Genomic DNA, 57,671 nt, shown 5'->3' on the forward strand with positions numbered 1-57,671 from the left:
AGTCTTCATCTCGATGAATCAGGTGTTCGGTTAGAAAATTACTCAAGGTTCCATTCCAAGCTGATCGCGAAAACAAGCGGGCAATAATAAAAAGCTTAAGCCAGAAATACAATGCAAAAATCGTTTTTTTTAATCATGAACCGATATTGATTGCATTATTTAACGTCAAATGCCTGATCACTGCCTGTATCGATAAGCGAGACATAAAGATATCACTCTCTTATGACAAACGATTTCTAAATAACCACGCAGCTAAAGGCAAAGTAATTACGGCTAATATCAACATCGGTACAAAGTCCCATTTCACTTGCGCAAAACTCGCACCTTCCAAATACACCCGTTGTACCAAGTCTATGCCAAAGCGTAACGGGTTGGCATAAGTCAGCCAATTCAATACTTCAGGCATATTTTGCACAGGAGTTAGTAAACCAGATAAAAGTGTCAAAGGCATGATCAAAAAGAAAGTATACAGCATGGCTTGTTGCATATTCAGTGCAATTGCTGAAATCGACAGTCCCACACCCACAACGGCAATATTAAAGGCAAATAATCCAAAATAAAGTAAGGTCAAGGAGCCATTCATCGGGATCTGAAACCAGAAAAGAATAATCGCTAAAATAATGGAAGATTGAATAACTCCAATAATAATCGGCGGAATGGCCTTCCCAATCATAATCTGCGTCGGGGTATAAGGTGTAACTAAGAGCTGATCAAAAGTCCCTTGTTCACGCTCGCGTGCTACTGAAAGTGCAGAAAGTAACAGTGTCTGCATCATACTTAAGGTTGCAATCAGAGATGGCATGATGCCCCATCTCGACTCGACATTCGGGTTATACCATGTCCGCGCTTGTACCGTGATCGCGGAGTTGATTCCCAAACGTTCTTGATTGACCTGCCCTACTACATTGCTGATGTAAGAACCCGCCATACTTGCGGTTGATGAGTTTCCCCCATCTAGAATCACTTGAATCGGCGAAGACTCTTGATTATTTAGCTTATCCTCAAAATCAGCAGGAATGGTGATGACCGCCAAGGCTGTTCGATCATTAATCACCTGTTGGATTTGTTGATTATTTTGCAAATCTGCTGTTCGTTTAAAAATTCCTGAACCATCTAAATGCGCTAAAACTTGTTGTGAGCTTTGGCTTCGGCTTTGATCCAGCACGGCATAATCAACATGATTCACATCATAACTTGCGGCATAACCAAACAAGACCGCTTGGATCAATACAGGCGCGATTAAGGTCACCCGATTGGCTGGATCGACTAAAATAGCTAAAAACTCTTTTCGAATCAGTACCCAAAGATAACGAAACCAGCGCATTAACGTTGCCATAACACCATTTTTCCTTTCGTTAGCCCAAGCGCTTTTTCAGTGTACGCGCGGTCATTGCTGTGAATAGCACGATATAAATCAATAAAATGCCACACTCTTTGAGCCACAAAGACCAATCATCACCACCGAGTAATAGAGTTTTAATCAAAGTCATATAGTGCGTTGCAGGTAAAACATTGCTGACGATTTGCACAATTAGCGGTAGGTTTCGTGTGTCGAACACAAAACCTGAAAGCATCAAAGCGGGCATGAAGCTGGCAAGCAGTGCCATCTGACTGGCTTGAAACTGACTTTTTGATAGGCCTGAAATCATCAGCCCCAACAGTAACGACACCATTAAATATAAAAAAGAAGCGCTCATGACAGAGAGTAGTGATGCGCGAATGGGTACATCAAACAGAACATGTGCTGCAACTAAGCACATCACAATATCAATCATCCCAATCACGATATAGGGCGCCAGTTTTGAAAGTACAATTTCTAGAGGACGTACGGGCGTAACATATAATGCTTCTAAAGTGCCACGCTCGCGCTCACGTGCAATCAGCAAACCTGTTAAAAATGCTCCGACTAAAGTCAAAATCAAGACAATTAAACCCGGTACTAAAAACCACGTACTATTTGCGGACTCGTTAAACCACATACGTTGTTCAACCGTGATGACGCTACCCACCGAAGCTGCATTTGTTCGGTCTGCTTGTATCAAACTGGCGGTATTGAGCGCACTGGTAATATAGCCCTGCAAGGCCGAAGCAATACTGGTCGAACGGCCATTGGTAATGACCTGAACAACACCCACTCCATTTGTATATTGCTCCGCAAAGTTGCTGGGTATATTGACGATGGCATCAATTTCAGCCTTGCCTATTGCGGCTTCAGCTTGGCTAAAGCTTGGATAGTGCTTGACGGTAATGTATTTAGAGCCGTTTAAGCCACTCATCAGTTGCTGACTCTGTGGCGTGGGCTGTTGCTCGACAACCCCAACTCGTCCGTTGGTTAAGTCGAAAGACAGCCCATAACCAAACAGCAAAATTAAAATAATCGGTAGAATGAAACCGATCGCCATACTACTTTTATCACGAAGCAGCTGTTTGGATTCTTTACGTGTCAAGGCAAACAGTCGTGTCCAGAAAGCTGAGAAATGATTCATCTGACGCTCCTCAGTGAGCCTGCATGTCCGCACGGGACTGTTCAACGATGGCAATAAAAGCGCTATTCATATCGTTTACACCCTCTAATTGTGCCATCCCACGAATCTGTTGAGGTGTGCCAATCGCCAACAATTTCCCTGCATCTTGAATCGCAATCCGATCACAATATTCAGCTTCTTCCATAAAGTGTGTGGTCACAATAATGGTCATGCCTTGGTTCGCTAGCTCTCCAATGGTGTACCAAAAAGAGCGCCTTGCTAACGGATCAATACCACTGGTCGGTTCATCTAAAAATACAATTTCAGGCTGATGTAACAGTGCTGCTGCCATCGACAAACGCAGTTTAAAACCATTTGGTAGATCACCGCTTTTTGCGTATGGCTTAAGTTCAAATTGGAGCAACGCTTTATCAATTTGCTGCTTTAACTGTTTGCCCGATAAGCCATAAGCGCCACCAAAGAATTTTAAATTATCCAACACGCTCAAATTGCCATACAGGGCAAACTTCTGCGATACATAACCAATTTTTGCCCTTGCCTGCGCACGAGCTGTACGTAAATTCATGCCTGCCACTTCCAACACACCACTGCTGGCGGGCAGTAAGCCACAGAGCATACGAAACGTCGTGGTCTTACCTGCACCATTAGGGCCAAGTAAACCAAAAATTTCGCCTCGATACACATCAAACGAGGTACTGGCCACGGCGGTAAAATCACCAAAGGTGCGTACCAAATCCTTCACCACAATCACAGGTTTTTCAAGCTGCTGTTTTACACTCTGCTCTGTTTTCACTTGTGGTGGATCAGAGTTTTCTATCAAAGTTATTGAAGGGTCTAAAGCTAAATTTTCCTGTGCCAATACCATTTTTTGAGTATGCTTCGCCACATGTAAAAGCAACATAAATGCATCTTCTAATTCTGCTGGCCTCTGTTCCGCAACAAGGCCTTTGGGTAACAGATCTGTAGGAAGTGTTGAGCTTTCAGTTCGCGTAATAAAACGCACTACATCTCCTTTGGGCACTGTATCGGCAATATAATATTGATTATCAAGTAAATGTGCTTGTAACACCCGCGCCTTCATGTCAGGTCTGGGTTTTACTTGCCATGTTTGTCCCTGTGCCTGAGCCGTCAGCTCGTCGGGTGTACCTTGCTTTAAGACTTGCCCATCCAACATGACATAAACCTGATGACAGCGCTCAGCTTCATCCATATACGCCGTACTGAGAATGACACTCAGGCTCTCCTCCCTCACCAATTGTTCAATGATGATCCACAAATCACGGCGTGAGAGTGGATCGACACCGACACTTGGCTCATCCAACAGCAATAGTTCAGGTGAACGGACTAAAGTGCAGACCAAACCTAACTTCTGCTTCATACCCCCAGAGAGTTTTCCTGCGGGACGTTCAGTAAAGCGCGCCAAGTCGGTAATCTTGAGCAAACGTGCAAAACGCTCCTTGCGAACGTCCATTGGCACGCCATGCAAATCCGCATACAAGTCTAAATTTTCTTGAATACTGAGGTCTTCATACAAACCAAACTTTTGCGGCATGTAGCTGATACGATCTTGCACAAATTGCGGGTCTTTGGCGACATCCATTCCTAAGACTTTTAAGCTTCCAGTAGTTGGCTCATATAAACCTGCGATCAATCTTAAAAATGTAGTTTTACCTGCACCATCAGGCCCAACCAAAGCCGTCAATTGTCCTGTTTTGATCTGCATATTTATGCCTTGCAAAGCCTGCACATCATCCAAACCTTTTTGTTCTGCTTTAAAGGTTTTGTTTAAATCCGTGGCAATCACAATGCTCTCTACTGACATCGACATATTCCCCTGCCTTAAGGATTGTTCGTGGCCATTGGGCGAGATGATTTGGCTATGTTCACCGTCACAGGTTGTCCCATCTTCAGTTGGTCATTCGGGTCATCGACATAAATACGGACTTCATAAACCAAAGTCGTGCGAATATCTTCGGTCTGTACCGTTTTCGGGGTAAATTCCGCGACAGATGAGATATAACCAATTTTTCCTGTGATGGGCTGATTCGGTTGTGAGTCACGAATAACTTGTGCTGCTGCGCCCATGTTGATATGCCCAAGATCCATTTCATTGGCATAAACACGCACCCATTTAGGATGGATCAGGGCAATGGTATAGACGGACTTGTTTGAAGTCGTCATGTCACCAACTTCTTGTAAACGTGCACGAATTACGCCATTCACAGGTGCTTGCAGCTGACTTTGTGTAATTTGATAATCAATCAAATCAAGATTGGCTTTGGTCGATTCATATTGTGCTTTAGCCGCTTCACGATCTTCTGCGCGTGCACCTTTCAAAAGTAGCTCTAGGTTGGCTTTTGTTTCACCTACGGCCGCTTCCGCCATTTTCATATTGCTTTTTGCAGCATCAACCTCTTGCTTACTCACCGCTTGACCCGCAGTACTCCGATTCAAGACATTTAAACGTTGGTATTGTTTATCGGCATTTTCAAATTGGGCTTGGGCAGACTGTACTTTCGCTTTCGCTTGGGTAATCTCTTCAGGTCGATTGCCCGCAGCTTGTTCATTTAAGGTTTGCTGTTGAACTTGTAACTGCGCTTGGGCTTGCTGTGCTTGTATAGTCAGCGAGTCAGTATTCAGTTCTGCAAGAACCTGACCTTTTTGAACGCGATCACCTTCTTGAACAGCCAAGCTTTGAATACGCCCAGCCGTTTCAAATGCAAGCGAGACTTGTCGAATATCAACATTGCCATATAGCACCAGATGATCGGGATCGGCTTTGTCTCGACTGAACCACAACAATGCAGCCGCTACAGCAATGAGCAACACCCCAACCAGCAGTATGAACTTACTTTTGTTCATGCACACCAAACCTTCGCTTAGTTTTAATACAAGTTTAAATTTAATTTAAACTATAACAATTCAGTTAAGAAAGATATACTTCAAGTCTAAATTTTGATGCAGAGTAAATAATGTCTAGAGCTGGACGTAGCGATGGTGATTTAACCAAATCGAAAATTTTGGATGCTGCTGGCCGCCTAATTGCTCAGGATGGTTTTGCAAAAACCACGAGTAAAGCTATTGCCAAGCTGGCCGAAGTCGATTTAGCTGCCATTAACTATCACTTCGATGGTCGTGATGGCTTATATCGTGCCGTACTTGCCGAAGCACATACACATTATATTGATGAACAAGAACTCTTGACCTTGCTTAACAGCTCTAAAACGCCCACTGAAAAACTGGAAGCTTTTTTTGAAAGCCTGATCGGTAAACTGGTTGAAACCGATGTCTGGCACAGCAAAGTGTTTGTTCGCGAACTTTTTTCACCGACTACCCACCTATACACGTTTATGCAAAATGATGGTGCGCGAAAGTTTCTTTTGGTTAAAAAAATTATTAGCCAAGTTTCAGGTATCGATGAAAATCATCCTGCACTTTTGCCTTGTGTACTCAGCACCGTCGCGCCTTGTATGATGCTGATTTTGGCAGATGCAAATGGTCCAAGCCCTCTTAAAAATGTCTCCAAGCTTGAACCTGCACTTTTAGTCAAACATCTCATGACCTTTTCAGTCGCAGGTTTACAAGCCGCTAAACAACTTTATCTTTGATAAACCAACTGTCCTTGCTTATAAGTTGCAAGGACTTTGATATCTTTGATTTTAGACGGATCAATTGTGATTGGATTGTCACTTAAAATAACAAAGTCACCGTATTTCCCTGTACTTAAAGTGCCTTTAATATCTTCTTCAAAATACTGATATGCAGCCCAGTCCGTCATCGTTTTAAGTGCGATATACGGGCTGACTTTTTGTGCCTCACCCAAAACTTTGCCTGTTCGCGTGGTGCGATTAACCGTTGCATCCAACACCATCATGCTTTTCGGTGGGATAACAGGAGCATCGTGATGCTCGGTGAAAATCATGCCTTTTCTTAAGGCTGAACCTGTTGGTGAGATGTGTTCAGCACGCTTTTCACCTAAGGTTTGTGCCACATGCCAATCCCCCCAGTAGTAGGTATGCAAAGAAAAGAAGGATGGAATCAAATGAAGCTGCTTTGCTCGATCCAGTTGATCCTCTCGCATAGTTTGCGCATGAATAATGACATCTCGTCGCTGTGAGGCATCATATTTCTTTTGCGCATTGGCAATCACATTGAGGTATTGATCAATCGCAGCATCACCATTGGCATGTGCCAAAATGGGCCAATGCTGCCTGAAAGCCAAATCAATCATGTGCTGGACTGTTTTTTGCTCTGGAAATGCAGGATAGCCACGATAGTTCTTATCTTTCCCTTCAGGCGGAACCACATAGGGTTCAGTTAACCATGCTGTTTTACCTTGGGGTGAACCATCTAAGCTAATTTTCACGCCACCAATTCTAAAGTGATTGACATAGTTTTTGCTTACTCCTTTTTCAAGCATATATGCCTGTTCTGAACTGATATCAGGATAAGAGACGACATCAATCGCTAATTTGTTTTGATTAGCCAAACTGCGCCAAAGTTCTGAAGTACCACGATCAGCTCGTCCTTCTTGTACCGTGGTGTAACCATTTTTCATATAAGTCTGTACCGCAGTCAACGCCATCTGCTGCATCATTTCAGGTGGGACCGTTTTAAACGCCTGTAGCATGGCTTCAATCACAACACTTTCTTCCAGTACACCATTTGGAATATTTGTCCCGACTACTCGTCGAATCACACCACCACTGGGGTTACTACTTTTTTCATTAATGCCTAACAACTCTAGCACTTTGTGATTCACAGAGGCCAAATGTCCAGACTGATGCAAAATCAGTACAGGTTGAGTCGTTGAAATCTGATCTAAATCTGTGGCTGTTGGATGAGCTTTCTCTTGTAGCTGGGCATCATCATAACCATTGCCAATAATCCAGCCAGAAGTCGCTTGGACAAAGGTTGGCTTTTGCTTCGCCCACGCCTTCATTTCTTGGATAAGTGTGGCAATACTCACCACCTTGCCATCTGGCGGCGGATATAAATTTGCCACAGTTTGCTGCATACCGACAGAGTTTAAATGACTATGTGCATCGATGATGCCAGGGATGACGGTCTTGTTATTCAAGTTTAAGCGTTTCGCCTGTGGCGCAAGCTTTTCAGCCTCAGACAATGGGCCTGTATAACGGATCTTTCCATCTTGAATTATCATGGCATCGACATAGCTGGGCTGCATGCCTTGCATGGTTAAAATGTGGCCACCATAGACCAATAAGGCATTTTGCGCCTGTTGTTGTGTGTTTGAAGCGGTGCTAGACAGACTGGTTGCACAACCACTCATCATTACCACAGTGGAAGAAAGTAGAGCCGTGAGTGCAAAAGAAACCTTATTAAAAAGCATGGGTTAAACACCCCATATTGCTAAATATTATATTTTGCTCCGTACGAGCATTCGTTATAGTTATAAAACTTTAAATACAACACATCATCACTCTACCTTAGCACTTTAAGCCAGCTCTTGTCAGGCAGAATAAAGTGCTCAATATTCAACGAATTATTGCAATAACTTTAAGATGTGTTGCAAACGGACATTGTCTATATTTTCTTTATACACTGCATAAATCGGCGCAATACATGGGTTATTGGCCTTAAGCGTTTTATAAACAATCTGCTTATTCCAAAAGTCACGAATGGCCTCAGGCACGATGGATAAACCAATCCCTGCAGCAATCAAGTTTAAGCTTGAGGTTAAACGTGGCGCTTCTTGTACAATTTTGGGACTAAATCCAGCTTGGTAACAACTGGCCAAAATATTATCGAATAAATCTTGTCCAGCTAAACGTCGGTATAACACAAAATCATGCGGTTCAAGATCCAGCAAGTGAATCGGTTCGGCTTGTTCAGCCAAAGGATGATTGTTGGGTAAAGCCACAATGAGCGGTTCATCTAATACATGTAGACTGGTTAAACCAAGGCCAATCGGTGCAGGTTTGCGTAAGAACACAATGTCATTTTTTTCATTACTAATGGAGTCTATCAGCGAGCTACTGCCATCTTCTTCCAGATGAATTGAAACACGTGGAAAAGTTTCCCGAAAGTTACGCAGCAAGGCCGGTAAAAAAGGATGTAAGCCAACCGAGTTGGTAAAGCCAATATTAATCTGACCTTCGACCCCCAAAGAAATATCCTGCACACGTTTAGGAATTAACTGTGCATGCGCCAATATCGCAAGGGCTTCTTTGTACAATACCTTGCCCGCCTCCGTTACCTCAACACCACGCGGCAAACGCTTTAGCAGTTGTGTATTCAACTCTTCTTCCAAGCTTTTGATAATCCGTGTCAACGGTGGTTGTTGCATATTCAAACGAACAGCTGCATGCGAAATATTACTTTCTTCTACCACTGCAACAAATGCTCTGAGTTTATGGATATCGATCATGTCTGCCCTATTAAACATACTTTTTCAGTATATATAACGTCAAAAATAGCATTTTTCAACATATCTCTACAGGTTCATACTGGGCACATTCCACAAAAGGCGAAAGACATGAACACTGAAGTGCTCCCTGCTGAACAAATAACCCATCCAACTTCACGGGAATTATTTGCAGGCTTTATGAAGCTGGGACTCATGGGCTTTGGTGGCGTATTGCCACTTGCACATCAAATGGTTGTAGAAGACCAAAAATGGCTCAACACGGAAGAGTTCACGCACTTATTGGGTGTCTGTCAAATCCTCCCTGGAGGAAACATCATTAATATGGCCGTTGCCATTGGTTATGAGTTTCAGGGGGTTAAAGGTGCGATTAGTGCCGTTCTCGGGTTAATTTTTGCACCGACGGTGATTGTGATTTTACTGTATCAGCTCTATAGCCAATTTCAAAGTATCCCCGTGATTCAGCACATGATACAGGGACTGGCAGCGGCAGCAGCAGGTTTACTATTTGCGATGGGGCTAAAAATGCTGAAACCCATTCTGAAAAGTTACCTCACGATCTTTACCATTGCGCTGACCATTGTCTTTATGCTGATCATTAAGATTCCCTTGGCATTAACGTTACTGATCTTAGTGAGCATCAATGTCGCAGTCTTAAGCTTGAAAAAAAGAGGAAAAAACGCATGATTTTACTCACCTTAGCTATCGTTTTTACCCAGCTTTCTATACTGGCCTTTGGTGGTGGCAATGCCATTTTGCCAGAAATGCAGCATCAAGTGGTTGAAGTGCATCGTTGGCTTACTGCCACAGAGTTCAGCACCATGTTTGCCATGGCTCAAGCGGCTCCGGGCCCCAATATGATGATTGTGCCACTGGTCGGTTGGCATGTGGCTGGACCTGCTGGACTGTTCGTGACTTCATTGGCAAAGTTTGGGCCCTCTTCTATACTGACTGTATTTGCACTCAAGTTTTGGAACCAGTTTAAGGATCATCCACTACGCAGCATGTTTGAAAAAGCACTGAAACCGATTACCGTCGGCTTGGTTTTGGTCAGTGCATATATTATTGCCGCAGCATCTGCTCAGAACTGGTTACTTATCGCGATCGTTATCGTTGCGACAGGGTTAAGCTTAGTGAAAAAAATTCATCCACTGTGGGTCATGCTCTTCGGGGCAGTGTCAGGCGCACTGTTTTTATAAACGGTGTGTCATAAAAGTTCGTGTTCAATAGTACATACTATCTATTTTATTATTACTTTCAAATACATAGTATAAGCCTTGCATCTGAAAACCAAGATGTAAGGCTTAATGGTTTGGTCAATCACCGATTGAAAAGAAAGCAAGTGTTTAGGAAATATTCCCACCCAAAGCAGTCATTAATTGCGCTGTATTTTTTAATTGCATTTGTTGTAACTCTAATGTGCTCTGTTCAGCTTGCAGCCTTAAATTCTGCGCCGTGACCACTTCCAAATAACTGACTAAACCTGCGTTATAACGTCGCATCACTACTTGTTCATTTTCTTTAGTTAGTTGCAGTAACTGAGCTTGCTCCAGTTGTTGTTGTTTCAAACTTGAAGTTTGCATTAAAGCATCATCAACTTCCTTCCAGCCCGTAAGTACAGCTTGCTTATAGGCTGCTAATTTTTCATCATAACTTGCCTGCGCTTGGGCAATTTCAGTTTGCCGTTTTCCACCATCAAAAATAACCGAAGCCGCTTCTAGTCCCGTAGACCATAAATATGCAGGGGCTTGGAACAACTGACCCAACACTTGACTATTTAAACTCGCATTAAGACCAATATTAATATCTGGCAACCATGCCGTTTGTGCTAAACCCAACTGTGCATGTGTACTCGCAAGCTCCCGCTCTGCACGAATCACATCAGGACGTTGCATGAGTAAGCGACTTGGTAACTGTGCAGGTACAGTAGGAATACTCAAACCTTGCTGACGTTTCACCAGTTGAAACTGAACCACACTTTTACCCTGTAAGACCGCCAGCACATTTTCCTGTAAATTACGTTCACGCTGCATTTCAATCTGCTGTATTTGCACTTGTTTCAACTGCGTTTCTGCCTGTATAACATCTGCCCGCGCAATCATCCCTGCTGTATATTGGTTTTTTAAAATTTGCACTGAACGCACGTAACTTTTTTGGGTTTGCTGCAATACATCAAGTTGCGCATCCAAAACACGAATGTTCCAATAAGCCTCAGTCGCCAATAACTGTTGATTCAGTTTCACTGCGGCTAAGTCCGCCTGCACCGCTTCTAAATTTGCCTGTTGTCCCTTTATCGCTTTCGCCACACGTCCCCAAACATCAGGAATCCAGCTGGCCTGAACCCCAGTACTAAACTGACTATTTGGAGAGGTATGCTTTGCGCCATTACGCTTGGCAGCACTTTCTAAGCTTAGACTGGCAGAACGACTGGCTTTTTGCTGCTCAAGTAAAGCATTGGCTTGTCTATAACGTGCCTCGGCCTGTTTCAAATTTAAGTTTTCTGCATTTAACTGTTGCAGCAGTTGGACTAAAACGGGGTCTTCATAAATTTTCCACCATGCGACTGTCGCTCCTTTTAAGCCTGCGGTTTCTGTCCAATTGAGCGCAGCATATTTATATTGCTCATCCGTGTGAATCAGCGGTGTTTTATATTCGGGAGGACGTATGACAGCTGTAGAACTACACGCAGTTAACAACAACACACAACGGCTTTGTTGCACAAACCTATCTCTAAAGGCTTATTCCACAATATAATTCTAAAATGAATAAGCCCACACCTAAAATCTATCGTACAACCAATTGGTCTTCTTATAACAGTGCATTAATAAATCGAGGAAATCTCTCAATTTGGTTTGATCCCAAGACTCAATGGTACGCTCAACCCAAAGGTAAACATGGTCGAAATCAAACTTATTCAGATACAGCCATCCAATGCTGTTTAATGATCAAATCCTTATTTCGTCTTTCTTTACGCATGGTCACTGGCTTTGTGCAAAGTCTCATTCATCTTTGTAGATTAGATTGGACAGCACCAGACTATTCCACCATCTGCAGAAGACAAAAGCATATTGATATTGCAATTAACTATCAAAAAAGCAGTAATGGTCTCCAGCTACTCGTCGATTCTACTGGCTTAAAGTTTCTAGGCGAAGGTGAATGGAAGCGTAAGAAACACCAACCTGAATATCGTCGCCAATGGCGTAAACTTCATATTGGTATAGATGCTGAAACCCTTCAAATACGCGCTATTCAACTCACTACAAATAATGTGAGTGATTCACAAGTGCTTGGTGATTTACTCGATCAGATTCCACAAGATGAGCAGATTGACTCTGTCTATACTGATGGGGCTTATGACACCAAGCAATGCCGTCAAGTAATTGCAGACCGACAAGCACATGCGGTGATTCCGCCAAGAAAAAATGCGAAACCTTGGAAAGATACAAAGACCAGCTCGCTAGAGCGAAATGAATTACTTCGAACAGTTAAACGTTTAGGAAGAACAATATGGAAAAATTGGTCAGGCTATCATCGCAGAAGTCTGATAGAAACCAAGATGCATTGCATCAAATTATTAGGCGATAAACTCCGTGCGAGAAACTTTCAAAGCCAAGTCAATGAGATTCATGCACGTGTGGCCGTATTAAATAAATTTACAGATTTAGGTCGACCTCACACCCAAGTTGCCACTTAAATTTAGATAACTTGGAAGAAGTTTAGCTTTTGAATGTTTGTGCAACAAAGCCGTTTTGAACTGCAACCCACCATTTATTTAGTCCTTGCAGCCTTTGCAATGGGTATGGGCTATGGCGCATGGAATATTGGTATATTGCATGGCAATGTCACGCTCTTGGCTGCTGCGTCGTATTTTATTCCTGTATTTTCCGCTGTAGTTTCCGCCTTCATTTTAAGTACCCATTTAACTTTCAGTTTTTGGCAAGGCGCGTTGATGGTCTGTCTTGGCGCTCTACTCTGTTGGGTTTCGACCAAAACCAAAGCTTAAATGATTCAAAACAGCGTCTCTTTCAAGCCAATTTTCAGCGCTAATCCTTATGTTTTAAACCAGTAACTTAATAAAAAAGCCAACGCATGTGATCTCATCGTTGGCTTTGTATTGTTTTAAACAAAGTGGATGGATATTAGCGTTCACGCAGTGCTTCTTTGGCTTTGTTAAACGGTTTAATTAGATAGTCCAACACAGTCTTATGCCCCGTTTTAATATCCACGACTGCCACCATACCCGGTGTAATGTTAAATTGTTTACCCTGCTTATTGATGAGTTTATCTGAATCTGTACGGATATAAGCACGATAATAGAACTGATCTTGTTTGACTTCGTCTCGTAATGTATCTGGTGAAATGACCGTCACTTTTCCATGCAAACCGCCATAAATTGAATAATCATAGGCCGTCACTTTCACCAAAGCTTCTTGGTCAGGTCGAATAAAAGCAATATCGCGTGGCGAAATGCGGGCCTCAATTAAAAGCTGTTCATCTAAAGGAACGATGGTCATCAACTTTCCATTTTGTGGAATGACACCACCAATGGTCATGACATCAATTTCTTTGACAATGCCCCGTACAGGTGACTTAAAAACAGTGCGCTGTAAGGTATCCGTTTTGCCTTTAATCACCTGTGCTTGAGTTTCAATATCAATATTGGCTTTGGCCAATTCTTCCCGTGCTTTCACATAATATTGATTGCGAATATCGTTCATCTGATTTCGAAGGTCATTGGCCTCTCGTTTCAAACGAAGCACCTCTACTTCACTAGCTGCCCCTTTTGCGACAAGGGGCTCTGTCATCGCAAGCTCCTGTTCCACCAAAACCAAAGCCTGACTTAAGCCAGATACCGAATCATTTAAATTCGAACGGCGAGATTGATATAATGCAGTTTCTTCACTGACTAACTTAGGTATTTTTAGCACATCTTCTGGAAATACCAAGGGAGTAGCGTTGACCTCCGCACGAAGTCGTGCAGCAGTCGCTTTTGACGCAATTAAGAGTGATTCTGACTCACCTACATTTGAAGCAAAACGCGTTGGATCTAGCTGTGCTAGAACTTGTCCTTGCTTTACAATTTCCCCTTCACTGACATACAGTTTAGTTAAAATCCCGCCTTCTAAGGATTGAATCGATTGTTCTTTAGATGATGGAATGACTTTACCTGAGCCTGTAGAGACTTCTTCTAATTCAAAAAACCATGCCCAAGCCAACAGCACAAGTAATCCAATACAAATCACCCAAATGAACTTGCTAACACTCGGTAAAGGCGGTTGAAAGTTGAGAGCAGAAACGCTTTTTTTACTAGATTCCGTTTGACTCATGACTTCAACACCTCAGCAGTTTTTTGTTGTTTTGATTGATTTAGAATCTGATCTCGTGGTCCATCCATTACAATCTTTCCGTCGTTCACCACAATAATCCGATCGACAAGTTCTAAAACCGCACGACGATGCGTCGCAATAATCATGGTTTTTGGTCTTAACCAGTGCTTTAAATGATCAATTAATTGTTTTTCTGTGACTTCATCTAAAAATGACGTTGGTTCATCGAGCAGTAAAATATTCGGCTGACAAATCAACAAGCGCGCCATTAACAAAGCCTGACGTTGCCCACCTGAAAACCCAGTACCACCTTCTAAAATTTGAAAATCAAGCCCTTCCTTTTTAGCTTGAATAAAATCGAGTGCACCTGTAATTTTTAAGACATTTAAAATTTCTTGATCACTGGCCAGAGGTGCTCCAAGCGTCAAATTCTCTCGAACTGTGCCAAAAAAGAGATGTGCATTTTGATTGAGCAATCCCATATCTCGCCTTACATCTGCGGGATCAATCAGTCTTAATTCCAGTCCATCGAGTTTAATTTTGCCTTGTGTGGGTTCTTGCATCCCCGATAACAACTGTAATAAGGTCGATTTACCTGCACCATTTCGTCCAAGAATCGCAATTTTTTCGCCAGCTCTTATGACCAATTTAGCAATGTGTAAGTTGGGCTTTTCATCTCCATCACTGTATTTAAAACTAACGTCTGTTAAGTCATAATCACCATTGATCACAGGTCGATGAATTAAATGTGCCCGCTCAGGTTGATCAACAGCACGTTTCATCAGTTCATCTAGACCTGTTTTTGCAACTTTTGCCTGTTGTAAGCGCCCAAGTACCCCTGCAATTTGGGCTATAGGTCCAAGCATGCGAGAAGACAGCATCGAACATGCCACCAATGCCCCCGTTGTCATTTCACCTTTCATGACCGCAAAACACCCCACTAACACGACAACAGCAAAGGTCAACCCTTGAATCTTCTGTGTCCATGCATTCAACACACCCACCAACTTTCTCTGACGCATGGAAATATCAGCAGAAATTTCATTCATACGGTTCCATTGATTTTGAAAGCGAGACTCAGCTCTAAGCAGTTTAATGTCTTCAATACCCTGTACCACTTCAACGAGCATGGCATTACGAATCGCACCTTCACGCATACCTTCTTTAGCCAATTTTGCTAAAGGCTTTTGAATCAGTAGACCCGGCAAAATCATCAAAGGAACAACCACAAGCATGACCCAAAACAGATTGCCGCCAATAAGCCAAAAGATTACTAAGAACATTAAGAAAAAAGGTAAATCGGCAATTGCTGAAATGGTGGTTGAAGTGACCAGTTCACGAACCCCTTCTAATTCTCTAATTTGAGAAATAAATGTCCCTGTTGATTTTGAGCGTTCTTTATTTTTAATGCGTAAAGCATGACCAAAGACCCGATCCGATATCTTTAAATCTGCTCTTTTACCAATAATGTCAGATAAAAAAACCCGTGCAACGCGTATCGAAAACTCAAAAATTGCCGCAATTAATACTCCACCTGCCAGCACCCACAACGTTGGGATTGACTGTGCTGGAATGACACGGTCATAGACATTCATAGAAAAGACGACGGTTGCTAATGCAAGGATATTCGCCATTAAAGAGGCAAACATAATGTCGATATAACGTTTCCAGTCTTGTAATACAATGCCCCAAAACCAACTGGCTTCATAAGGCTTGATGTATTCATCAACCCGGACATCACTCACCGATTTTTCAGGTCGAATGATATAAACAAAGCGAATATGTTCTTGTAGTTTCGTAATGGTATAGGTTTGTGTAAGCCCTGCGTCAGCACTAAATTGGATGCTGATATTGCCTTCTGAATCTGCTTTTTCAATTACAGCAACTTGTCCATCCGATAACTCGACAACAACAGGTAATAACCATGGATTGAGCAAATCTTGACTGAATGGTACTTGACGTAAACTCATCCCCAGTTGACGGGTCATGAGTGTCAGAGTCTCTACAATAGAATCACTTTGATTCCAGTTGAGTTGCAAACGCAGTTGTTCTTCTGATGTTTCAATACGATAGTGCTTTGCAATACTAAGCACTGCTTTTAGCCATGGTTGGTAATTTAATGAACTGCTCATGACACCACCTCAAGTCCCTGAATAGGCGTATTATTTAATTGATAAACAGCTCTACTACGGCCAGTAATTTCAATATATCGAATCAGTGCTGTATAAATATCATAGCGAGCAGCTTCAATTTCCTGAGCTGCACCATGTATTGCTTGTTCAGCATTGAGCAAGTCAACAACAGTTCGTGTGCCTAATTTATATTGTTCTTGATAGAGTTCTTTGGTTCGTTTTGTGGTTTCACGTCGTTGAGCAAGAACCACCATTTGCTTTTGCTTACTTTCCACTTCTGTCTGAATCAAACGAGTTTGATCCAATACATCTAAATAAACAGTACTGACTTGTGCTTTAGCTGCTTCCTCTGCATAACTAGCAGCACGGTTTCTCGCACTAATCGCTCCACCTTGAAAAAAGGTGCTTGAAGCTTCAAGCATGATAGAATTATAAAAACCATCATCTTCGTTATTATTTGGATTACGACCATTTACCGCCTGACTCAGGCTGCCTTTAATATTTAACGTTGGATAGACATTTAATTTGGTTTGCTGCTTCTGAAATTTCGCAATCTGAACTGCAGTTTGTGCGGCCATCATTTTGGAAACGTTATTAAAATCAATTTCATCGTATAGCCCTGCTTTTTCAACTAAAAAACTGGGCATATTTATATTTACATTTGAAACGTCGTATCCCAATAAAGTTCTGAGTTTTTGTTGATACTGATGTAATTGGGCTTCCTGAACCACCTTGGTCGATTGCGCTGCTTCTAAATTTGACTGCGCTTGAATCGGATCTGCTTGACTACTAATACCAGCTTGTGCACGTAACCGCGCTATTTCGGCGATACGACCAATACCACTAATTTGTTGATCAGCAATTTTTACGAGCTCTTCATAGCGTTTGATGTTCACAATTGCATTGGCTACTTGGTATGAAATATCATCAATTTCAAGTAATAACTGTGCTTGGTCTTGCATCAACTTTGCTTGTTCGACAGTCACAGCACTTTTTATTTTGCCGAAGTCATAAAGCATTTGTGTCGCAGAAATACTAAAAACTTGTCGGCCACGCTCTCCTGTCGTAAAGTCGCCAGTATTAAATCCTCCTGAAATTTGAGGAAAATACTGTGATTTAACGGTATCAATGTTTGCTTGCTGCTGAGCAACTTCCGCAATGCCTTGAGTAATTTCGGGACGACGTTGCAATGCCTGCCGAATCGCATCTAAAAAATCCAGTTGGCTTCTTTTTGTTACAGCGACAGTCCTTACACTACTACTAGGCATGTCAGTCGTCACTGCGGCGCTTATTTTTGGTAACTCTTGGACTGACGATGTATTGGTGAATAAACGATTAAAATCATCAATTTTAATCGTATTGGCTTGATCGTCAGGTTTAGGCTGCCATATTTGATTGATTTTACTTTTAACAGAAGATGGTTGTTCTGTATTGGCACTTGCAAATGTCACGGGAAACAATAGAACTAAACTTAAATATAAAGAGGAGTGCCAAAAACCAGAACTCTTAAGCATACAAATAAAATACGTTCTTTTTTCGGCAATAGACCATTTGTTCATTAAAAAGATGGATTCAGATTTTAATTCAGAGCGAATCATTTCCTTTTTTTTCATTTATAAAATTTCTCATTTGCCAACATGCGCACTTGCTGTGTCTTCGGGTACTTTTTTTCTGTTAGCAATTTTTGCATGGCTTCTCCGCCTTGCTTTTTATATGTTTTACAGTAGGTTGCTGAAACAGCCAACTCATCTAATGCCCGCCATTCATAGACACTAGCATCAACAAATAAACCATCTGTTGGTACAGGAATATCAATTGCCTGAACTGCAAAATAACAAGCTAGATCAAAATCTTTTTTCAATCGGTAGTAACGAGCTAACTCGTAAAGTGGTTCTGCACGATGTTGCTTAGCTATCCAACTCTTTAAATATTCATGATGTACAACTCCTTCATCCAACCCCAAACGATCAGCCATTTGAGCTGCACGTAGCTGTGCCATCCAACGTTCTTCTTCCCAACCCTCTGCAGCTGCCCGCTTTAAATAGAACTCTCGACTCTTTTCAAACATCCCAGCATCACGGTAACTTTGTGCCAAATAAAAAACATAGCGTAAATTATCTGGCTCATCTATGAGTCCTTGTTCTAGCAAAGCAATATCATTGAGATATGTATTTTTATTTTTTGCTCGAGCACCATCATGCTGAACAAATATGTTCAAGCCTTCAAGTGTTTGCCAACGGTGTAATTGCTGTGAGTGAAGGTATTCATGTATGACCCCTTTCCAAGTCCATTCTAGAGCTGTAGAAATCATGGCATTGCGTCGATAACGCAAAGCGCCATAAATCACTGGAAAATAATAGGCTTTCGCCGTAAGTGCAGGTAAAACAAAATCTTCAGCGGCTTGTAACTGTTCATCCGCATCAATGAATAAGAGATAATCCGCAGCAGGCAGATCTTCTGAGACTGCAAGCTGTAGTGCCTCTGTACGGTTGTACCCAAAATTTTTCCAAGGCCGTTCATATAACTGCCCAGGAATGTCTTTTAAATAGTCTTGAATAATGTCCTGTGTTCCGTCACTAGAACCGGTATCTACAATGCACCATGAATCTATCCAAGGTTTAACTGACGCCAAACATCTTAAGATGACATGCGCCTCATTTTTAACAATCATATTTAGGCGAATATGCTTTTTCATTTATTACTTATATCCAATTCATCAAATACATAGAGAAGAGATGCTTTGTGTTTAAACCCACAAAGCATCCTTTTTATTCATTTCCTTCTGTTTAGAAAATGATTTGATTATTGTCTAACAGTGTTTTGAGTTGATCCTCAGCAGTAGCACCCAAATCAATAGCATTGATATTATTGAGAACCAAGAGATCTGCTTTACCAAAACCTCCTGCACTGCCATCACGGTCAATTGCAATCACTGCATGTCCATTCACATCAGTTGTCACAGAGATATAGTTACCTATATTAGTCGCAGTCTGTTGCCCATCAAGCAATGCAGAAACATCAATTTTGTCCGCCCCTGCACCGACAGTAAAGTCAGTCCAAGTATCGACTCCATTGCCACCTGTTGGCGCGTTACCTAGATTATCGAGTAGTTCATACAACACGGTGTCGCTACCTAAACCACCTATGAAGGTGTCATTTCCTGACCCTCCAATCAGTAAGTCATTCCCTGCACCACCAATCAGTGTGTCATCACCATCGCCACCACGTAACAAGTCATTGCCTGAACCACCTGTTAATGTGTCATTACCAGCATAACCATATAAACGCACCCCATCGGTTGCGGTAGATTGGTCTAAAGCATCTACACCTGTCGTACCCTCAAAAATAAACTCACTACCATTACTGAAGTTATCCAGTAGGTTGATATTAATTAGACTACCGCCACTCTCCGTTGAGGATGCACCTTGACTATCAATGGCTGTCATTGAAACTGAGTTCAGTACATTTGTAGTTAACAAAGTACCTGTAAGTAATGTGCCATCTTCCGCATGCATTTCAACGGCAGCCAATAACTCATTAATAGCCAAGTTACTAATGGTTCCACCATCTAGTGCCGTAATGATGAGTGTATTGCTATAGCCGAGTAGATTGAGTAAACCACCATCTGTCACTGAGGTCACTTTCAAACCCAGCTCAGTAGCCAACTCTGTACTTACGGTAAAGTAAGCACGTGTTAAGCCAACATTAACTACAGGTTGATAAACCAATTCAACACGTTGCAGGTTGTTGTTTACATCGACAACTGAATAAGCTTGGCGACTTAGATCAAGTAGACCTAGTGCATCTACACCGATTAAACCTAAGAGCGTAGATACTTCTAGGCTAATCTCCGGAGCCACATTATTTGGATCAAAGTTAGGTTGATATTGATTGGCATCCTCTAGACTACCCACGCCTAAATCCACAGTATGGGTATCGGTATCTCCATCGCCATCTTTAACTTCAATACCAATATTTAGCTCATTATCCGTTTTAATGGCATCATAAGTAGCTTGGTCAACCGTTTGCTCCCCAATCACCAATTTTCCAGATTTAAGCAAGTAAGAAATTAGTTCATCTTGAGACGCAAATTGCCCTACAAAGCCAGTTACACCTTCCAGAACAATAACTTGATCTACTCCACCATTTCCTGCTGTGCTGATATGAATTTCTGTATTGCCTGCTACTTCAACAAACGATACATAGTCCCCAATGTTGACTGAACTTGTACCTACTCGGTCTGCATTTGGCAACAACCCGGATAAATCAATAATGTCTCCACCTTGGGCAACTGAACGAATATCAAAATCGATGACTGTATCTCGTGCAGGAGTAACAGTCGTGCCTTGGTCGCCAGACTCCCACTTAAAGACATCACGACCTAGGCCGCCTGTAAGCGTGTCATCACCTTTGCCACCAATAATAATGTCATTACCTGCACCAGCATTAATTGTGTCATTTCCAGTACCACCGCGGATAATGTCAGCAAAGTTACTGCCAGTGATAGTGTCATCGCCATCTAAACCAAAGATTTGAACAGACGATGTCGCACCACTTTGGTTAAGATTGGAACCGTTATCTTTAATCACAGTAGTATTCGACTGGATTCCATCACTAAGTAGCCCTAACTGAATCGTTAAATCTTGAGATTCTGGAGCGCTTAGTGCCCCAGCCTGATCTGTTGCTTGTAGATTTAAAGTAGTGAGTAGATTCAAATTTGAATCAAGTAGATCTAACAAACCACCGCCACTATCTGTTGCTTCAACTGTCCCTAATAACTGATTGACAGCTAATGAGTCAATGACACCATTAGCAGTTAGCGACTCAATGACTAAGCTCGCTTTGAAGTTATTATTATAATCACCCGCAACAGCTGTAACTTTTAAACCTAACTCAGTTGCCATCTGAACATCATAATCAAGAACGAGTTTGCCATTTAATACCTCATTCAACAAGTCAGTTAATGGCTTAACAACTGGTGCTACTATCCCTGCAATTAAACCATTTGGATTTGTAATTAACTGATCTATAAGATCTGTAACACCCAAACCCTCCAAGAGATTAGCAACTACATCTCCTAACCCTAAAATATCTCCTGGAATATTTCTTAATCCATCAACAACGCTATTCAACTGCTGTGTAACCAATACATCTAATGCTGAGCTCAAATTAGAGGTTTCATATCCAACATTCACCTTGGTCAAGTTCTCATTGTTATCCGAAACGGAGAACGTCTGTGTTTGTGAAAGATCTATCACGCCCAATGCATCAGCATTGATAATGCCTCCACCAAGTAAGCCGCCAGCCCCTGCAATGTTTGCCTCAGGCGCTTCATTGACTGCAAGACCTTGACCTGTAACTTCAACAGTATAATTTCCGGTGTCTAAATTCACCGTAATTGTTTCACCACGAGCAGTAGTAACCACTAAAGACGTATCTGAACCATCCACTACAGTATGTGAGGCAACAACACCTGAGTTACCAAAGTCATTAGGTGTTGTCACTGTCGTACCATCATAAGTAAACTCGATACCTTCAATAGTTACTTTACTGACATGTGCTCCCTCAGCATCGCCACCAAAGGTTTCAACAGCAGAGCCACGGTAAGTTTGCGGTACGCTGATATCGAGCGTATCTGCACCTTGTGTAATTTGCTGTGTTAAGTTAGCAGTGCTATCTGTCGCTGCAGTAGGCACACCATCTACAACGTCTAGTATCAATACATCATGCGCAACACCACCATCGAGAACAGGTACAGTAATTGTGATTTTGTCTGCACCAGCCAATGCATGATCCAAACTATGGTTTTGAACAATCGTATAGTCGCCATTGTTATTGATCGTGATACTCAATACTGGTTCTGCAAGACCTGCTACCGTTGCAACAAATGGACTTGCTGCTGTTCCTGCCCCACTCCAAACCACAGCAACGCCACCTACAGCAAGTGTAACTGGGTCACCATTGCCATCCACAGCTGTGACTGGCGCTGTTGCATGATCCATCGTTAGGCTTGTACCTGTTTTAACAGTACTGCCTGTAACAGGTGGATTTAAACCAACTCCTGCAAGTTCAGAGTCATTCAGTACGGCTGGAATATCTAGGGTATAAGCCGCATCAGCCGTTGCAGGTGAAGCATTTCCTGCAGCATCTGTAAATACAGCCTCTACAGATACATTTCCTGCACCATCTGCAAACTGACTACCTGGAATACTGGCTGTCCACGTATTGCCCGTTACTATTGCTGGATAATCCGCTCCATTCACAGTAACTATGACGGTTGTAGTGGCTGCATCAGTTGGAGTCGTAAGCGTTCCTGTAACCGTGATAGTGCCACTCGCCTCGGTTGTGTCAACTACACCATCCACAGCGATAGGCGTATCAATTGAAACAGCGCCGCCTGTTGGTGCAACTGTATCAATTTCGAAAGTTAATGATGGTGACGAAGTCGAAGTATTCCCGTTAGTGTCCGATACCGTGTATGTAATAATATAATTATCATCATCCCAATCCGCTGCTGGGGTATAACTCCACTCACCATCAGGCTGAACGATAATTGGTGTTCCTGCTCCAGTGACTGGTGCTCCATTGACATAAAGGTTAATGGTTTCACCCGGAGCTCGACCAGTCCCTGTAATTTCAGGACGGCTATCATTGGTCACAGAATTATTGGCAATATTTCCAGTTTGAAGCTCAACATCATCTACTGCTGTAGGTGCAAGTGTTGGTGTAGCTGGTGGTAAAACATCGACAACAATAGCATCAGAAATTCGATCTACATTACCCCACTCATCTGTTGCACTAATTTCGATTGGGTTCTGACCTTCACGTACCGAAACATTGACATTTAAAGTTCCATTCGCAACTTCCGTTGCACTCAGAACATATTTGTCACCATTAACAACAACAATGTCTCCAACTTGAGCATCGGCTCCTAAAGTAATTTGAACAGGTGTATTGTTTTTACCATTGAGTTCTTGTCCATTTAGCGTACTGTTGTTATCTAAATCATCTGGGAAATCAATAGACTCCACAATATTACGAGCCGCTCCATCAATCTGCACATCCCTAGACGCATCGTCTAATACACCTCCTGCATCTGATATCGTAACCTGCAACGTTTCTGTTTGCCCTTGAGTGACTGGAACACCAGTAAAGTCAACATACATATTGGCTAAATCTGCTGCTGTAACCGTATGTGGAGGTTGACCCGCTAAAGTAACGATGTCTCCTTCGCGGACATCTGCACCAAGCTGGACGCGTACATCTATTGTGCCACCATTTCCTAGCTCACTGTTATCAATAATATTATTGCCATTCGCATCATTAATGATATTTACATCACCAATATATTGTCCGTCTAGCACTTCAAAGAATTTGAAATCTAGCTCTGTTTGTCCATCCGTATTAGAAGCATCTACACGGATGAAATTCAGACCATCTACTACAGTTACAGGAACGGTTATTTTTAAAGCATCAATTTCAGTTTGAGTTAAGGTGTACAAAGTTCCATTAACAACTATCGTATCCCCAACTTTAGCATCTGCCCCTAAAGTGATCGTGACTGTATTTGTTTGTTGGTCACGAATTTCTCCCTGAGTTAATTTTCCGTTTGTATCGGTATCTGCATTTAATGTAATGCCATTAATCAAATCCGCAGATCCGCTCGCTCCCGTTGCGCCTGTCGAACCAGTGGCTCCTGTAGCACCTGTATCACCCGTTGCGCCCGTAGCGCCCGTAGCACCTGTGGCACCTGTAGCTCCCGTGGCACCATCAGCACCATCTGCGCCTGTGGCTCCTGTTGCACCATCAGCACCAGTAGCACCATCTACGCCAGTAGTGCCTGTAGCTCCCGTTGCGCCTGTGGCACCAGTATCACCCGTAGCGCCTGTTGCACCTGTGGCACCAGTATCACCTGTGGCGCCCGTTGCACCATCAGCACCATTCGCGCCAGTAGCACCTGTAGCTCCCGTGGCACCATCAGCACCGTCTACGCCCGTAGCTCCAGTGGCACCTGTTGCACCATCAGCACCCGTAGCACCTGTAGCTCCCGTGGCACCATCAGCACCATCAGCACCATTCGCGCCCGTAGCGCCTGTAGCTCCCGTGGCACCTTTTAAGTATTCTATAAGATCGTTAATGTCTGAACCCGGTGGTAATTCACCCGCATCAATCAAAAGCTCTAGTGCTGACTTACCATCTGCACCTGTGGCACCTGTTGCGCCAGTCGCACCATCTGCACCTTTGAGGTAGTCAATCAGATCGTTTGTATCTGAACCCGGTGGTAATTCACCCGCATCAATCAAAAGCTCTAGTGCTGACTTACCATCTGCACCTGTGGCACCTGTTGCGCCAGTCGCACCATCTGCACCTTTGAGGTAGTCAATCAGATCGTTTGTATCAGAACCTGGTGCTAACTCACCCGCATCAATCAAAAGCTCTAGTGCTGACTTACCATCCGTACCTGTGGCACCTGTTGCGCCAGTCGCACCATCTGCACCTTTGAGGTAGTCAATCAGATCGTTCGTATCTGAACCCGGTGGTAATTCTCCAGCTTCGATCAGCAACTCTAGTGCTGACTTACCATCCGCACCTGTGGCACCTGTTGCACCTGTTGCACCAGTCGCACCATCTGCGCCTTTGAGGTAATCAATCAAGTCATTCGTATCTGAACCCGGTGGTAATTCTCCAGCTTCGATCAGCAACTCTAGTGCTGACTTACCATCCGTACCTGTGGCACCTGTTGCGCCAGTCGCGCCATCTGCACCTTTGAGGTAATCAATCAAGTCATTCGTATCTGAACCCGGTGGTAATTCTCCAGCTTCGATCAGCAACTCTAGTGCTGACTTACCATCTGCACCTGTGGCACCTGTTGCGCCAGTCGCACCATCTGCACCTTTGAGGTAATCAATCAGATCGTTTGTATCAGAACCCGGTGGTAATTCACCTGCATCAATCAGCAACTCTAGTGCTGACTTACCATCTGCACCTGTGGCACCTGTTGCACCAGTCGCACCATCTGCACCTTTAAGGTAATCAATCAGATCGTTAATGTCTGAACCCGGTGGTAATTCACCCGCATCAATCAGCAACTCTAATGCTGATTTACCATCTGCACCTGTGGCACCTGTTGCGCCAGTCGCACCATCTGCACCTTTGAGGTAATCAATCAGATCGTTTGTATCAGAACCCGGTGGTAATTCACCCGCATCAATCAAAAGCTCTAATGCTGATTTACCATCTGCACCTGTGGCACCTGTTGCACCAGTCGCACCATCTGCACCTTTAAGGTAATCAATCAGATCGTTAATGTCTGAACCCGGTGGTAACTCACCCGCATCAATCAAAAGCTCTAATGCTGATTTACCATCTGCACCTGTGGCACCTGTTGCACCAGTCGCACCATCTGCACCTGTGGCACCTGTTGCTCCGGTTGCGCCATCTGCGCCTTTGAGGTAGTCAATCAGATCGTTTGTATCAGAACCCGGTGGTAATTCACCCGCATCAATCAGCAACTCTAATGCTGATTTACCATCTGCACCTGTGGCACCTGTTGCGCCAGTCGCACCATCTGCACCTTTGAGGTAATCAATCAGATCGTTTGTATCAGAACCCGGTGGTAATTCACCCGCATCAATCAAAAGCTCTAATGCTGATTTACCATCTGCACCTGTGGCACCTGTTGCGCCAGTCGCACCATCTGCACCTTTGAGGTAGTCAATCAGATCGTTTGTATCAGAACCCGGTGGTAACTCACCCGCATCAATCAAAAGCTCTAATGCTGATTTACCATCTGCACCTGTGGCACCTGTGGCACCTGTTGCACCAGTCGCACCATCTGCACCTTTGAGGTAGTCAATCAGATCGTTTGTATCAGAACCTGGTGCTAACTCACCCGCATCAATCAAAAGCTCTAATGCTGATTTACCATCTGCACCTGTGGCACCTGTGGCACCTGTTGCGCCATCTGCGCCTTTGAGGTAATCAATCAAGTCATTAATATCAGAGCCCGGTGGTAACTCACCCGCATCAATCAGCAACTCTAGTGCTGATTTACCATCTGCACCTGTGGCACCTGTGGCACCTGTTGCGCCAGTCGCACCATCTGCACCTTTGAGGTAATCAATCAGATCGTTTGTATCAGAACCCGGTGGTAATTCACCTGCATCAATCAAAAGCTCTAGTGCTGACTTACCATCTGCACCTGTGGCACCTGTTGCGCCAGTCGCACCATCTGCACCTTTGAGGTAATCAATCAGATCGTTTGTATCAGAACCCGGTGGTAATTCACCTGCATCAATCAAAAGCTCTAGTGCTGACTTACCATCTGCACCTGTGGCACCTGTTGCTCCGGTTGCGCCATCTGCGCCTTTGAGGTAATCAATCAAGTCATTAATATCAGAGCCCGGTGGTAATTCACCTGCATCAATCAAAAGCTCTAGTGCTGACTTACCATCCGCACCTGTTGCTCCCGTTGCGCCATCTGCACCTTTGAGGTAATCAATCAGGTCATTAATATCAGAACCCGGTGGTAACTTGCCCTCATCTATCAAAATCTCTAAAAGTGATTTGCCATCTGCTCCTGTGGCACCTGTTGCGCCATCCGCTCCTGTCGCCCCAGTAGCACCATCATTACCCGTAGCACCTGTTCCCCCTGTGGCGCCTGTTTCACCCGTAGATCCAGTGGCACCCATTTCACCTATAGCGCCTTTAGAACCAGAACCTGAATCATCATCTGAATCATTTGCTGCCCAAGCTATCATGCCTCCCGCAGCTAATGGAATTGCAATCCACGCTAATGCAGACATTCCATTATCATCGTAAAGTAAAGGTTCAATATCACTCAAAGTTGAATATGTTGCATTTATAGCATCGCCATTAGCAACAAAATCTACCCATATTAAGGCATTACTACCTTCTAAAACTAAACTATTATCCGATGCGAAAAAACCAACAATTGTTATAATCTCTCCATTATTTAAAATAACTTTGAGATCATTCCCTTCTTTTGAAAAACTCTTAACATCATCTTTATTTAGCTGAAGCTTGACTACCGAAGGGTTTTCTTTTGATAACTGAACTTTATTTGATCCTCCCATATTAGCCACAGCTTCTTTATGAGATTCCTTACCTACTATTGAAATTTGAGTAACCATACAAATAACCCTCTGAAATGGTATTGATTTGTTATTTCCATCCAAAAATAAAAAAACGTTTTCTAGTCTTATTAAACTTAAACAACTTTCAGCTACTCATAACCTGTATGTTCTTATGGTTCATTAAATAAAAAATGAGTATTAAAAGTAAATTCTTTCTTCTCTAAGTGTTTTTACACTAGTTTATTATTCTTTAAAATACACCTGCATAAACCCACTCAATTCTGACAAAAAATTATTAAGATTTTTTAAAAAATCTTATTAAACCTTTTAAAATCCACATGTTAAACCAATGTTTTAAAAATTATTTTTTATATAAAAAACAAATAGATAACAATAATTAATATTTTTAACAAATCGAAAGATATCTATTTTTAAAATTATACACATTAAAAATAAAATTGTTTTTTTATGTAACATTAAGAATGAAAATGCACATTTTTTTTATGGCTTTTTATGAGAACAAAATCACAATAATTTATATATACTGTATTTAAAAACACAATATTTTATACACTGAGTACAACCCACTCCCAAAACCACAAAATCACTATTTTGATTTTACACACACTTTTTTTTATTTTAAATACCCATACATCTAGTACTGAATTAAACGGCTTTGTTGCACAAACATTCAAAAGCTAAACTTCTTCCAAGTTATCTAAATTTAAGTGGCAACTTGGGTGTGAGGTCGGCCTAAATCTGTAAATTTATTTAATACGGCCACACGTGCATGAATCTCATTGACTTGGCTTTGAAAGTTTCTCGCACGGAGTTTATCGCCTAATAATTTGATGCAATGCATCTTGGTTTCTATCAGACTTCTGCGATGATAGCCTGACCAATTTTTCCATATTGTTCTTCCTAAACGTTTAACTGTTCGAAGTAATTCATTTCGCTCTAGCGAGCTGGTCTTTGTATCTTTCCAAGGTTTCGCATTTTTTCTTGGCGGAATCACCGCATGTGCTTGTCGGTCTGCAATTACTTGACGGCATTGCTTGGTGTCATAAGCCCCATCAGTATAGACAGAGTCAATCTGCTCATCTTGTGGAATCTGATCGAGTAAATCACCAAGCACTTGTGAATCACTCACATTATTTGTAGTGAGTTGAATAGCGCGTATTTGAAGGGTTTCAGCATCTATACCAATATGAAGTTTACGCCATTGGCGACGATATTCAGGTTGGTGTTTCTTACGCTTCCATTCACCTTCGCCTAGAAACTTTAAGCCAGTAGAATCGACGAGTAGCTGGAGACCATTACTGCTTTTTTGATAGTTAATTGCAATATCAATATGCTTTTGTCTTCTGCAGATGGTGGAATAGTCTGGTGCTGTCCAATCTAATCTACAAAGATGAATGAGACTTTGCACAAAGCCAGTGACCATGCGTAAAGAAAGACGAAATAAGGATTTGATCATTAAACAGCATTGGATGGCTGTATCTGAATAAGTTTGATTTCGACCATGTTTACCTTTGGGTTGAGCGTACCATTGAGTCTTGGGATCAAACCAAATTGAGAGATTTCCTCGATTTATTAATGCACTGTTATAAGAAGACCAATTGGTTGTACGATAGATTTTAGGTGTGGGCTTATTCATTTGAGAATTATATTGTGGAATAAGCCTTTAGAGATAGGTTTGTGCAACAAAGCCGGATTTAATCATACCTTATCAACAAAATTAAACTTATAAAAAAATCGTTAGTTTTATCATTCACCAACGATTTTAATATATAAAACTAAAATAGATATCATTAAAAAATAAGACTCAAATTTATAAAACCCGAGATAAAAAGTTTTGAGTACGCTCTTCTTTAGGATGTTCCAGAACTTGTTGAACGGTTCCTTGTTCAACAATTCGCCCTTGATCCATAAACACCACATGGTCGGCAACTTCTCGTGCAAAAGCAATTTCATGCGTTACAATCACCATGGTTTTACCTAATTTCGCCAAGTTTTTGATTACATTCAAGACTTCACCTACCAACTCAGGGTCTAAGGCGGACGTTGGCTCATCAAATAAAATTACTTTGGGGTCCAGTGCCAAAGCTCTAGCAATCGCAACACGCTGCTGCTGCTGCTGCCCCCCAGAAAGTTGTTTGGGCCATGCTTCAACTTTATCCCTTAGCCCAACTAGACCCAATAATTGATTGGCTTTTAAAATCGCTTGATCTTTACTAAGTTTTTTATGTGCTAAGGGTGCTTCAATAATATTTTGCAAAACATTTAAATGTGGAAATAAATTAAAATTCTGAAAAACATAACCCACCGATTTACGTTGTTTTAAAATGTCTCGTTCTTTTAACTCATAGAGTTTATCGCCTTTTTTATGATAGCCGATAAACTCATCATCAATTTGAATAAATCCTGCATCTACACGTTCTAAATGATTTATCGTGCGTAGTAAAGTTGATTTACCCGACCCAGATGGACCAATAATTACCGTGACAGATCCCGCAGGAATATCAAGACTAATATCCTGTAATGCCGCATGTCACGCATAGTTTTTAAATACATGGCTCACTTGAATATGACCATTTGTAGGCGATGCTGATTGATTAATTATCATAGCTGGCTCCTATACGCGGCTGAGTTGTGTGTGGCTGCGCTTTCTTGAAAAAAGCAAAGCTATTAATCGCTGATTTCCGTTCACCTTTCGCCAATATTTTTTCGATATACCATTGCACTATGGAAAAAACACTGGTGACGATTACGTACCAAACGGCGGCAACCATCAACAACGGAATCACTTCTTGGTTGCGGTTATAGATCATTTGTACTGTGTAAAAGAGTTCAGGCATTGCCAAAACATACACAATTGATGTGCCTTTAGATAAGCCCACACATTCATTGATAATCGCGGGGATAATACTGCGAATCGATTGTGGTAAAATAATGCGCGTCGTACGGCGCCACCATGACAGACCCAATGCTGCCGCTGCTTCAAATTGACCATGATCGACAGACAGAATCCCACCACGGATGACTTCCGCGGTATAGGCACTTTGTACAATCACCAAACCGACTAAAGCTGTTGAGAACTGATCTAGTGCATTGATGGTTTTAAACTGGGCAAAGACCGTGTCGGTAAAAGGTACACCGACATTAATGTATTCATATAAATAAGAAAAGTTATAGAGAATAATCAACACCAACAGCAATGGTAATGATCTGAACATCCAGATATACACCCATGCCAATGAGCGAATTAACCAAGATGAAGACAGTCTCATCATGGCTACAATGGTGCCCAAAATTAAACTAAACACGATACCCCACTGGTCGATGTGATGTTGGTGCTATTGATCGTGTTTATCATCACGGCGCCTTTATTAACCAATAGCGTCAAGGTCAACTTACCCAAAGCTGCACCGACACAATCTACAGATCAAAACAAAGCACTGGTGATTAGTGTAAAACCTGATGGCGCAATCTTTTTAGATAAAGACCCAGTCAAACTCGAAAATTTTGAGCAAGAAATCACACAGCGTAAAAATACCAACAGCAAGTTAGCATTAAACCTAAATGCCGATGAAACTGTCCCTTATGGCACTGTGGCTAAACTTTTAGCCAGTATAGAACGTGTCGGTGTAGAGAAGTTATCGGTGATTACTGAACCGAAATAATTGATTTTCCATTTGAAAATGAGACCTCTACAACATATCGGTCTGTATTGATAAAAAAGCACCTTCAGGTGCTTTTTTATTCATTCAATATAATCCAAATTCTCTATTGATAGACTTAGCGACTCACTCGCTGAATGGCCTCATCATAGGTCACACTTGGCTTGTATTGATTTGCCAATTGATAATGTTGTTTGGCTTGAACATAGTCCTGATTATTTTCATAAATTTTACCAATGTTGTAATGTGAATACGCTTTGGTATTGTCATTAGACGCTAAGGCTATCGCCTTTTGATTTGCCCATAATGCTTCAGATGAACGATTCAACTTTTGATAAGCAACAGCAAGATTGCTATAGGTTTGTCCAACGTTTGGATTATAATCAATGGATTGTTGATAAATCAGGGCAGCTTGTTCAAATTGATTGTTTTTATACGCTTTATCCGCTTTCAAATTCAGAGCTTTAGCCCTTGCCTGTGCGTTGGCTGAAACAGAAACAGAATGCAACTGCATCGCTTGGCTTTGATAACTCGATACAGTTGAACCAACTTGGCTTGCGCCAATAGTTGTCCCCGAAATACGGTTAATATCTTGGATTTCCCCCTCTGGACTAATGCGGAACACAGTCCATAAGTTCCCTGTCCGCCCGGTTGGAATATAATAAGAACGGATCAAAGACTCGCCAGCATAGACCATAACTTTTGCTTGGCTATTCGATAGGTTCGCAGTATTGGGTTTGGCGCGATCTGAATAATCATGCACTGAATAAACATAATATTGCCCGTCTAAACGTTTATCGATGGTTACGGTTTCAGGGCCATAAGAGTCTGTGTCGTCGACATCTAAATTGGCATCTTGCCCTTGTTTATTGTCCCAATAGACATGTTGATTTTTATAGCTTAAATGCGAGTCCAAATCTAAAGGACTCTGTCCCCAGTTTAAAACAATTCGCATACTGTTTAAGTCTTTCAATACAGGACTTAAAGCATAGGTCATACCATCACAGGGACATTTTGCAACCAGTGTTGAATAGCCTGATTTTTTGATAATCAATAAATTGTCTGCGCCATTCGCACTGCTACTGTTCACCGTTGCTCGGCCGTCTGCATTAGTTGAAGTTGATGCAGACTGTTCACCATTTTTTTGTAAAATGACTTGTGCATTCGCAATATTTTGATCTTTTACCGTTGCACTTAAAACATGAATATTGGTTGTATCTGCATAGCCCAAAGTAGGGATGCTTAAACCCAAGATAGAAGAATAAAGTAGATGTTTTTTCATTGCATATCTCTTATTAAATTGCTTATTTCATTTTAAAGTCTTTTTCAACGCTAGAACTTAAACATTAAATCATTCAAATTATGCGGTACATTTGATGCATATACTATGGCTTAAATATCGATAGTCTGCTTAGGCTATTTCAAAGATGCATCATCAATGTTTACTCTTCATCACCTATCTAACTCAGCATTAGCCATGCTCTAAGCTCTTTGAATGATGCTATTTTAATAAATTAAGCAAGCGTCTCTTCACTTTTTAGGACGGGTTCTAAACTCAGTTTCTGCGCAATAAACTGGATAAAGACCTCTATTTTCGGAGCTAAATAGCGTGTCGGTGGATATAGTAACCAAGCATCTCCACTATAATAAGTCTTGAAATGCCAATCTGGTAATACTTGAATCAGTGCTTGGTTATTTAAAGCATATCTCGCCATAAAATAAGGCAAACTTGCGACTCCCATATGCTTTAAAGCCGCATCTAGTCGGATACCCGTATGATTCGCCGAATATCGTCCTTTTACAGTCACACTGGTGGTTTTATTGCCTTTTTGGAATTTCCACTTTGAATCACTGACTTGTTCACCCAAATAAATACATTGATGTTGGCTTAAATCACTCGGTTGCTGAGGTGTTCCATTCTTTTTTAAATACTTGGCTGTCGCCACTAAGACATGGTCAATGCGAATGAGCTGTCGGCCCTTTAAGCCTAACGGTGGTTCATTGGTAATGCGTATGGCCAAGTCAATTTCATCATCAATAAAGTCTATGAAACGATCTTCCAACAGCAGTTGAATATCTATTTGAGGATAAAGTTCAAGAAACTCGGGTATATACGGATGAATCAGATAATGCCCTACGGCTTTCGGTACACTGATCCGAATGGTCCCACTCGGTTCAGTATTGAATTTGCCTGAATGCTCAATTACGGCTTGGGCAGCTCTAACCATCTCTAAACAATGGTCATACGTTTGTTTCCCACTCTCACTTAAACGCAATTTTCGTGTTGTTCTTTCGAGCAGCCGTGTTCCTAAAGCCCGTTCCAATCGGCTGATGGCTTTACTCACTGCGGACGGTGTATTTCCAAGCTGTCGAGCCGTTTCTGAAAAACTGCCAGTCTCCACAACTTTAACAAAAATAGCCATTTCTTGGAGTAAAGCCATACTTTGATTTGTGCTCATGAGGAAAAAGTAATTTAATTTTTTACTAGATTATCATCAATAATTAAGCCTCATATAATCTTTTCTGTGAAATTTTGACAGAGATAACCATGACTCAAGCTTTATATCTATCTGACATCACTCAGGCTGAGGTAGAAATTTTAAGATGTGAACCTACTGACGATGGACGATTTTCCATTCAGCTTGCCCAAACACCGTTTCATCCGCAAGGTGGTGGTCAACCTAGTGATTTAGGTAAAATCAATGGTGTGGATGTGCTTCATGTCGCTATGCAAGATGATCAAATTATTCATTATTCTAATCACGCGATTACTTTAGGTCTGGCACAGGCTCAAGTTGACCTCAACCGACGCCACTATCACAGTCGCCTACACTCCGCAGGACACTTAATCGGGCATGTGATGCAAGCCTTTGGTTGGCAACCCACCAAAGCACAGCACTGGCCAGACGAATGCAAAATCCAATTTATCAAACAAGACCATTCTGAAAACCAAGATTTAGAAACTTTACAGCAGATATGCAATCAATATATTTCAAGTCAACTCGTCAGACTGACCCAACAAAATGCTGATGGCTACCGTGAAGTCAGTTTTGGGAATTTACCTGCATTTTCTTATGGTGGAACTCATGTCCAAAATTTATCTGAAATTGGAACGCTCAAAATTACAGGCTATAAACTAAAAGAAGATAAGTTAACTGTGAGTTATCGCGTTTCGGATGAGCATCAATAATATGTGGATGCAATATAGTTCAGAATTTTTAGCTTTGGCTTTGGTGCATTTTCTTGCGGTCCTTTTACCCGGCCCCGACTTCGCAATTACAGTTAGAAATAGTGTGCGCTATGGCTATGCAATTGGGTGCATCACGGCTATTGGCATTGGTATAGGAATTTCAGTTCATGTTTTATATACCCTTGTAGGCTTGGGCATTATTATTCAACAAAGTCCGTGGTTCATGCTTATTTTAAGAATCTCAGGCGCACTATATTTAATTTATTTAGGTTGGAGTTTATTACGTGCCCCCTCTGTCAATATCGACCCCTCAATTGAAGAAACTGCCAATATACCTTTGAGTCAAAGCAAAGCCTTTATAACGGGCTTTATGACAAATGCACTCAATCCCAAAGCGACTATTTTTTTTCTGGCTATATTTACCACACTCGTCAGTCCTACAACCCCCATGAAAGTGCAATTTGCTTATGGGATATGGATGTGTAGCATCAATACACTCTGGTTCATGCTGGTCGCTGTTTTGTTTTCTCGACCCGTCGTTCGACAGCAATTTTTAAAGATGGGAAAACAGTTTGAGCGATTGATGGGCCTCATATTAATTGCTCTGGCGCTGAAGCTATTATTTATCCATTTATGATGTTTCATAGCACCAGCAACTGTGGATTATTCAGAATATCGGCGCTGCCGATATTCTGAATAAGTACATAAAAATATGAGCAGCATATTTAAATTATAAAATGTGCAATCATTTCACTAAATCTGGCTGTACATTGGTTTCTATTGATCTTCTAAGGATATCTTTTCGACTCACCCGACATTAAAATAAAACTGTGCTAAAAATAATCAAACAAGCCATACTCTATTTTTATATCATGTGGTAAAAATATATAAAAAAAGGAAATGACATGAAAATAAAAGTATATTCATTACTTTCAATCGGTATTTTTATGAGCCAAAGCACTCAGGCTAAACGCTTTATAGAAGGCTGGCACAGCGCGTTAAAACTGAACCCGAACATGTATGCCTTTGGTGCAGATGTAGACAACACAATAGGCCAAAAAAACTTGAATTTTTTTGCTGACTGGAAAACAACTACAACCTCTCAAGAAAAACATGCATTGTCCCTACCTATTGCTTTAAATACCCAATTAGATCAAACCAGTTATAGAATTTACAATCAAGCGTATCTATCTCCTGAGACTACACAATTCAAAGCAATCTAAAATAAATCTCGGAACGGGTTATCGTTATTTTGAACACAATTATAAAGCGAACAATTTTTATTAAGACATTTAACACCACAGTTACCTATTTTCTAAGAGAGCATGATAATGAACAATGTATTAAAAAAAGTATTATTTGCCGCAGGAATATTTGTGGTAGCAGAAGCTGCTATGGCATGTACTCGTGTGGTTTATCTAGGCAATAATGACGTCATGACAGCACGTTCGATGGACTGGAAAAGCGATATTGGAACCAACTTGTGGATTTTACCCAATAATGTCAAACGTAATGGTATGGCGGGGCCAAAATCGATTCAATGGACATCAAAATACGGCAGTGTGGTTGCAACGGGTTATGACATCTCCACTACCGACGGCGTCAATGAAAAAGGGCTAATGGCAAACTTACTGTGGTTGGTTGAATCTGAATATCCAAATGTGAAAACCTCTAAAAAGCCAACTTTGGGCATTTCACTGTGGGCGCAATACGTCTTAGATAATTATGCCACAGTGAACGAGGCCATTCAGGCATTGGAAAAAGAACCTTTCACGGTGGTGACCGACCAAGTCCCAGGTGAAAAACGGTTAGCGACACTGCATTTATCTATTTCAGATGCCACAGGCGACAGTGCCATCATTGAATATATTGGCGGAAAACAAGTGATTCACCACAGTCGCCAGTACCAAGTAATGACCAACTCACCAATCTTTGATCAGCAGTTGGCGCTAAATGCTTATTGGAAGCAAATTGGTGGAACAACCATGCTCCCGGGTACAAACCGCGCGGCCGATCGTTTTGCGAGAGCATCTTTTTATATCAATGCCATCCCGAAAAATGCGAATTATAAACACTCATTAGCGAGTGTTTTTGGTGTCATTCGCAATGCTTCCGTACCCTTTGGATTGAACACAGAAGAAGAACCAAATATTTCATCAACCCGTTGGCGTACAGTGGTCGACCATAAACGCGGTTTATATTTCTTTGAATCTGCTGTTTCACCCAATGTGTTTTGGGTCGATTTAAAGGAAATTAACTTTAAAGATGGTCAAACCAAGAAGTTAGAACTTGGCCCAGACCAAGCGATGACATATGCAGGCAAAGCCAATGCATCCTTTAAAGTCACCAAACCTTTTGAGTTTTTAGGAACTAATCTCTAAGTTTTCATTTAGATCATCGGCTTAACGATATAATCCCCCCCAATAGTAGCCCTGATCAAAGGGCTACTTATCATCCAAAAGAAAGTTTCTTACTTTTTCTTACCCGCGACCAAAATTGACGGAGCATTGTTTATTCAGCATTTTTAAATTTGAGATTTCTCCCACATCAGCATATTCTAAACAGACAGATTTCACTTCCAAACACGCCTTGTAGCGTAGGAGTATTCACCATGTCAAAGAAGTTACCCATCTACTTCTCGGACGACGCATGGTCGTCTTTACAAGATCTCATGGGGCCAGACGGCAAACCCAGCCCCACCATCAATAACATGCTCGAACAAATTGCGCAGCAAGCTGAACTTGCGGATCAACTTGGGCTGACTCCTGTTCTACCTCAGTCCAAAGTATCTATTCCTGTTTCTTTAGAACGCATTCCAGCAGGCCCAGCGTTCAGCACTAAAGATGAGCAAGGCAAAGCCATCGATCTCAATGAATTCTTAATACAAAACCCCATTTCAACGTTCATCGCTCACGTAGACAGTGAGTCAATGTTGGGCGTAGGTCTTGAAGTAAATGACCCGATTATTATTGATCGGAGTATTGAAGCCAAACACTACGACATCGTGGTGGCTTTAATTGATAATAAAGACTCCACTATTAAAAGACTGATGATGACAAACAAAATGTCAAAGTCGGACATCAAAGACATTTTTGGAGATGAAAACTACCCTCTGCCTCAACTTTGGTTGAAAGCTGAAAACCCTGAATATGAACATATTATTCCTACAGAAAATCAAACCTTTGTTATTTGGGGAGTGGTGACATTTAACTTAAAACGTTTGTATCACCGTTAAAAATAATAAGAAGAAGCAACATGAAAAATGAAACTGAAATATTCGCGCTCGTTGACGTGAATAATTGCTATGTCTCGTGTGAACGCGTATTTAATCCAAAGCTCAATGACCGTCCTGTGATTGTGTTAAGTAATAATGATGGTTGTGTGGTTGCTCGAAGCCAAGAAGCCAAGGATCTCGGCATTGGCATGGCTGTCCCTTTTTTTCAAATTCAAGAACTTGTCCAGCAGCATAATATTCAAGTGTTTTCGAGTAACTATGCTTTATATGGGGAAATGTCTCGCCGCTTCATGCAGTTATTGGGGCAATATGTGGCAGCCGATGAACAAGAGATCTATTCCATTGATGAATGTTTTTTAAAGCTAACGGCTTATGAGTATTTATTTAACCTCACTGACTATGCCAAAGACATGAAAGACAAGGCATGGCAGTGGCTTGGTCTTCCCTGCTGTATTGGAATTGGTCGTTCCAAAACAGAAGCCAAAATAGCCAATCATTTAGCCAAGAAAAATAAGGCGTTGAATGGCGTGTGCAATTTGGCACACATGGATCCATGTACTGCTGAATACATGCTTGCAGATGTGGAGGTCGGTGAAGTCTGGGGCGTCGGTCGACAGAACTGCAAAAAGCTGAACGCGATGGGTATTTATACGGTTTTAGATTTGATCGACTCCAAGCCGAGTGAAATTAAAAAGCAATTTAGCATAGTGATGGAAAAGACTGTCCGTGAACTTCAAGGGATGTCTTGCATCAATATTGAAAGTGATGCGGTTGCACATAAGCAAATTATTAGTAGTCGCTCATACGGTCAAGCTGTGTATGAAATTGATGACATCAAAGCCTCTGTACGCTTATACGTTGCCAGTGCAGTTAAACGTCTACGTCATGATGGCTCTATTTGTAAAATGATCGGGGTGTATATTCAAACAGGTCGTTTTAGTCAAAGTGAACGTTACTCGCCCTATACCATTGTGCACATGCATGAACATACCGATGATCTACTTGAAATTACACAAGCAGCTATGAAAGGCATTGACCAAATTTACAAGTCAGGGTTTAAATACAAAAAGGCAGGCATCGTCCTTTTGGAAATTATGGATAAATCTAAATTTGTGCATGATCTTTTTACCGACTATAGCCATAAAAATAACCGTGAAGAACTCTCCAATACCATGGATGCTATTACTGAACGTTTTGGTAAAAGTATGATTTCTTTAGGGGTTTGCCATGAGAAAAGAGAACCTTGGCAAATGAATCAGTGCAATCGCTCCCCTGCCTATTTAAGCAACTGGTCGGAGCTATTTAGAGTGGGTTGAAGTTAAGTCTTCATAAAAGTAGCTCACTTTATACTACACGAATACTCATAAGGATTTTTTAATGAACATCACGATTCGAGACGAACAGCCAGAAGATATTGAAGGCATTGAGAAGTTGACTCGCGCTGCATTTTTAAATGCAGAACATACCAGCCATACGGAACAATTCATTGTGAACAGTCTCCGAAAAAGTGGTCAACTCCCGATCTCTTTAGTTGCTGTTGAAGATGATTCAATTATCGGTCATGTCGCCATTTCACCTGTATCTATCTCGACAGGTACAACTGGTTGGTATGGCCTAGGCCCAATTTCTGTCTACCCAACTAAACAAGGTTTGGGCATTGGGTCACAGCTGATGCAGGCATCCCTTGAAAAATTAAAACAACTGGGTGCCAAAGGCTGTGTTCTACTAGGGGATCCCAATTATTATCATCGCTTTGGGTTTCGACCTTATCTAGAGTTGGTTTTACCTAGCGTTCCTAGCGAATACTTTCAATCCCTTAGTTTCAATGGAGAAATACCTCAGGGCGTTGTCAGTTATCATGACGCATTTAATGCCACTGAATAAATTGAACTTTTAAATATCAATTTACTCTGTTGTGTAAAGTTTGAATGAATACTTTAAACCGTATTTTGAACCGCTTAAGGTGAATAACAGTACGTTTATACAACGTAAAACTCCATTTATGTAAAGCGAATGTAAAGCAAACTTTTAAACTTAAGATATACCAAATAGTATATATGGACTTATGATTTATATATAAAAAGGTCATTTTTATGAAAAATGCTTTAGGTGCAACACTCGTTACTTTAGCCTTAGTGGGTTGTACTTCTGCACCAACAGGAAAAGTCACTCAAGAAAACACATCAAGCAATAATACTGCAGAAACACAAGTGATTCACTTCACAGGACCAATGGATTTAACCATTGAACTGAAGTCATCTGATAATTTTGAAACAGCGATGATGACGGATAACTCAGATCGAACATTCATGCTGAAAAGTGCACCAGCCGCAAGCGGTATGTTTATGACGGACGGCAAAGGCGTATCGATTCACATCAAAGGAAGTGAAGGCATTGTCGAGTTTGTCAAAGATAAGCCGATCCAGATTACTGAGTTTAAGAAATAAACGTCATAGCTAATACAGCTAATCGTTTATTAGAAAAGGTCATGTAGGACAACTCCCACATGACCTTTATTTTGTCTTTACTCAGGATAGGCTTTGTTGCACAAACCTATCTCTAAAGGCTTATTCCACAATATAATTCTAAAATGAATAAGCCCACACCTAAAATCTATCGTACAACCAATTGGTCTTCTTATAACAGTGCATTAATAAATCGAGGAAATCTCTCAATTTGGTTTGATCCCAAGACTCAATGGTACGCTCAACCCAAAGGTAAACATGGTCGAAATCAAACTTATTCAGATACAGCCATCCAATGCTGTTTAATGATCAAATCCTTATTTCGTCTTTCTTTACGCATGGTCACTGGCTTTGTGCAAAGTCTCATTCATCTTTGTAGATTAGATTGGACAGCACCAGACTATTCCACCATCTGCAGAAGACAAAAGCATATTGATATTGCAATTAACTATCAAAAAAGCAGTAATGGTCTCCAGCTACTCGTCGATTCTACTGGCTTAAAGTTTCTAGGCGAAGGTGAATGGAAGCGTAAGAAACACCAACCTGAATATCGTCGCCAATGGCGTAAACTTCATATTGGTATAGATGCTGAAACCCTTCAAATACGCGCTATTCAACTCACTACAAATAATGTGAGTGATTCACAAGTGCTTGGTGATTTACTCGATCAGATTCCACAAGATGAGCAGATTGACTCTGTCTATACTGATGGGGCTTATGACACCAAGCAATGCCGTCAAGTAATTGCAGACCGACAAGCACATGCGGTGATTCCGCCAAGAAAAAATGCGAAACCTTGGAAAGATACAAAGACCAGCTCGCTAGAGCGAAATGAATTACTTCGAACAGTTAAACGTTTAGGAAGAACAATATGGAAAAATTGGTCAGGCTATCATCGCAGAAGTCTGATAGAAACCAAGATGCATTGCATCAAATTATTAGGCGATAAACTCCGTGCGAGAAACTTTCAAAGCCAAGTCAATGAGATTCATGCACGTGTGGCCGTATTAAATAAATTTACAGATTTAGGCCGACCTCACACCCAAGTTGCCACTTAAATTTAGATAACTTGGAAGAAGTTTAGCTTTTGAATGTTTGTGCAACAAAGCCCTTTAAAGCTCAACTTGCTGAAATTACAAAAAAAGAGAAAAAACCTTTAGTCTTTATTGTTGATGAACTTGACCGCTGTAAACCTGAATTTGCGATTCGCCTAATCGAACGTATCAAGCACTTTTTTGACATTCCAAAAGTTGTATTCATTCTTGCTGTGAATAAAAATCAACTAGAAGAATCGATCAATAATTTTTATGGATTTTCGAGTACTGCAAATTATCTTGAGAAGTTTATAGATTTTTCTGTGATGTTGAAAAATAAAGACTTAGATGGGAGCAGGTATGCTGAAATACTAAATAACTATAATAAAGATTATCAACTTGACCTTCAGAGAAATGAACTTCATACTTTCATAGCCTTATGTAAGACATATTCCCCTAATCCAAGGCAACTTGTTAAAATTATTAATAAGTTTTCCTTATTAAAATATGATTTGAATGAGACACAAAAAGTTTTTCTATTTATTTTCCTAATCTATTCTGAATTAAGATTAATTACCTCCTTTACAGATACAGAATTTTCTACGCATTTCTACAATCACCATAAAAATGTTTTCCATAAATTCAATTTTAATAGTACTAATAGCCCAGCAGAAAAGAGAGCTTCATTTTTTCAATTCTTAACTAATGATATTTACTCTAAAAATTCAAACACTAATATTTTCGCTTATTTATCTGCGTACATTGAGTATCAAAATTTATCACCTGCTGAGTCAATAAATTCTAAATATCGCCACTATAAAGATTGCAAAAACCATTACTACCCTACTGAAAATCAATCAAATGATCTAATGGATGAGTGGTATAAGTATGTGCATATGATTGAGGGGTAAAACTTCGATTTTAGCAAAAGAAAAGTGCCTCTTAGGCACTTTTCTTTTGTTGTTTTTCTTCATTGTTATTCATATATTTACAATATTCTAAGTAATCAATGTTGTATTTAATAACTGTTAGTACGGTTTCCGTATATTCATTTTTTCTAAGCTCCTCCAAGAATGAATCAATCATTCCTAAGTAGTTATTTTTTTGCTCGATATGTTCTTTGCAAACGTCTATACTTGAATCCAAATCAGATAGTGAGTAAATTGAAGCTGAATTACATCTAACTTTTTCATAATATACTGGCTCTCTTCCCTCCACCTTAAAATAATTTTCAACATACTCAATCATACTCTTATACTCTTTTATATACCCCTCATAATCTTTAATTTCATTAATTTTTTTATAATATGAAATAGATTTTCCCTTAATAATTTCAATGTTATTTTCCGTGAAAATTAATTCATTCATCTTCCAAGAAATTAGTGAATTAATTGATGCAGCAACTCTAATTGAGTTTAAATTTAAAATGAACTTTACATCTTTTAGTTTTATACAAATACTATTAAAATCCTTCTCACTCAAACCAAATTTAATTCGACTTAACTCATCAAAATAAGATTTATATGCATCACTATCTTCGAAAGCAATTCCATTATATTTATACGCGAATCTAGATATTTTATTTATAGCCTTATGATCATAAACATTGTTTTCAAAAAGAATATGTTCAAATATCCCATATTTTTCAACTAAACTCTTAAAATTATCCTTGCCATATTTCCCTAAGCAATTAAAGAAAAATACTTCAAGCTCATATTGTGTCAATGTTGCTCTAAAGATATCAAAATATTCTTTTCTCTTTTTAGAGTAGTGTTCAGTATCAGTATGACCATTAAGATCATCTGTATTATCAATTAATTTTGTAATTTGATAGCAAATTCGAAAATAACTACCCATGTAATCTAAGAGGTTATGCCGATAGTATTCTTCCCAAGCCATAGAGGTTTGAGATTGTTTGAATCCTTCTATACCATATTTTATGGCTTCTTTTCCAACAAATAATTCTGCTTCCTGATGTCCTTTAGCTGTTCTAAAATATCTAATATCATTCGTAATATCAGTTTTTGCTTTTAACAACTGGAAAAAAAGGCTTTCAAAATTTTGAAGTGCAATTTGTTGTTGTTGTGCAATTGCTGCATCTTGCTGACTCTTCAATGTATCTTTATTTAACTCTAAAATCTCAACTTGAGTTTTTACGTTTTCACTTTCAAGCCTAGCAATTTCTTCTTGATGTTTTGCTGACTCTTCTTGAGCTTTAGTCGCTTTAGCCAACTCTACTCGTGTTTCTTTTAACTCTTTAATTTGTAGTCGAACTGAATATGTCAGCCAGTAAAAGGCAAATAATGCAAAAATTGGGTTAAGAATGCCCCCAAAGAAATCGCCTACTGGTCCCCAACTTTGAGCAGATTCAGTAACTTTAAGATTAATAAAAATCATATAAAAAAATATAGCTGTAATAAGAATCAGAAAAACCATGATTCGATGGAAATTGATATCTCTATCAATTTTGTCTAAATCAGCATTGTCTTTTTTATCAAGTTGGTTCATATCAAATTATTAGCAAGCAAGTCGATTCAAGCCACAAGTATAATTTGATACGCAGTATCTATCTATTTTTAATTAATATTTTTAAGTGATTTAGGCAGTCAAATTAATTTGAGTCAATCGGTACTGCTCTGCTTCATGAATAAAAATTTGAACATCCTGCTCATATTGAGCATGACTTTCTGATTTATAAAACTCAAGCACAAAATAATGATGTATACCGTTATGCTCGAAATAAGAATAAACTAAATAGCTATCGCTGGTGCATTCCCATTGGGTTTTCGCAGAACCATCAAGAAAGTCCCACTTAGAATGAGGTTGCTTTACGTGCAAGTGTTGAATATTCTGATTACTAGCTTCAGGGTATTTTTTATCGAAACGATCACGCCCAAACAAAGGAGATAAACTTTCGTAGGTTTCTTGTGCATGACGTCTAGGTGATGGGTGTTCATGAGGTTCACTATTTTCTTTGTAATAGCAAAACTCCTCAAAAACTTCTTTGAAATCTGAGTCATTATTAAATTTTGAGTGATATGCAAATACAAATTGAGACAATCTTAGCCTCGAAGACTAACAGACTGTCTCACTTTTTCCATACGTTCTGTACCACGTTGAGCTGCTTGTTCAGCAGTATTTACTAACGTAGCTAAACGTTCTGGTGACATTTCACGACGGTTGGTACGTTTTTCGGCTGGACGAGGTACTACCATAGTGTTCATAACAGACCTCCTTTTTTAATAAATGATGGGCATATAAGATACTATGCTTGGAAGTTCTTAAGAACTTCCAAGCATAGTATCTAAGTAGCATTTTTTGTTCAATTGTTTTTACAAAACTTATACTATTTCTTATCTATCTAAAAAAAGAAAAACTCCATGAACTACATGGCGATTATCTAAATAATCGCCATGTAGTTCATGGATTATACCAGAGTATCTAAGTACCCACAATTGCCGAAATGACATTTCTTATTTTTTTACACCTAATTTAGAAAATTGTATCACATTTAAACCCAACCACTCATTAATCGGGTTTGCAATTCTTTGCATGAGAGGTTCTATCTCCGCATTCCAATGAACTTCTTGCGCTTCCGTAATAGAGCCAAAACCACCCGTATTATTGGGAATAATGCCTAGTAACTGAGGTGGTGTACGCATAGCCGCCAATATGTCATCCCGAGTAATAGACTTAATATGTGCAAACTCATCCTTCGCTGCCACTTCCGACACGGGTATTAACTTAATACCATCGGGCTTACCACTGGGTGAGTACAAAAACAGATTTCTAAAGTTCCCTGGTCCTTTACTGTCTTTAAGTGCCTGACGTAAATTATTTACATCGTCTTCATTCTGCTGCGGATCGGTCAGGTACAAAATAAACCCAGCATGAGAACCATTGTTATAGTACTTACGACGGAACAAAGTCGCAGACTCATTTAACCAAGCAGACTGCAAAGCTGCCAAATATTCAGGTGTGCCATACACTTCCTGATTTATATCGCACTCACGTACCTGAAAAACTGAATCACGCTCAAAATGGTGGTACTTCCAGTTTTCTGTAATCATTAAAAATTCTTTCGGGTCTTGTTTACGTCGCATGTATTTGGCCAAAGGCGTAGTCACCTGCACCACTTGGTTTGAACGACTCTTTACTGCTTCCACATAGCCCATACCAAACACCAAAAAGTCCATGACCAACTGCTCAAAGGCTTTGGAAGACATCAACTTATTCGGCTTAAATGCAGAAACCAACTGATTGCGCTTATAAATAATAGCGGTCGACAAATAAGGTGTAGAACGGAAAGACTTTGCCAAGCCCTCAAGACTCACTGGCGGCTCATAGTAAGTCCCATTCCAATACACCTGAAACATACTCATGTAATCATGCGTATTCATGACAGGTTCAGGGTCACCAAAGGTAAAGGCTTGAATCGCATTGTTTTGCGCCACAGCAGGCAAGTTTTGAGTTTCAGACATTAGAATATTTCCATTGCAGCAGTATTGTGGACGTTACGCCCTTCCAGTGGTTCATTTGCAAAGACATGCATGCACGCCCAAGCAAGGTCGGCATGCCCTACTTCTTCTGAACGTGTAGCTTCAAAAGTGAATTGGCGACCTGAGCCTGTCATGGTCTTTTTGATGGCCATAAAGCTTTGTGCGACATCGGTCCAGCCTGCATCAAACTCAAAACGACCTTGATGAACCACATCCATGGCTTTCAGTACCAACATTGTTTTAACCTCTACCGAATAGCTAAAAGTGGTTAGTGCTGGGAAGAACTGGCGTACCAATTGGGCAACCCCTGTCCCCATGCCTGTGGTGTCTAAACCAATGTAGGTCACACGGTAGTTTTCACAAACTTTTTTGATGTAAGCCGCCTGCGCCTGAAAGTCCATACCTTTAAATTGATGACGTTCCAGTAGGCGGAATTTTGAATAATTAATCGATGGTGGTGCAATCACCACTAAACCCGCTGTGTCACCCGATTCAGCAGGGTCATAACCGACCCATACTTCCTGATAACCAAATGGCCGAAGGGCTAAAGGTTTAAAGTCTCTGTCCCACAGTACCCATGAGTCCACCATGCACGGCTGCATAACTGAAAGTGGAAAGACCGAATGTCCATCATCCATGAACATACACATGAGCAAGTTGGCAAAACTTTCTGCCGAATACTCAAAGCGTAATTCATCAATATCGAATAGGTCACAACCGCCGCGTTCAGCATCTAAAATAGTGACAATCTGTCGCCAAATTTTGTCTTCACAGAGTCGACCATCTTTTAAGGCTTCATGGCTGACATCAATATTCAGTCGTTTATCTTTAGGTCTGCCCTTGTTAAAGATTTCCCCTGTCCAAAAGTTAAAAGCTTCGTGGCTTTTTGATGATGGCGTAGAGAAATAGGTTTTGCGCCAGCGTTTGTGCATAGCCATACCAGAGGCAACTTTCTGTAAGGTCTGAAAACCATGTACCCAAAAGTATTCATCGAAGTAAAAATTGCCGTGGAAGCCCTGAGCTGTTTTGGCATTGGTACCTAAAAATATTAGTTCTGAAGGTGGACCTTCTTCAAAGTTCAGGACGATTGGATCGCCCTGTAGATCAAGATCAATCGACTCAGCAGCAAAGGACTTAATATAGGATTTAAAAACGTGTGCCTGTGCTTTGGAAGCAGAAAGAAAAATCTGATTACCTCCGCCTGTGATCGCATCAACGAAAGCTTCTCGCCCAAAGTAATACGTCGCGCCAATTTGACGACTTTTTAAGATATTGCGTGAGCGCTGATTTTTGGCTTTGAACCAAGTACGTTGATAGTCAAATAATCCCTCATCAAAATCTGCCTGAACCTTTTCAATCATGGCCTGCGTAATCAAGTTTCGCTTAGGCATCTTTTTCGGTTTGGCATTACGGTTTTGAATTTTGGGATTGATGTCGGCTTCATTACCGCCATCACTGAGGTATTTTTCGCGTCGGCTATATTTGTCTTTTTGACGTTCTAATAGGTCGATTTCTTTGAAATCCCCTGGTGTTTTTTTCTCGAGCAAATACAAGGTACACAAACGGGCTTCGAGTGCCTGTGCAGCAATTCCTTCAGGTGCTTCTTTGTCCCATTCGTCACGGGCTTTCCATGAATGAACGGTTTTTTCATTTTCCTGTAGGTATTCCGCAATGCTGCTGATACGCCAACCCATCCAGTAAAGGAACTTTGCCTTTACTCGGTTATCAAATGTTAGCTCGAAGCGTTCGGTGTCAAATGTATTCATGCGCCAATTAAAGCAATGCACTTTGTACAAAGCTTGATTTAGCTTTTGTATGATCCCCTCTTACAAAGGGCTTTATTTAAGAACTTGGATAAGGTTAGAAAGTGCTAAAAGGATTGGTGCAGCTTGAGTAATCAAAATTCCAATTAAAACGTAGGATATGACAACATAAGTCCAAGTACGTAATTCCTTATTTTTAGATTGTTTTTCCATCATTGAGGTAGGCCTACATAAAATGAAATTATATTTAAAAGTGTTCTTGTCGCCATTAGAGCTATAGCAATTAATGCAAGATTCCAGAATATTTTCACAAAACTTTCTGGTTTTAAGTTCATAGCTTCCATTGTCGCTCCTAGAAACTTAACTAAAAATTTAGTATTGTTATCTCTCATATTTTTGATCCTTACTTGATCTAAGGGTTGGAAATAAAAAAGCCAAGAATTGCCGTTCTTGGCTTTTTGCTTTTGTGCCTATTATTCAGTTTTCCTACCTCAGATCATTCCTTGTGATTTGTAGCATCCCCTCTTACAAAGCAGATTTATTTACTAATGCCGTCGGACTTTCAATGATGCTCATTATTTGATGAGCAAATTTCTGAACGGTTAAAACACCATGACAAATAAATCAAAGTTCTTTCGTGTTGCAGTCGAAGGAGAAACCATTGATAAGCGCGTGATTGAACGCTCTTGGATTGAACAAGCTGCAAAAAACTACAACCAGTCTGTATATGGCGCGCGTATTTGGGTTGAGCACCTACGTGGTGTAATGCCCGATTCTTCCTTCCGTGCTTATGGCGATGTGCTTGCAGTCAAAGCCGAAGAAGTCGACATGAACGGTGAGAAGAAGCTGGCATTGTTTGCACAAATTGACGCAACTTCTGACTTGGTCGAAATGAACAAAAAGCGTCAGAAGATTTTCACCAGTATCGAAATTGACCCGAATTTCCAAGGTAAAGGCGAAGCCTATTTAGTAGGCCTAGCAGTGACTGATTCCCCTGCTTCTATCGGTACTGAAAAACTCAGCTTTTCCAGCATGGTTGCTAAGTTTGGTGAAAACTCTGAGAAGAATGCCTTTTCCATTGCTGCAGAAACTCAAATCGAGTTTGAAGACGACAGCAAAGGCTTATTTGCTGGAATGGTTCAGAAGTTCAGTGACCTATTCTCCCCGCAAATTGAACAACAAGGCGCAGAAGCCAAACTGAACTTTACCGAAGTCAAAAAAGTACTCGAGCAAATTGCAGAAACCTTTGGCAAGCAAAGTACGGCTTTCTCAAAAATGCAGCAGGAACTAAACGAGCTGAAAACCCAATATAGCGAACTTGAGCAAAAACACAGCACCCTTTCAGACTCATTCAATCATCAACCTGACCCAAATCATAACAAACGACCTGAAAGCACTGGGCATTCAGGCAGTAATGCTGCTGTCGTTTACTAATACGGAATTTCTTAATCATGCGTAACGATACACGAAAAAAGTTTAATCACTACATGGGCGAAGTTGCCCGCATTAACGAAGTCGACAGTGCAGCGGTTCAGTTCACTGTTGCACCAACACCGGCACAAAAGTTGGAAGAAAAAATTCAGCTATCAAGCGAGTTTTTAGGTCGTATCAATGTCATTGAAGTGGTTGAGGCAACTGGTCAAGCCATTGGTCTTTCTGTAAATAGCACCATTGCTGGTCGTACTGATACCACAGGTGATGCCAAACGTAATCCATCCGATCCGACAGGTCTAACGGCTAACACCTATGCCTGTCAAAAAACAGACTTCGACATTGCCTTACTCTATTCAAAAATCGATGCCTGGGCAAAGTTTGCCGACTTCCCTGAAAAATGGGCAGGTGCTTGTGCCAAAGCGATTGGCTTAGACCGCATTATGATTGGCTGGAACGGTACAAGCATCGCAACAACCACCAACCGCAACACCAATCCATTGCTGCAAGATGTAAACGAAGGCTGGCTATATAAAATTCGTACCCGCAGCCCTGAACGCAATATGACCGAGGTCGTACAAGGCTCAGGCAAAATTACTGTGGGCTCTACAGGTGACTATAAAAACTTGGATGCCTTAGTGAAGCAAGCTGTTGATAGCTTGATTGATGAAGTTCACCAGGATGCGACGGATCTAGTAGTGATCTGCGGTCGTTCTCTATTGAACGATAAGAACTTTGCCATTTTGAACCAAGATCAAGACAACCAAAACACGCTTGCAGGTCAGGTTTTGGTAGGTCAAAAGCAAATTGGTGGCTTACCTGCCGTTCGCGTTCCCTTCTTCCCAGATAACACGTTCCTGATCACCTCTCTCGACAATTTGTCAATTTACTACCAAGAAGGTGGCAAACGTCGCTTCATTCGTGAAGAACCTGAGAAAAACCGTGTTGCAGACTATCAATCGAGCAACGAAGACTACGTGATCGAAGCCTATGAAAAAGTGGCTTTGGTTGAAAACATCGAAGTTCTGTAGGTGACAAATGAATCACGCACGTAACCACTTTCTTCGCGTTTTGGCAGAGAAATCTGCCAAGGCGGATGCCTTTGGAGCAACCCGCCATGATGCATCGATCTATCAACTCCAGTTGGCGGAACTGAAAAATGATAAATCACTGCTTTCACATATCAAATCAGATGAAAGCCGTGCTGAAGCTAAAGGCAAACTGATTCCAAAATACCAACCTTATGTCGAAGGTATTTTGGCGGCCAATCAAAAGGTGGACGACGAAGTTGTCACCACCATCATGCTGTGGTGTTTTGATGCTGGCATGTTCCATGAAGGCTTAAAGATTGCTGTGTTTGCTTTAGAACACGGATTAGATATGCCTGACTCTTTTAGCCGGGACACTCCAAGTATTGTGGCTGAAGAAATTGCTAATGCTGCATTGACCAAGCTGAAAGCAAGCGAAGTATTTGATTTAAATACTTTGCTTGATGCTGAAAAACTTACTGAAGGTTTTGACTTACATGATCCTATTCGCGCCAAGTTGTACTGCGCAATTGGGAAAGTTTTTCTGTCTGAAGACAATTATGTACCTGCAATTGAGTACATGAAAAAAGCGATTGCCAAGAAAGACAACGTCGGCTGTAAACAAGACCTTGATCGTGCTGAAAAGCTCTTGGCCAAACAATTAGAAGAACAGCAAGCTGCTGCATCTTCTTAACCTGTGCCCCCCGCACCTGGTCGGCATGATGGGGATGACAAAACTTTTAAGTTGTTGTTCTGAACCATCATCCACCGACCACCTAGGATATGACTATGACTGGTTTTAGCTTTAATGCACCTACAACCATGCCAGATGAGTCGATTAGCAATGATGGGTTCTTTCCCAATCTTCAATTGAATCTGATCCGGGAATCTGTGCGTTTAGATGGCAGCATTTCCAACCCTCGTCTAAAAGATGCCGCGATTGCAGCCATGTTAGAAATCAATGAGCAACTACGCTCGCTCAAATTTAAAGCATCGGCACTAAGTGAGCTCGCAACTTCGACCATCGATGGAAAGCCCAATACTGAACTTCTGTATTTACGTGCAATTCATTCTGCGATCGCAGCGGACATTAATGAAAAATATCGAAGCTATGACAGCACAGGTGATGGCCAGAAACGGGCTGAAGAATTGTCACCGACCATTGATGAACATCGACGTAACTTGCGTTGGGCGATTCGTGACTTGCTTGGTACCAGTCGCTGTACCGTGGAATTGATATGAAAACAGTGAAGTCCGTTCAGGGGGACACGATTGATCTGATCTGCTGGCGCTATTACGGTCGAACCGCTGGTGTTACTGAGACAGTGTTGGAAAGCAACCCGGCTTTGGCTGAACAAGGTCCAATACTGGTGCTTGGCACTGAGGTTGTTTTGCCTGATATCCCCGCCCAACAGCAGATGACAAAAACAATTAATTTATGGGATTAAGCATGCCTGAACCTACCACGACAACCACAACGGCAACAGCTATCAGTTTAAGTGCCGTTTCCATCCTGCCTTTTATTAATGGTAATGCCCTACTCGGCGCTGTTTTAGGTGCAGCATTTATTGCCACCTATGAAAAAGATTTATCTGCTTGGCAGCGCTTACGCACGATGCTGCTTTCAACGGGTATTGGCTATTTGCTTGCATCTGAAATTACCAGCCGAACTTTTATCACCAGCGATGCGACAGCAGCGCTTATTGCATCCACATTTTCACTTTTCATTTTGATTAAAGCAGTTGATTGGGTGAAGACATCCAAACTGTCTGACATTTGGAAGACTTTTAGAGGTGGAGGTGCCTCATGATCGAATTCTTATTTCAATTTATCGCTGTTTTGGCCTATCTGATTTGCGGTATCCGCATTGCTTGTTATAGCCCTAAAGAAACCGCTTTCCATCGTGGTTACTCATGGCTGGCAACATTGCTTATTGCCTCTTTTCTTGGGCAGTCGGTTCACATTCTCTTCTTTAAAGATCCCGTCACCCTATGGGATGCCATCTTTGCACTGCTTCTTGCTGTCATCGTGCTTCGCAGCAGAGGAAATGTGGCCAAACTAATTTGGAGTCCATCATGAAGCTACTTAAATTTGGAGCTAAGGGTTCAGCCGTTTCTGAGCTACAGCAACTTCTGATTAAAAATGGCATGAAAGGTAAAAATAATAAACCTCTATCTATCGATGGCCACTTTGGTGAAAGTACTGAATATGCCGTGATTCAATTCCAGAAGAAGATGGACATTAAAGTGGATGGCATTGTCGGGAATACCACATTGAATGCCCTCAAAGGTCTGGACCTATCTAAACATCTAAAAGATGCGGACTTAACGATTGGTGCAAAACGGCTTGATGTCCCTGAAATTGTGATTCGTGCGATTGCCGAAGTTGAAACACAAGGCGAAGGGTATTTGCCTGATGGTCGACCGAAGATTCTGTTTGAACGTCACCGTATGTATTTCTACCTCAGCCAGAAACGTGGCAAAGCTTTTGCAGACAAAATGATGAGCCAATATCCCAATGTGATAAATACCCAAACAGGTGGGTACCACGGCAATGCTGCCGAATACACACGGTTAGCTTTAGCAAAGCAAATTGATGAAGACTCTGCTCTGATGTCGGCTTCATGGGGGCGCTTTCAATTGATGGGCGAAAACTGGAAAGACCTCGGTTATTCCTCTGTTCAGGAATTTGTAGAGCAGCATTATCAAAGTGAAAGCCTACAGTTTGAAGCCTTTCTCCGCTTTTGTGAATTTAAGTCGGGAACGGTCGCTGGGAAAAAATGGACTTTGCTAGAAGCATTACGCCAAGAGAATTGGGATGCAGTCTTTAGCTTATATAACGGTCGCAACTATAAAAAGCTGGGCTATGACAGCAAGTTCCTTCGAGTGATGAATCGCCTCGATCCAAACTACCAGAGAAAAACTGCATGAAAAAGCCGATTAGTCTGCGCGAACATTTGGTGAGTCATCTGAAGTTCCTCCAGGACAACCCAGATAAGCTCAGCATGCATATTGAAAGCGGTCGTTATCGTACTACGCTTGCAAATGGCTACGGCATGGAAAGTATTTCACCTGTGAAGTTTGTCATTCAAGACTTTACAGGTGATGCTGACCTGATTGCCTTCTTACTGTTTCAATGGATTCGCGTACACCAATCAGAGTTACTCGCCAATTTAGATAAAAACAAAGATGCTGTGAAGTTCGAGGCTGAATTTATTGATAACGATAAAGTCGATGTCATGTTTGAATTAGAACTGACAGAACGTGTGATTATTCAACTGCAAGAGCATGGTGGCTACAACTTTTCTTATCCCGAAGAACCTCAGTACCAACCCGCTTCACCTGCAACCGAATGCGAATTGCTAGATGATCAAGGCAACCTCTTAGCAACGTGGACCAGTGTTGAAACTTTAAATATAGTCGCACTCGAAATGCCTTTAGCGAAGAAACCATAAGGGTCAAGCCATGCGTGATAACTTAGACGATTTGGTCAAATACCTAACGCCGATGCTGAATAAACTCAGCGATGCTGAAATGACGAAGCTGAATAAAAAGGTTGGAGCAGATTTAAGAAAAAGCCAACAGCAACGTATTGCGGCACAAGTTGGCCCAGATGGCTCAAGCTTTGCTCCGAGACGTTTACGCGAAGGCAAAAGAATTCGTCGTAAAATGTTCACCAAACTCCGATCGCAGCGTTATTTTAGAAATTTTTCAAATGCCGAGATGGTAAGCGTTGGTTTTCTGAGTAATGTCGTTTTTGTAGCTCGTATCCACCAAGATGGTTTACGTGCCCGTGTCAGTAAAAATGGGCCATCCATTACCTATCCCAAACGTGAATTGTTGGGGTTTGCTCCAACTGATATTCAAATGATTGAAGACTCAGTCATGAGGCATTTAAAGCCCTAAATCTTAGAGCAAAATGAAGTCTCTCTATTTGTAATATCCCCTCTTACAAATTGCCATTAATGCAAGCTTTGAACCCTTAACGCAAAGTAGGCACATGAGTGCTGAAATCCATCGCCGCTTAGAAAATTTGATCCGTTTAGGACGAATTAAAAGCGTTACCCCTGCTAAACCTTTTCATACCGTCACAGTCGACCTCGGCGATATCGTGACCGATGAATTACGTCTATTTAATTTACGCGCAGGTGCAGACCTAAGTCATGACTTACCTAGCATCAATGAGGAATGTGTCGTCTTCAGCCCAACTGGTGAGCTTGCCCTCGGCATTGTTTTGGTTGGTTTAAACAATGAATCTTTTCCGACTCCATCATTGAACCCAAATATTAAATTAAGAGTCTATGAGGATGGGGCCATGATCAGCTATGACACTGCTAATCATTCATTACAAGCCATCCTCCCCAATGGAGGAACGGCCATTCTTACTGCATCTGGAGGTATCACGATCAATGGCGATACCTCCATTAACGGTAATTTACAGGTCAATGGCAGTACTGCCATGACTGGAAATAATACAGTAGGTGGCAGCCAATTGATCCAAGGTAGCAGTCACTCTACTGGCAACTTCAGTACAGAATCTGATGTGAATGCCGGAAGCATTAGTCTTAAAAACCACAAGCATAGTGGGGTTCAATCTGGTGGATCAGATACAGGAGTGTCAAAAGCATGATGTCACGTGAAACTGGTCAAAGCCTCGAGGTCATTCCTCACATTAAACAATCCATTCAAGACATTTTATTTACGCCCATTGGCAGCCGAGTGATGCGTCGTGAATACGGTTCTATGATTTTTAAATTGCTCGATCAACCCTTTAATGATGCTGTCCGCCTTCAAGTGATGGCCGCAAGTGCTACAGCCATTTTGACTTGGGAAGACCGAATCAAACTGATCAATGCTCATTTTTCTAAGGCAGAAAATAGCCGTTTCCAATTGGATCTAGAAATGCAAATTGTTGGTTCTTCAGACATCAATAAATTATCAATTCCATTAACAATGGGCGCTTCAACATGACTCAATCGACTAATGCAATTGATCTATCTCAACTACCTGAACCAACAGTTGTAGAGCAAATAAACTACGAAACAATTTTAGATGCTGGACTACAAGAATATTATCGTCGTATGGATGCCCTTGGTATTTCTTATACACGACTTCGTGAATCTGATCCTGCTTACAAACTAGCAGAAGTCTTTGCATTTCGAGAAATGATTGTACGTCAGCATGTCAATGATTCGGCTAAAGCCGTATTACTTGCATATTCTTCAGGAATAGACCTTGAACATAAAGCTGCTGAAAAAAATCTAAAACGCCAATTAATTACTGCTGAAACCTCAACAACAAAAGCTATATACGAAACTGATGCATCACTCCGTAAGCGTGTGCAACTTGCACCTGAAGGCCAAACTACTGCTGGTAGTGAAGGTTCATACATTTTCCATGGCCTCAACGCCGATGTACGGGTTAAAGACATTTATCCTTATGCGCCATTAGATGAAAACCAAAACCCAATGGGTATTTGTAATATCTATGTGCTTTCTACTGAAGGCAATGGTACTGCATCAGAAGACCTTTTAAATGTTGTGAATACAGCTTTGAATGCTAAATCAGTTCGCCCTTTGACAGATCGTCCTATTATTTATTCGGCATCTATTATCAATTACATCATTGAAGCAGAAATTTATATTGATGAAGGTCCAGATGAAACTATCGTTTTGAACAGTTGCTATAAAGCCACAGAAGAATATATCCAAAAAGTCCATTCATTTAATGATGGCGTTTCATTGTCTGGGATTTACCAAGCACTCCACCAAGCAGGTGTCAGCCGTGTCAATTTGATTTCACCTGCAAGCAATATCGATACTTCAATCGGCCAAGTTGCGTATTGCACCAGCATTAATATTTCAAAGGTGGACACATGAGTAAATTACTGCCCCCAAACTCCACTAAATTTGAAATGAATTTTGAAAGTGCATTTTCACGTGTTTCAAATATTGAAGTAAATATACGCAGCTTTAATGATCCACTGAATGCACCAGTTGAAGTTTTGCCATGGTTAGCATGGGAACGTTCAGTTGATGTATGGAATAAAGATTGGACCGAAATTCAAAAGCGGCAAGTCATACAAACCTCCCTGAAGAACCATAGTATTAAAGGTACGATTGGATCGTTAGATGGCGCGCTTAATTCATTGGGGTTTCCAATTGTCGTACAAGAATGGTTCAACATGGTGCCACAAGGTAAGCCTTATACATTCAATATTTTTATTAAGACTAGTCAAAATAATATCAGTAAGTTTGATTTTAAAGAGTTAACGAAAGTTGTCCGTACTTATAAAAATTTACGTTCTCACCTTACTGGAATATCACTCGTTCTTGAAAGTACTTCGAGTATTTACACAGCAGCGGCCGTTATTACTGGCCAAGAAATTGAGTTCGCTCAGGCCGCAGGTGGATTGTATTTAGATGGTACTTGGTTACTCGACGGCAGTTATAGATTAAATGGAGTCAATTTAAGTGAGTGAAATAATCAGTAAATCAGAGTGGTCCCCAATTCGTTTACTTGAAAAAAATGAATTAGCTTTGGGCGGCATTAATGGCAACATGAATGAACAAGCAAAAGCACTAGGAAATCGAACTCTTTTTTTGAAAGATCAAATAACAGAGATAAGCAACTATTTAGGCCAAGATTCCACTCAAGAAGCTTTTCATATCATTGAAAGTACCATCCCTCGTTTTTCCGCCGACTGCTGGACAATTGATGGGCCACGAAGTATGTCCTTCTGCCTTGTGGGTGAGGCTGAAGATGCTTTTGATGTCTATTTTACTTCACGACGTCAAAACGATTTCGCTGCAGCTATTTTCTTTAGTGAAGATCAAGCGATGCACCCATATTTGGCCTATGAAACAAAAGGTGATTTTAGAAACTGTACTTTATCTTTTTCTATCGATACTTCAGGTGATGTGCCTGCAATTGATAATGAACATCTCGGGTTAGTCATGACGATTATTGTTAATGACGATAGCGAAACAGGCCAATCACCTTACTATTTACGATTAGCAAATCTTGCTGATCCAGTAACTTTAACAGCAACCCATGCCGATATCACGATTGATTGGAACACTGTAGTCAGTGGTTATGAGCAGAACATTCCATTTCCGAAAGAAGACATTCACCGTATCTTTATTGGATGTTTAACCCATGGATTTAATGCTGAGTTAAGTGATCCTTTGGAGCGACCACAACAAGGTGAATTGCATGTTAGCAAGATTCGATGTACTGGAAGCAATAGCACGTATAAGCGTAAATCTTTAAGTATTCCACAACATACTTTAGGCATGTGTACTGGCTATGACGATAGCTACAATGTGAACCCAGCTCGCTTGATAAAAAACTGCTATGACTTAGGTTATCGAGGTTTTATTAATCACTATTGTGGAATGTCTCATTTTTATGATTCCCGTTGGGATATAGAACAACAGCGGTTTATCGTCAGACGCGGTCCGGGTGACGACCAATTCGACTCTTACTTGAACCGAGAAGCAACAATTTGGCATACCCATTTTGCCCGTGCAGCACATAAACATTTCATGAAAATGATTTTTTCTATTTCATACGAGATTTATAGTGAAGCAGCAGAGCTTAGTTGGACGCAGCGGGATTGGGATAACAATTATGCATATACAGGTTATGAACCCCCTAGTTATTTGCTGAGTCCCTGTATTCCTGAAGCAATGAATTGGCTACAACAAGTCTTTATCGAGTTTGCAGGCATTTTAAATAATGAAGGTCATACTCCTTACATGCAAGTAGGTGAGCCGTGGTGGTGGATTAATCCCAATGATAAACCGTGTATTTATGACTATCCAACAAAGGTTGAATTTAATAACGAAACAGGTTTGTATGCACCAGAAATTGCCGATCGGATGAGTGATGTTTCAGGGGCGACAGAACAAGAATA

At 41.1% G+C, this 57,671-nt stretch carries 54 protein-coding genes and 1 pseudogene (2 of these 55 only partly in view); 31 read left to right on the forward strand and 24 right to left on the reverse strand.

Annotated elements, in window-relative coordinates:
- The 5 genes from ACFN7Z_RS09585 to ACFN7Z_RS09605 all read right to left on the reverse strand — a co-directional run.
- A protein-coding gene (locus tag ACFN7Z_RS09585; protein WP_010326546.1) for an RluA family pseudouridine synthase crosses the window boundary here: on the reverse strand, positions 1-46 show its beginning. 599 nt of this gene lie to the left of the window's left edge; 46 of the gene's 645 nt are visible here — the first part of the coding sequence; its start codon is at positions 44-46; its stop codon lies beyond the left edge, outside the window.
- Positions 47-220: 174 nt separating this feature from the next.
- A complete protein-coding gene (locus ACFN7Z_RS09590; protein WP_159151850.1) occupies positions 221-1,336 on the reverse strand; it encodes an ABC transporter permease in 1,116 nt (371 codons plus the stop codon).
- Positions 1,337-1,355: 19 nt separating this feature from the next.
- Positions 1,356-2,486, reverse strand: coding sequence for an ABC transporter permease (locus ACFN7Z_RS09595; RefSeq protein ID WP_148826238.1), 1,131 nt, complete (start codon positions 2,484-2,486; stop codon positions 1,356-1,358).
- Between the two features lie 10 nt (positions 2,487-2,496).
- Complete coding sequence (locus tag ACFN7Z_RS09600; protein ID WP_159151851.1) at positions 2,497-4,314, reverse strand: ATP-binding cassette domain-containing protein; 1,818 nt, start codon at positions 4,312-4,314, stop codon at positions 2,497-2,499.
- A gap of 11 nt (positions 4,315-4,325) precedes the next feature.
- A complete protein-coding gene (locus ACFN7Z_RS09605) occupies positions 4,326-5,348 on the reverse strand; it encodes an HlyD family efflux transporter periplasmic adaptor subunit (protein ID WP_010326542.1) in 1,023 nt (340 codons plus the stop codon).
- Positions 5,349-5,458: 110 nt separating this feature from the next.
- Here ACFN7Z_RS09605 and ACFN7Z_RS09610 point away from each other — a divergent pair, with 110 nt between their 5' ends.
- The gene (locus tag ACFN7Z_RS09610; RefSeq protein ID WP_004693547.1) at positions 5,459-6,094 is read left to right on the forward strand and encodes a CerR family C-terminal domain-containing protein; all 636 of its coding nucleotides are present in this window, start codon (positions 5,459-5,461) and stop codon (positions 6,092-6,094) included.
- On the opposite strand, the gene ACFN7Z_RS09615 is transcribed toward ACFN7Z_RS09610, so the two are convergent.
- Together ACFN7Z_RS09615 and ACFN7Z_RS09620 are read right to left on the reverse strand one after the other, a co-directional pair.
- Entirely contained in the window at positions 6,085-7,839 is a 1,755-nt protein-coding gene (locus ACFN7Z_RS09615) for an amidohydrolase (protein ID WP_010326541.1), read from the reverse strand. The genes ACFN7Z_RS09610 and ACFN7Z_RS09615 overlap by 10 nt on opposite strands.
- Before the next feature lie 153 nt (positions 7,840-7,992).
- On the reverse strand, positions 7,993-8,877 hold the full coding sequence (locus tag ACFN7Z_RS09620; RefSeq protein WP_010326540.1) for a LysR family transcriptional regulator: 885 nt from the start codon (positions 8,875-8,877) through the stop codon (positions 7,993-7,995).
- Between the two features lie 108 nt (positions 8,878-8,985).
- Between ACFN7Z_RS09620 and ACFN7Z_RS09625 the strand changes: the two genes are divergently transcribed.
- Both ACFN7Z_RS09625 and ACFN7Z_RS09630 read left to right on the forward strand, forming a co-directional pair.
- Complete coding sequence (locus ACFN7Z_RS09625; RefSeq protein ID WP_004693553.1) at positions 8,986-9,561, forward strand: chromate transporter; 576 nt, start codon at positions 8,986-8,988, stop codon at positions 9,559-9,561.
- The gene (locus tag ACFN7Z_RS09630; protein ID WP_010326539.1) at positions 9,558-10,073 is read left to right on the forward strand and encodes a chromate transporter; all 516 of its coding nucleotides are present in this window, start codon (positions 9,558-9,560) and stop codon (positions 10,071-10,073) included. Before ACFN7Z_RS09625 ends, ACFN7Z_RS09630 begins: the two co-directional genes overlap by 4 nt.
- Positions 10,074-10,220: 147 nt before the next feature.
- Here ACFN7Z_RS09630 and ACFN7Z_RS09635 read toward each other — a convergent pair whose 3' ends face one another.
- Entirely contained in the window at positions 10,221-11,594 is a 1,374-nt protein-coding gene (locus ACFN7Z_RS09635; RefSeq protein WP_010326538.1) for an efflux transporter outer membrane subunit, read from the reverse strand.
- A gap of 41 nt (positions 11,595-11,635) precedes the next feature.
- Here ACFN7Z_RS09635 and ACFN7Z_RS09640 point away from each other — a divergent pair, with 41 nt between their 5' ends.
- Both ACFN7Z_RS09640 and ACFN7Z_RS09645 read left to right on the forward strand, forming a co-directional pair.
- Complete coding sequence (locus ACFN7Z_RS09640; RefSeq protein WP_004637176.1) at positions 11,636-12,568, forward strand: IS5-like element ISAha1 family transposase; 933 nt, start codon at positions 11,636-11,638, stop codon at positions 12,566-12,568.
- 75 nt (positions 12,569-12,643) lie between these two features.
- Positions 12,644-12,877: pseudogene (locus tag ACFN7Z_RS09645) on the forward strand (EamA family transporter); the annotation flags it as partial.
- Between the two features lie 136 nt (positions 12,878-13,013).
- Here ACFN7Z_RS09645 and ACFN7Z_RS09650 read toward each other — a convergent pair.
- The 8 genes from ACFN7Z_RS09650 to ACFN7Z_RS09685 all read right to left on the reverse strand — a co-directional run bounded on the left by ACFN7Z_RS09650 (position 13,014) and on the right by ACFN7Z_RS09685 (position 30,755).
- Positions 13,014-14,201: an HlyD family efflux transporter periplasmic adaptor subunit gene (locus ACFN7Z_RS09650; RefSeq protein ID WP_010326536.1), complete on the reverse strand. Its 1,188-nt coding sequence runs from the start codon at positions 14,199-14,201 to the stop codon at positions 13,014-13,016.
- Positions 14,198-16,333, reverse strand: coding sequence for a type I secretion system permease/ATPase (locus ACFN7Z_RS09655; protein ID WP_010326535.1), 2,136 nt, complete (start codon positions 16,331-16,333; stop codon positions 14,198-14,200). Before ACFN7Z_RS09655 ends, ACFN7Z_RS09650 begins: the two co-directional genes overlap by 4 nt.
- Positions 16,330-17,946: a TolC family protein gene (locus ACFN7Z_RS09660; RefSeq protein ID WP_010326534.1), complete on the reverse strand. Its 1,617-nt coding sequence runs from the start codon at positions 17,944-17,946 to the stop codon at positions 16,330-16,332. Before ACFN7Z_RS09660 ends, ACFN7Z_RS09655 begins: the two co-directional genes overlap by 4 nt.
- A complete protein-coding gene (locus ACFN7Z_RS09665) occupies positions 17,943-19,028 on the reverse strand; it encodes a glycosyltransferase (RefSeq protein WP_004980250.1) in 1,086 nt (361 codons plus the stop codon). The genes ACFN7Z_RS09660 and ACFN7Z_RS09665 overlap by 4 nt, the downstream gene beginning before the upstream one ends.
- Before the next feature lie 91 nt (positions 19,029-19,119).
- A complete protein-coding gene (locus ACFN7Z_RS09670) occupies positions 19,120-27,486 on the reverse strand; it encodes a type I secretion C-terminal target domain-containing protein (RefSeq protein ID WP_308469441.1) in 8,367 nt (2,788 codons plus the stop codon).
- Positions 27,487-28,153: 667 nt separating this feature from the next.
- The gene (locus ACFN7Z_RS09675) at positions 28,154-29,086 is read right to left on the reverse strand and encodes an IS5-like element ISAha1 family transposase (protein ID WP_004637176.1); all 933 of its coding nucleotides are present in this window, start codon (positions 29,084-29,086) and stop codon (positions 28,154-28,156) included.
- A 174-nt stretch (positions 29,087-29,260) separates the two neighbouring features.
- Positions 29,261-29,962, reverse strand: a complete 702-nt coding sequence (locus ACFN7Z_RS09680; RefSeq protein ID WP_035330447.1) for an amino acid ABC transporter ATP-binding protein — start codon at positions 29,960-29,962, stop codon at positions 29,261-29,263.
- Positions 29,963-30,044: 82 nt separating this feature from the next.
- Positions 30,045-30,755 carry an amino acid ABC transporter permease gene (locus tag ACFN7Z_RS09685; protein WP_010326531.1) on the reverse strand — a complete coding sequence of 237 codons (711 nt, stop codon included), beginning with the start codon at positions 30,753-30,755 and terminating at the stop codon, positions 30,045-30,047.
- A gap of 21 nt (positions 30,756-30,776) precedes the next feature.
- Here ACFN7Z_RS09685 and ACFN7Z_RS09690 point away from each other — a divergent pair, with 21 nt between their 5' ends.
- Positions 30,777-31,112 carry a biopolymer transporter ExbD gene (locus tag ACFN7Z_RS09690; RefSeq protein ID WP_010326530.1) on the forward strand — a complete coding sequence of 112 codons (336 nt, stop codon included), beginning with the start codon at positions 30,777-30,779 and terminating at the stop codon, positions 31,110-31,112.
- Positions 31,113-31,227: 115 nt separating this feature from the next.
- On the opposite strand, the gene ACFN7Z_RS09695 is transcribed toward ACFN7Z_RS09690, so the two are convergent.
- Both ACFN7Z_RS09695 and ACFN7Z_RS09700 read right to left on the reverse strand, forming a co-directional pair.
- A complete protein-coding gene (locus ACFN7Z_RS09695) occupies positions 31,228-32,391 on the reverse strand; it encodes a tetratricopeptide repeat protein (protein WP_010326529.1) in 1,164 nt (387 codons plus the stop codon).
- Positions 32,392-32,623: 232 nt separating this feature from the next.
- Positions 32,624-33,568, reverse strand: a complete 945-nt coding sequence (locus tag ACFN7Z_RS09700; RefSeq protein WP_029574999.1) for a LysR family transcriptional regulator — start codon at positions 33,566-33,568, stop codon at positions 32,624-32,626.
- 89 nt (positions 33,569-33,657) lie between these two features.
- Between ACFN7Z_RS09700 and ACFN7Z_RS09705 the strand changes: the two genes are divergently transcribed.
- The 10 genes from ACFN7Z_RS09705 (at position 33,658) to ACFN7Z_RS09750 (ending at position 41,944) form a co-directional block, all read left to right on the forward strand.
- On the forward strand, positions 33,658-34,299 hold the full coding sequence (locus tag ACFN7Z_RS09705; protein ID WP_010326527.1) for a hypothetical protein: 642 nt from the start codon (positions 33,658-33,660) through the stop codon (positions 34,297-34,299).
- A 1-nt stretch (position 34,300) separates the two neighbouring features.
- On the forward strand, positions 34,301-34,936 hold the full coding sequence (locus ACFN7Z_RS09710) for a LysE family translocator (RefSeq protein ID WP_010326526.1): 636 nt from the start codon (positions 34,301-34,303) through the stop codon (positions 34,934-34,936).
- Between the two features lie 268 nt (positions 34,937-35,204).
- The gene (locus ACFN7Z_RS09715) at positions 35,205-35,522 is read left to right on the forward strand and encodes a hypothetical protein (protein WP_010326525.1); all 318 of its coding nucleotides are present in this window, start codon (positions 35,205-35,207) and stop codon (positions 35,520-35,522) included.
- A 108-nt stretch (positions 35,523-35,630) separates the two neighbouring features.
- Positions 35,631-36,680: a linear amide C-N hydrolase gene (locus tag ACFN7Z_RS09720; protein WP_010326524.1), complete on the forward strand. Its 1,050-nt coding sequence runs from the start codon at positions 35,631-35,633 to the stop codon at positions 36,678-36,680.
- 230 nt (positions 36,681-36,910) lie between these two features.
- On the forward strand, positions 36,911-37,534 hold the full coding sequence (locus ACFN7Z_RS09725; RefSeq protein WP_010326523.1) for a LexA family transcriptional regulator: 624 nt from the start codon (positions 36,911-36,913) through the stop codon (positions 37,532-37,534).
- 20 nt (positions 37,535-37,554) lie between these two features.
- Positions 37,555-38,850: a Y-family DNA polymerase gene (locus ACFN7Z_RS09730; RefSeq protein WP_010326522.1), complete on the forward strand. Its 1,296-nt coding sequence runs from the start codon at positions 37,555-37,557 to the stop codon at positions 38,848-38,850.
- Between the two features lie 61 nt (positions 38,851-38,911).
- Entirely contained in the window at positions 38,912-39,418 is a 507-nt protein-coding gene (locus tag ACFN7Z_RS09735; protein ID WP_010326521.1) for a GNAT family N-acetyltransferase, read from the forward strand.
- Between the two features lie 209 nt (positions 39,419-39,627).
- Positions 39,628-39,981 (forward strand): hypothetical protein, encoded by a 354-nt coding sequence (locus ACFN7Z_RS09740; RefSeq protein WP_010326520.1) that lies wholly within the window; start codon positions 39,628-39,630, stop codon positions 39,979-39,981.
- Positions 39,982-40,124: 143 nt separating this feature from the next.
- Positions 40,125-41,057, forward strand: coding sequence for an IS5-like element ISAha1 family transposase (locus ACFN7Z_RS09745; RefSeq protein ID WP_004637176.1), 933 nt, complete (start codon positions 40,125-40,127; stop codon positions 41,055-41,057).
- Between the two features lie 29 nt (positions 41,058-41,086).
- A complete protein-coding gene (locus ACFN7Z_RS09750) occupies positions 41,087-41,944 on the forward strand; it encodes a P-loop NTPase fold protein (protein WP_010326519.1) in 858 nt (285 codons plus the stop codon).
- A gap of 31 nt (positions 41,945-41,975) precedes the next feature.
- On the opposite strand, the gene ACFN7Z_RS09755 is transcribed toward ACFN7Z_RS09750, so the two are convergent.
- The 6 genes from ACFN7Z_RS09755 to ACFN7Z_RS09780 form a co-directional block, all read right to left on the reverse strand.
- The gene (locus ACFN7Z_RS09755; RefSeq protein ID WP_159151766.1) at positions 41,976-43,541 is read right to left on the reverse strand and encodes a putative phage abortive infection protein; all 1,566 of its coding nucleotides are present in this window, start codon (positions 43,539-43,541) and stop codon (positions 41,976-41,978) included.
- 90 nt (positions 43,542-43,631) lie between these two features.
- Positions 43,632-44,093 carry a type II toxin-antitoxin system YafO family toxin gene (locus tag ACFN7Z_RS09760; protein WP_010326517.1) on the reverse strand — a complete coding sequence of 154 codons (462 nt, stop codon included), beginning with the start codon at positions 44,091-44,093 and terminating at the stop codon, positions 43,632-43,634.
- A 2-nt stretch (positions 44,094-44,095) separates the two neighbouring features.
- The gene (locus ACFN7Z_RS09765; protein WP_155115399.1) at positions 44,096-44,257 is read right to left on the reverse strand and encodes a hypothetical protein; all 162 of its coding nucleotides are present in this window, start codon (positions 44,255-44,257) and stop codon (positions 44,096-44,098) included.
- A gap of 249 nt (positions 44,258-44,506) precedes the next feature.
- Positions 44,507-45,514, reverse strand: a complete 1,008-nt coding sequence (locus ACFN7Z_RS09770; protein ID WP_010326516.1) for a phage portal protein — start codon at positions 45,512-45,514, stop codon at positions 44,507-44,509.
- Positions 45,514-47,298 carry a terminase large subunit domain-containing protein gene (locus tag ACFN7Z_RS09775; protein WP_058952066.1) on the reverse strand — a complete coding sequence of 595 codons (1,785 nt, stop codon included), beginning with the start codon at positions 47,296-47,298 and terminating at the stop codon, positions 45,514-45,516. The genes ACFN7Z_RS09770 and ACFN7Z_RS09775 overlap by 1 nt, the downstream gene beginning before the upstream one ends.
- A gap of 209 nt (positions 47,299-47,507) precedes the next feature.
- A complete protein-coding gene (locus ACFN7Z_RS09780) occupies positions 47,508-47,687 on the reverse strand; it encodes a hypothetical protein (RefSeq protein ID WP_029574996.1) in 180 nt (59 codons plus the stop codon).
- A 220-nt stretch (positions 47,688-47,907) separates the two neighbouring features.
- On the opposite strand from ACFN7Z_RS09780, the gene ACFN7Z_RS09785 reads away from it, so the two are divergent.
- From ACFN7Z_RS09785 to ACFN7Z_RS09855, 15 genes are all read left to right on the forward strand, one after another.
- Positions 47,908-48,729 carry a GPO family capsid scaffolding protein gene (locus ACFN7Z_RS09785; protein WP_010326514.1) on the forward strand — a complete coding sequence of 274 codons (822 nt, stop codon included), beginning with the start codon at positions 47,908-47,910 and terminating at the stop codon, positions 48,727-48,729.
- 17 nt (positions 48,730-48,746) lie between these two features.
- Positions 48,747-49,757, forward strand: a complete 1,011-nt coding sequence (locus tag ACFN7Z_RS09790; protein WP_010326513.1) for a phage major capsid protein, P2 family — start codon at positions 48,747-48,749, stop codon at positions 49,755-49,757.
- Positions 49,758-49,764: 7 nt separating this feature from the next.
- On the forward strand, positions 49,765-50,448 hold the full coding sequence (gpM, locus tag ACFN7Z_RS09795) for a phage terminase small subunit (RefSeq protein ID WP_010326512.1): 684 nt from the start codon (positions 49,765-49,767) through the stop codon (positions 50,446-50,448).
- A gap of 95 nt (positions 50,449-50,543) precedes the next feature.
- Positions 50,544-50,996: a head completion/stabilization protein gene (locus tag ACFN7Z_RS09800; RefSeq protein WP_010326511.1), complete on the forward strand. Its 453-nt coding sequence runs from the start codon at positions 50,544-50,546 to the stop codon at positions 50,994-50,996.
- Positions 50,993-51,202 carry a tail protein X gene (locus ACFN7Z_RS09805; RefSeq protein WP_010326510.1) on the forward strand — a complete coding sequence of 70 codons (210 nt, stop codon included), beginning with the start codon at positions 50,993-50,995 and terminating at the stop codon, positions 51,200-51,202. Before ACFN7Z_RS09800 ends, ACFN7Z_RS09805 begins: the two co-directional genes overlap by 4 nt.
- 2 nt (positions 51,203-51,204) lie before the next feature.
- Positions 51,205-51,564 carry a putative holin gene (locus ACFN7Z_RS09810; protein ID WP_010326509.1) on the forward strand — a complete coding sequence of 120 codons (360 nt, stop codon included), beginning with the start codon at positions 51,205-51,207 and terminating at the stop codon, positions 51,562-51,564.
- Entirely contained in the window at positions 51,561-51,833 is a 273-nt protein-coding gene (locus ACFN7Z_RS09815) for a phage holin family protein (protein ID WP_010326508.1), read from the forward strand. The genes ACFN7Z_RS09810 and ACFN7Z_RS09815 overlap by 4 nt, the downstream gene beginning before the upstream one ends.
- Positions 51,830-52,684, forward strand: a complete 855-nt coding sequence (locus ACFN7Z_RS09820; protein ID WP_010326507.1) for an N-acetylmuramidase family protein — start codon at positions 51,830-51,832, stop codon at positions 52,682-52,684. The genes ACFN7Z_RS09815 and ACFN7Z_RS09820 overlap by 4 nt, the downstream gene beginning before the upstream one ends.
- Positions 52,681-53,208: a phage tail protein gene (locus tag ACFN7Z_RS09825; RefSeq protein WP_010326506.1), complete on the forward strand. Its 528-nt coding sequence runs from the start codon at positions 52,681-52,683 to the stop codon at positions 53,206-53,208. Before ACFN7Z_RS09820 ends, ACFN7Z_RS09825 begins: the two co-directional genes overlap by 4 nt.
- Positions 53,209-53,218: 10 nt before the next feature.
- Positions 53,219-53,659 carry a phage virion morphogenesis protein gene (locus ACFN7Z_RS09830; protein WP_010326505.1) on the forward strand — a complete coding sequence of 147 codons (441 nt, stop codon included), beginning with the start codon at positions 53,219-53,221 and terminating at the stop codon, positions 53,657-53,659.
- Positions 53,660-53,753: 94 nt separating this feature from the next.
- On the forward strand, positions 53,754-54,383 hold the full coding sequence (locus ACFN7Z_RS09835; RefSeq protein ID WP_010326504.1) for a phage baseplate assembly protein V: 630 nt from the start codon (positions 53,754-53,756) through the stop codon (positions 54,381-54,383).
- Positions 54,380-54,724 (forward strand): GPW/gp25 family protein, encoded by a 345-nt coding sequence (locus ACFN7Z_RS09840; RefSeq protein WP_010326503.1) that lies wholly within the window; start codon positions 54,380-54,382, stop codon positions 54,722-54,724. The genes ACFN7Z_RS09835 and ACFN7Z_RS09840 overlap by 4 nt, the downstream gene beginning before the upstream one ends.
- Positions 54,721-55,632, forward strand: coding sequence for a baseplate J/gp47 family protein (locus ACFN7Z_RS09845; RefSeq protein WP_010326502.1), 912 nt, complete (start codon positions 54,721-54,723; stop codon positions 55,630-55,632). The genes ACFN7Z_RS09840 and ACFN7Z_RS09845 overlap by 4 nt, the downstream gene beginning before the upstream one ends.
- On the forward strand, positions 55,629-56,234 hold the full coding sequence (locus ACFN7Z_RS09850) for a phage tail protein I (protein WP_010326501.1): 606 nt from the start codon (positions 55,629-55,631) through the stop codon (positions 56,232-56,234). The genes ACFN7Z_RS09845 and ACFN7Z_RS09850 overlap by 4 nt, the downstream gene beginning before the upstream one ends.
- Positions 56,227-57,671 carry the 5' portion of a hypothetical protein gene (locus ACFN7Z_RS09855; RefSeq protein ID WP_159151768.1) on the forward strand. 634 nt of this gene lie beyond the right edge of the window, so only the first 1,445 of its 2,079 coding nucleotides appear in the window; it begins with the start codon at positions 56,227-56,229; its stop codon lies beyond the right edge, outside the window. The genes ACFN7Z_RS09850 and ACFN7Z_RS09855 overlap by 8 nt, the downstream gene beginning before the upstream one ends.

The organism is Acinetobacter sp. P1332 (assembly GCF_044057475.1).
In the GTDB taxonomy this organism is placed as follows: domain Bacteria; phylum Pseudomonadota; class Gammaproteobacteria; order Pseudomonadales; family Moraxellaceae; genus Acinetobacter; species Acinetobacter johnsonii.

Bases quoted from the DNA above. Each gene is read 5' to 3' on its own strand.
- ACFN7Z_RS09625 (WP_004693553.1), top strand. From the start codon at position 8,986: ATGAACACTGAAGTGCTCCCTGCTGAACAAATAACCCATCCAACTTCA.
- ACFN7Z_RS09730 (WP_010326522.1), top strand. From the start codon at position 37,555: ATGAAAAATGAAACTGAAATATTCGCGCTCGTTGACGTGAATAATTGC.
- ACFN7Z_RS09735 (WP_010326521.1), top strand. From the start codon at position 38,912: ATGAACATCACGATTCGAGACGAACAGCCAGAAGATATTGAAGGCATT.
- ACFN7Z_RS09725 (WP_010326523.1), top strand. From the start codon at position 36,911: ATGTCAAAGAAGTTACCCATCTACTTCTCGGACGACGCATGGTCGTCT.
- ACFN7Z_RS09670 (WP_308469441.1), bottom strand. From the start codon at position 27,486: ATGGTTACTCAAATTTCAATAGTAGGTAAGGAATCTCATAAAGAAGCT.
- ACFN7Z_RS09780 (WP_029574996.1), bottom strand. From the start codon at position 47,687: ATGAGAGATAACAATACTAAATTTTTAGTTAAGTTTCTAGGAGCGACA.
- ACFN7Z_RS09710 (WP_010326526.1), top strand. From the start codon at position 34,301: ATGTGGATGCAATATAGTTCAGAATTTTTAGCTTTGGCTTTGGTGCAT.
- ACFN7Z_RS09790 (WP_010326513.1), top strand. From the start codon at position 48,747: ATGCGTAACGATACACGAAAAAAGTTTAATCACTACATGGGCGAAGTT.
- ACFN7Z_RS09850 (WP_010326501.1), top strand. From the start codon at position 55,629: ATGAGTAAATTACTGCCCCCAAACTCCACTAAATTTGAAATGAATTTT.
- ACFN7Z_RS09640 (WP_004637176.1), top strand. From the start codon at position 11,636: ATGAATAAGCCCACACCTAAAATCTATCGTACAACCAATTGGTCTTCT.
- gpM (WP_010326512.1), top strand. From the start codon at position 49,765: ATGAATCACGCACGTAACCACTTTCTTCGCGTTTTGGCAGAGAAATCT.
- ACFN7Z_RS09800 (WP_010326511.1), top strand. From the start codon at position 50,544: ATGACTGGTTTTAGCTTTAATGCACCTACAACCATGCCAGATGAGTCG.
- ACFN7Z_RS09700 (WP_029574999.1), bottom strand. From the start codon at position 33,568: ATGAGCACAAATCAAAGTATGGCTTTACTCCAAGAAATGGCTATTTTT.
- ACFN7Z_RS09830 (WP_010326505.1), top strand. From the start codon at position 53,219: ATGCGTGATAACTTAGACGATTTGGTCAAATACCTAACGCCGATGCTG.
- ACFN7Z_RS09650 (WP_010326536.1), bottom strand. From the start codon at position 14,201: ATGAGTCAAACGGAATCTAGTAAAAAAAGCGTTTCTGCTCTCAACTTT.
- ACFN7Z_RS09785 (WP_010326514.1), top strand. From the start codon at position 47,908: ATGACAAATAAATCAAAGTTCTTTCGTGTTGCAGTCGAAGGAGAAACC.
- ACFN7Z_RS09755 (WP_159151766.1), bottom strand. From the start codon at position 43,541: ATGAACCAACTTGATAAAAAAGACAATGCTGATTTAGACAAAATTGAT.
- ACFN7Z_RS09835 (WP_010326504.1), top strand. From the start codon at position 53,754: ATGAGTGCTGAAATCCATCGCCGCTTAGAAAATTTGATCCGTTTAGGA.
- ACFN7Z_RS09815 (WP_010326508.1), top strand. From the start codon at position 51,561: ATGATCGAATTCTTATTTCAATTTATCGCTGTTTTGGCCTATCTGATT.
- ACFN7Z_RS09720 (WP_010326524.1), top strand. From the start codon at position 35,631: ATGAACAATGTATTAAAAAAAGTATTATTTGCCGCAGGAATATTTGTG.
- ACFN7Z_RS09605 (WP_010326542.1), bottom strand. From the start codon at position 5,348: ATGAACAAAAGTAAGTTCATACTGCTGGTTGGGGTGTTGCTCATTGCT.
- ACFN7Z_RS09695 (WP_010326529.1), bottom strand. From the start codon at position 32,391: ATGAAAAAACATCTACTTTATTCTTCTATCTTGGGTTTAAGCATCCCT.
- ACFN7Z_RS09740 (WP_010326520.1), top strand. From the start codon at position 39,628: ATGAAAAATGCTTTAGGTGCAACACTCGTTACTTTAGCCTTAGTGGGT.
- ACFN7Z_RS09675 (WP_004637176.1), bottom strand. From the start codon at position 29,086: ATGAATAAGCCCACACCTAAAATCTATCGTACAACCAATTGGTCTTCT.
- ACFN7Z_RS09590 (WP_159151850.1), bottom strand. From the start codon at position 1,336: ATGGCAACGTTAATGCGCTGGTTTCGTTATCTTTGGGTACTGATTCGA.
- ACFN7Z_RS09660 (WP_010326534.1), bottom strand. From the start codon at position 17,946: ATGAAAAAAAAGGAAATGATTCGCTCTGAATTAAAATCTGAATCCATC.
- ACFN7Z_RS09745 (WP_004637176.1), top strand. From the start codon at position 40,125: ATGAATAAGCCCACACCTAAAATCTATCGTACAACCAATTGGTCTTCT.
- ACFN7Z_RS09655 (WP_010326535.1), bottom strand. From the start codon at position 16,333: ATGAGCAGTTCATTAAATTACCAACCATGGCTAAAAGCAGTGCTTAGT.
- ACFN7Z_RS09840 (WP_010326503.1), top strand. From the start codon at position 54,380: ATGATGTCACGTGAAACTGGTCAAAGCCTCGAGGTCATTCCTCACATT.
- ACFN7Z_RS09620 (WP_010326540.1), bottom strand. From the start codon at position 8,877: ATGATCGATATCCATAAACTCAGAGCATTTGTTGCAGTGGTAGAAGAA.
- ACFN7Z_RS09820 (WP_010326507.1), top strand. From the start codon at position 51,830: ATGAAGCTACTTAAATTTGGAGCTAAGGGTTCAGCCGTTTCTGAGCTA.
- ACFN7Z_RS09775 (WP_058952066.1), bottom strand. From the start codon at position 47,298: ATGAATACATTTGACACCGAACGCTTCGAGCTAACATTTGATAACCGA.
- ACFN7Z_RS09610 (WP_004693547.1), top strand. From the start codon at position 5,459: ATGTCTAGAGCTGGACGTAGCGATGGTGATTTAACCAAATCGAAAATT.
- ACFN7Z_RS09810 (WP_010326509.1), top strand. From the start codon at position 51,205: ATGCCTGAACCTACCACGACAACCACAACGGCAACAGCTATCAGTTTA.
- ACFN7Z_RS09770 (WP_010326516.1), bottom strand. From the start codon at position 45,514: ATGTCTGAAACTCAAAACTTGCCTGCTGTGGCGCAAAACAATGCGATT.
- ACFN7Z_RS09690 (WP_010326530.1), top strand. From the start codon at position 30,777: ATGTTGGTGCTATTGATCGTGTTTATCATCACGGCGCCTTTATTAACC.
- ACFN7Z_RS09715 (WP_010326525.1), top strand. From the start codon at position 35,205: ATGAAAATAAAAGTATATTCATTACTTTCAATCGGTATTTTTATGAGC.
- ACFN7Z_RS09705 (WP_010326527.1), top strand. From the start codon at position 33,658: ATGACTCAAGCTTTATATCTATCTGACATCACTCAGGCTGAGGTAGAA.
- ACFN7Z_RS09825 (WP_010326506.1), top strand. From the start codon at position 52,681: ATGAAAAAGCCGATTAGTCTGCGCGAACATTTGGTGAGTCATCTGAAG.
- ACFN7Z_RS09805 (WP_010326510.1), top strand. From the start codon at position 50,993: ATGAAAACAGTGAAGTCCGTTCAGGGGGACACGATTGATCTGATCTGC.
- ACFN7Z_RS09595 (WP_148826238.1), bottom strand. From the start codon at position 2,486: ATGAATCATTTCTCAGCTTTCTGGACACGACTGTTTGCCTTGACACGT.
- ACFN7Z_RS09630 (WP_010326539.1), top strand. From the start codon at position 9,558: ATGATTTTACTCACCTTAGCTATCGTTTTTACCCAGCTTTCTATACTG.
- ACFN7Z_RS09600 (WP_159151851.1), bottom strand. From the start codon at position 4,314: ATGTCGATGTCAGTAGAGAGCATTGTGATTGCCACGGATTTAAACAAA.
- ACFN7Z_RS09665 (WP_004980250.1), bottom strand. From the start codon at position 19,028: ATGAAAAAGCATATTCGCCTAAATATGATTGTTAAAAATGAGGCGCAT.
- ACFN7Z_RS09845 (WP_010326502.1), top strand. From the start codon at position 54,721: ATGACTCAATCGACTAATGCAATTGATCTATCTCAACTACCTGAACCA.
- ACFN7Z_RS09615 (WP_010326541.1), bottom strand. From the start codon at position 7,839: ATGCTTTTTAATAAGGTTTCTTTTGCACTCACGGCTCTACTTTCTTCC.
- ACFN7Z_RS09765 (WP_155115399.1), bottom strand. From the start codon at position 44,257: ATGAACACTATGGTAGTACCTCGTCCAGCCGAAAAACGTACCAACCGT.